The organism is Saccharopolyspora sp. NPDC000995 (assembly GCF_053599315.1).
In genome coordinates this window covers 1-56,055 of record NZ_JBSFLZ010000026.1, presented here as the reverse complement: position 1 = coordinate 56,055, position 56,055 = coordinate 1, and the positions used below count along the sequence as shown (strand labels likewise).

Sequence of the window (56,055 nt, the reverse complement as noted above, 5' to 3'; positions counted from 1 at the left end):
TAGCGGCTGAGGTCGTTGTTGCCGCCGGAAACCACGCACACCACCGGTCCCTGGGGCGGGCGCCTCAGCGGCAGCCGGGCCGCCGCGCTGGCCAGCGCCCCGGCGGGCTCGGCGATGATCCCCTCGGTCTGGTACAGCCCGATCATCTCTGTGCACACCGCGCCTTCGGGCACCGCCACCAGTTCGTCGACCAGTTCGCGCACCACGCGGAAGCCGGCGTCGCCGACGCGCCCGACCGCGGCGCCGTCGACGAAAGTGTCCACTGACGGCAGAGCGATCGGCCCGCCATGGTCCAGCGCGGCGCGCATGCTGGCCGCCCCGGCCGGCTCGGCCCCGATCACCCGCACATCGGGGAAGTGCTCCTTGAGCCACAGCACCACGCCGGCCAGCAGCCCGCCGCCGCCGACCGGGACGATCACGGTGTCGATCGGGCCGTCATGCTGCTCTGCGATCTCCAGTCCGACCGTGCCCTGCCCGGCGATGGTCCGCGGGTCGTCGAAGGGGTGCACGTAGACCGCACCGGTGCGCTCGCTGTCCTCTTTGGACGCCGCGCTGGCCTCGTCGAAGGAGCTGCCCGTGATCACCGGCTCGATCCATTCGCCGCCGATCTCGGCGATGCGCCGACGCTTCTGCCGAGGCGTGTTCGCCGGCAGGTGCACCCGGCCCTTGATCTTCAGCTCGCGGCAGGCGAACGCCACGCCCTGCGCGTGGTTGCCAGCGCTCGCGCACACCACCCCGCGCTCTCGCTCGCCCGCGTCGAGCGAGGAGATCAGGTTGTACGCGCCGCGCACCTTGTAGGAGCGGCAGGCCTGCAGATCCTCCCGCTTGAACCGAACCGGGACGCCAAGTTCGCCGGTCAGACGGCTGCTCGTTTCCAACGGAGTACGTCGGACCACCTGCCGCAGGCGGGTACCGGCGCGGAAGATCGCTGCGGGAGTCAGCTCATCGGACACCATCCGATACTAAATGTGCTGGTCGGAAAGCCTCCGTTCGGGTGCGTCGGAGCGGGTCCCATCGGCCCTACTACCGCGCGCTGCCGGATGCGCATGGTGGTGGTGAGGGGCGGTTGGATGGCCAGGACGAAGCACTCGGTCGTGGCGGGAGTCGACGGTTCGGAATCGTCCGCGCAGGCGTCGTTGTGGGCAACCGCCGAGGCGACGCGGTTGGCCGTTGCGGTGCACCTGATCGTGGTGAACGACGATCCGGCGCTGTGGGCAACTGCCGAGCCAGATGGCGCGGTAGCGCTCGGCGGCCTCAGCATCGTGCTGCCTCCGAATCGCCGAGCCGTGGCCGGATGGATAGCCCGTGGCGGATGGATAGCCGTAGCGGACGAGCCGCACGTCGACGCTGTCCACCGCGCTGGTCACCACGATGCGACCTACCACGAGGATGCCCAGCAGCAGCGCGCCCGCAGCGATCGGCCACGCCCCGGATCAGCACCCGCAGCACCCGCGTCTAGCAAGTGGCGTCGCCGCAGCACCCAACAGCGGTTCGCCGCGTGGCGAGCCGTTCGTGGTGCCCACGATGGGCAGCCACGGCGGGGGCACCACCGACGGCCGGGACGCGATTGTCGCGGCGCTGCGGGGTCGCCGACTCACCGGTCGATGCCGCGTCCCTTCCATTAATTTCAATCAAGACTGAAGTAATAGGTGTAATCAACAAAATATCCACCGACGTGCGCGAACTAGAATCAGCAGTGCCTCCCCCAGCGTCGCCGAAGGCGAGGATCGCCATGCAGCCTCTCCTGACAACCGACCGCCTGATCGTGCGCGAGTGGACCACCAGCGACAGCGACGTGCAGGCCGCGCTCGCGCTCTACGGCCGCCCGGAGGTAACCGAGTGGCTCACGCCGGTCGTCGCCAACGTCGCCGATCTCGCCGCGATGCGCGCCGTCGTGCACGCCTGGATCGAGTCGCAGCCGAACCTGGTGCCGCCCACCGGGCGGTGGGCGATGCAGCGCCGGTCGGACGACGTGGTAGTCGGCGGGCTGGTGCTGCGGATGCTCCCGCCGTACGACCACGACCTGGAGCTGACCTGGCAACTGCGCCCGGAGGCCTGGGGCCACGGCTACGCCGCCGAAGCCGCCTCCGCGCTGCTGCGCTGGGCGTTCACCTTCGACATCGACGCGGTCTTCGGCCTGGCGCTGCCGGACAACACCCGCGCCATCGCCACCGCCGAACGCATCGGCATGGAATGGGTCGGCGAAACCACCAAGTACTACGACACCTCGCTGCAGGTCTACCGCATCCGGCAGGGGGACCTTCCCAGCGGACCGACTCGCGGCGAGCCCCAGGGCTGACCGAAAAATCCACTGTGGCCTTTCGAACCGTCCGCAGTGGACGAAAACATCTGTTACCGTGAGTCGTCAGATCATCCGCTATCGGATGATCTGCTGAATGCCCTGGTGGGTGGGATGCTGAAGGTGTCACCGAGGTCCGAGCAACGCCTGGGGCACACCCGCCGGAGGTACCCGTGCCACCGCACCGCAACGCCCGAGCGGCCGCCCGCCGGCCCGCGAGCCGCCGGCCCACCACACCGGGCCCACCGCCGGCCGGCAGCCGGTCGGCAGACCGCGCCCGCGCCAGCGCTCGTGCCGCGGTGAGCGTGCTGTCCGTGATTGTCCTGGTGGTGACGGGATATGCGTGGTCCAACTACCGGCACCTGCTCGATGGCCTCGCGACCAGCGACGTCACCGACGGGGCCGGGGCCGACGGGGCGACCGACATCCTGCTGGTCGGCATGGACAGCCGAACCGACGCGCACGGCAACCCGCTGCCCGAGAACCTGCTCCGGGAGTTGCACGCCGGGGCCAACGACGCGGCGCTGACCGACACGATCATCTTGCTGCACATCCCCAACGACGGATCCAGCGCCGTCGGGTTCTCCTTCCCCCGCGACGCCTACGTGCAGATCCCGGGCTTCGGCCGCCACAAGATCAATTCCGCTTATGGCAGGGGCAAGGACGACGCCATCGCGGCGCAGACCAAGCGCGGCACCGCCGACCCCGCGGAGCTGGCGCGGCTCGGCGCAGACGCCGGGCGGAAGCTGCTGGTGCGCACCGTCGAGCAGCTGACCGGCGTGTCGGTCGACCACTACGCCGAGGTCAACCTGCTCGGCTTCGCGCGGATCACGGAGGCCGTCGGCGGCGTCCCGGTGTGCTTGCTGGCGCCCGCCCGGGACTCCTACTCGGGCGCGAACTTCCCAGCCGGGCCACAGACGATCTCCGGCCCGGACGCGCTCGCGTTCGTTCGCCAGCGGCACGGGCTGCCGCGCGGCGACCTCGACCGCGTCGTGCGCCAGCAGGCCTTCCTGGCCGGGCTCACGCAATCGGTGCTCTCCGGCGGTGTGCTGGCAAACCCGTCTCGGCTGCGCGAACTGATCGGGTCGCTGCAGGAATCCGTGGTGCTGGACCGGGATTGGGACGTGCTGGCGTTCGCCGACCGGCTGCGCGGACTGGCCGGCGGCGCGGTCCGGTTCACCACCATCCCCATCGAGAACGCCGACTACCAGACCCCGGAGGACGGCGACGCCATCCTGGTCGATCCCCGCAAGGTGAAGGCCGCGATCAGCAGCACGATCGACCCGTCGGCGGCCGAAGCCGGGCAGCCCGGCGAAACGAAGTCCCAGTTCACGGCCGCGAGTGTGGACGTGCTGAACGCGACGAAGACACCAGGGCTGGCCCAGCGCGTGCGGACCGAGCTCGCCAACCTGGGCGAGCAGGTGGGCCAGATAGGCAACGCGTCAGCGCGGACCAAGTCCGTGGTGCGCCACGGCCCGGAGGGCGACGCTGACGCCAACCGGATCGCGGCGCTGCTGGGGGGCCTGCCGATCGAGTCCGACGAGTCCATGCACCACGGCCGGGTACAGGTGGTCATCGGTGGCGACTACCACGGGCCCGCCGCGCCTGGCTTCGCGCCGCCGCGCGCCGTGCAGCTCGACGGCTCGCACCGGCAGCAGAACACCGGTTCTACCCCGGTCTCGATCACCGCCAACGGCGTCCCCTGCGTTAACTGACCGGGAAGCGCCGGTGGTGAGGCGGCCCCCTCGCCCGTCTCACCACCGACCAGCTCGACTGGTGGCTACCCCCAGTGAACAAAACCGCCAGCCGGTGGCCACCGCGCCGCGCACGGAGCGGGAGCCGCCCGGTTGTCGGGTGTTCGCGAGGGCATGTCCGTACTCCGGACACCAAGCGAGCATCCCGTGCCCCGCGGCCAATCGCTCATCGGCCCCGACATCCACTCCTCGCCGAGGTCCGGAAACGAATCACCGCTGCACAACGATACGCCGCGACGGCGGCAGTCGCGAGATCAAAAACCGCTCACCGGCGGGCCGCGGCACCCACCCACAACGCCACGACCAGCACCGACAGGGCGACCGCCAGACCGGACAGGCCCCACCCCAGGGAGGCAGCGGCGGCGAGCACTCCGACCAGCAGCGGGCCACCCGCGTCGCCCAGTTCGCGCCCGACCTCCGCCGATCCCATCGTCTGGCCAAGCCGCTCCCGCGGCGTCGAGGCGGCCAGGTGCGCGAAACCCAACGGCGTCACGACCCCGGTGCCGAAACCGATCGCCACAGCGGCCACGAGGACCCCCAGCAACCCGGGAACGACTGCGGCCGTGAGCAACCCGACCACCGCGACCGCTAGGCCGCCAGCCATGCCGGGCACATCGGGCAGCCGCCCCGCGTCGCGCGCTCGGCCGACCCATGGCTGCACCAATGCCGCGGTCGCCGCGAGCGCCGACACCGCCGCGCCGGTTGCCAACGGACCCAGCCCACCGGCTGCGCCCACCACCGGCAGGAACCCGACGCCCACCGCCAGCGCCGCCGTCGCGCCCGCAAGCGCCGCAGTCGGCCGCAGGAACCCCGGAGCGGCCAACCGGCGGGCCAGGTCGAACAGGGTTTGACGGGTCCGCGGCAGGGGCGGCACCGCTGGCACGGCAAGCACCGCCCACGCGAGCACCGCGAGCGCGAGCCCGGCGAGCATGCCGAAGAGCAGGTCGAACCCGCCGAAGGTGATCAGGACGCCGCCGAGGACCGGGCCGAGGGTGTATCCGAGGCCCTTCCAGGCGCCGTAGCTGCCGAAGGCGCGGCCGTGCTGGGAGTCCGGCGCCAGCCGGGCGACCAGCGCCCCCGCGGCCGGGGAGAACGCGGCGGCCGCCGCGCCCTGGCCGAAGCGCGCGAGGCCGACCGCAGCCGGGTCACCGGCGAGGACGAACGCCGCCGAAGCCGCCGCGAACGCGAGCAGTCCGCCGAACAGCACCGGTCGCGGGCCGATCCGGTCGGTGACCGCGCCGAAGACCGGCTTGAGAACCACTTCGGCGCCGTCGTAGACGGCCAGCAGCAGCCCCAATGCCAGCAGGGACGCGAAACCCGTGTAGGCGCCCAGCCCGGCGGCGATGCTGTGCGCGCCGAAGGCGGTCACGAATCCGGCCGCGTACAGCGGGAGAACCTGCCCGGCGCGTTGACCGGTCACCGGCTCGGTGCCGGACATCCGGCCACCTCCTCGTCGTCCACTTCGGCGCGTTTGTTCACATCTGGTGCAGTGCTTGGAAGACCTGCTCGGTGTAGTCGGCCAACCGGTCGGCGCAGTGCTGCAATTGCTGCTGGGCCTCGGCGGCCGCCGGGGCGCCGAACACGTCGCGCGCCTTGAGCTCGCGGTACCAACGGCGCAGCCGCTCCAGGCTCTGCTCCTCCTCTTCCAGCTCGGCCATGGTCAGCTTGCCGTTGCGCAGTTCCTTGTCGATCTCGGCATCGAATTTGCCGCAGTCGGCCAGGAACTCCACCCACTCCTCCTGCCGCTCGGCCGTGAACATCTCCGTCAGCCGCGCCGAATCGGGTTCGTCGCGCCCCGTGGCAGCCAGCACCACGACCTCACCGGAGCCCCGCTCGGCGAGCTCGATGGCCCGCGCCACGCCGACGGCGACGCCAGGCACGTCCGGCAGCGTCCAGGTGCCCTGACCCAGCGAGAGCGCCCCGACCCGGCGCAACTCCCGCCACACCGCCACGCGGTGCCGCGACGGCTGCGCGGGCAGCCGCACGACGAGAACCAGCCACCTCATCACCTGATCCTCCGTCACGAGGATGAATGTATCACGCGTTACATCGCACCTCTTGCTTGCACCGCGCGGCCGACGTGACGTCGCCCATATGGGGGTTTGGGCAGCATCGCTTCGAACCTGCGTGCGGTAGTTTTTTCGGCATGTCGAATCCGCCGTCCTCGCCCGCCGAAGCCTACGAAGTACTACTGGGAGGCAACCGCAGGTTCGTCGACAACACGCGCCTGCACCCCAATCAGGACGCCGACCACCGCGCCGCCCTGGCTCCAGCGCAGCGGCCCTTCGCGGTCCTCTTCGGCTGCTCCGACTCACGGCTGGCCGCCGAGATCATCTTCGACCAGGGGCTCGGCGACCTGTTCGTGGTCCGCACGGCGGGGCACGTCATCGGCTCCGAGGTGCTCGGCAGCATCGAATACGGCGTCGGCGTGCTCGACGCGCCCTTGGTCGTGGTGCTCGGGCACGACTCCTGCGGAGCGGTCACGGCCGCGCGGGAAGCGTGCATTGAAGGCACCGCGCCGCACGGCTACATCCGCGACGTCGTGGAGCGGGTGACGCCGAGCGTGCTGGCCGCCCGCGCCAGCGGCGTCACCGAGGTCGACGACATCGTGGACGTGCACATCCGGCGCACCGGTGACCTGATGCTGGAGCGCTCCGCGCTGCTGGCCAACGCGGTGGCCGAGGGTCGCTGCGCGATCGCCGGGCTCTCCTACCGCCTCACCGACGGCACCGTCCGGCTCGTCGGCAGCCACGGCCCGCTGCTGCCCGCGGACTGAACCCAGGATCCACTGTGGCGCCTGCGGGCGTCCACTTCGGACATCGCTGGGCCTGGCCGCTCGGCCAGCCGATCCCGGTCGATCACGTTAGCCTGCGAAGGCACGGATCGGGCGAAAGGATCCAGCCTGGTGACGGTCCAGCCGCGTCGAGTGCTATTGATCAGCGCCACCATCGGAGAGGGCCACAACGCAACCGCCCGCGCCGTCGAGGAGGCGGCCCGGCAGGTGTGGCCGGAGTGCGAGATCGCCTGGTTGGACGCCTTGCGCGCGATGGGCCGGTGGGTGCCCGCGACGTTCAACTGGATCTACGTCACCAACGTCGAATCAACGCCGTGGCTCTACGACTTCTTCTACGAGTCGCTGTGGCGCTACCGCTGGTTCGCCAACGCCTCCCGCCGGTTCGTCGGCGCGTGGAGCGGGCGGCTGCTGCGCCGGGCCATCGCCGAGCACGCCCCGGACCTGATCGTCTCGACCTATCCGCTGGGCACCGCCGGGCTCGACTGGCTGCGCCGCCGGGGCGGCCTGAACGTGCCGGTGGCGGCGGTCGTGTCGGACTTCTCGCCGCACCCGTTCTGGGTCTACCCCGAGGTCGACCTGCACTACGTGATGAGCGAGGCGAGCCTGCGGGCGATGCGGCGGGCGGAACCAGACGCCGTCGGCGCGGTCTGCGTGCCGCCGGTCGTGTCGTCGTTCCGGCCCGCCGACCGGGCCACCGCGCGGCGGTCGTTCGGGCTCCCGGAATACGGTTTCACGGTGCTGATCTCGTGCGGCTCGTTCGGGTTCGGTTCCGTCGAGCGCGCGGTGGATGCGGCGTTGCTGGCCGAGGGAGTCGACCGCGTTGTCGTGGTCTGCGGTCGCAACACTGCCCTGCGACGGCGCTTCACCGACCGCGCGAACGATCGGATCGTCGCGCTGGGCTGGGTCGATGACATGCCCGGTTTGACTGCCACCGCGGATGTGGTGGTGACTAACGCGGGCGGGGCCACGGCGCTGGAGGCGCTGGCCTGCGGGCGCGCCGTGGTGATGTTCGAACCGATCGCCGGGCACGGGCGTGCGAACGCCGAACTGATGGCCGACGCCGAACTGGCCGAGCTGTGCCCGCGGGAGCCCGATCTGACCGGGACGTTGCGCCGCTGGGCGGCCGAGCCGGACGAGCTCGCGAAGCGGGAACACCGGGCCCTCAAGCACAGCCAGGTCGCCGACTTCACCGAACAGGTGGCCGCGCTGGCGCACCTGCCTCGCCACCACGGTCGCCGCCCGCTGCGTCCGCAGGACGCGTTCTTCGTGTACGCCACCACTCCGATCGTATTCCAGCACACCGGCGCGATCCTGCGCATGGAAGGCCCGCCGCGGTCCACATCGGACCTCTGCAAAGAAATCGGTCAGCGAATCTCCCAACGTGCCTCGGGATTGCCGATGCTGACCCGGCGGCTGATCGTTCGACGCGGTCGTCGGCCACAATGGATTCACAGCGCCGCGTTCGACATCGATGATCACCTGCGGTGCCGCGAGCTGAACAGCGAGCAGAGCGCTGCCCCTGTCATCGAGGAGTTCTTCGGCACCGCGGTTCGCACCGACCGGCCACCCTGGGAGCTGCTGCTGCTCAACGACGTCGGCACCGGCCACGCCTCGTTGCTGGCGAAGATGCACCACGCGCTGGGCGACGGTGTCGCGGTGACCAGCACGCTGCTGCGGTTGCTCAGCGACGGCCCGCCCCCGGCGACATCGCCGAGCCGCGCCGACCAGCCGTGGTACCGCCGGGCCGGGAAGGTCGCACGCGGATTGGTGAGCCTGGCCGGGGCCGGACCCGCGCCGAGCAGCCGCCTGGCAGGGCGCAGCACGCCGAACCGGTCGTACGCGGACGTCGAGCTCCCGGCCGCCGAAGTGCGCGGCTGCGCACGCGCGTACGGGGTGAGCGGCACGGCGTTCCTACTCGGCATGGTGGCCGAGGCGCTGCACCGGACGCTCGGAGACACCACACCGGGCCAGCGGTTCCGGATCATGTTGCCGCGCACCACGCGCACCGGGCGGGGCGGCACGGGCACCGGCGCTCCCGGCAACCACACCGTTTCGCTATCGCTCGACCTGCCGGTCGGGCCGATGCCACCAGCTCGCCGCCTCGTCGAGGTCACCGCCGGACTCGCCGAGCGGGGCCACACCGGCCAGCCCGCCGCTGCCAGTGCCGTGCTCGCGGCACTTGGCGTGCTGCCCGCGCCGCTGCACGCTTGGGTCGTGCGGCAGATTTACCAGCGTCGCTTCTTCAACGCCGTGGTGTCCGTGATGCCGGGACAGCGTCGTCCGACCCACCTCGGCCAGACGCTCATCGCGGGGGTAGTGCCGGTGCTGTCGCTGGCAGACGGCGTGGGCGTGGCGATCGGCGCTGTCAGCTGGGGCGAGCGGATCGGATTCGGGATCACCACCGACACCGGGCTGGCGCCGGAGGCCACCGAGCTCGCCGGTCACCTCCGCGATGCCTTCGCCGAACTGCGAGGAGACCGGCGGTGAGCGCGCAGGGCACCGTGCTCGTCGTGGCCGTTCCGGCGGCCGTCCTAGGCGCGGCCAGCTTCGGGCTGGCCAGCGCGATCCAGCACCGCGTCACCAAGCAGGTGCCGAAGGTGCGCACGCTGAGCCCCCGCTTGCTGTTCGATCTCGTGCGCAAGCCGATCTGGGTGCTCAGCATCGGCACCGTGATCATCGGGCTGTCGCTGCAGGTGGTGGCGCTGGCCTTCGGACCGCTGGTGCTGGTGCAGCCGTTGCTGGTGACCTCGGTGCTCTTCGGCGCGGCGTTCGCGGCATGGCTGGCACACCGCAAGATGGACCTGGTGCTGGCGCTGGGCGGGCTGGCCTGCGTCGGCGGCCTGTCCGCGTTCCTGGTGCTGGGGCGGCCGTCCGGGCAGGGCAACGAGTTCACCGGGGCGTCGATACTGCCGTTGGCGCTGGCGCTCGGGCTGCTCATAGTGGTCTCACTGCTGGCCGCGCGGTGGCTGCCCGGCGAGATCGGGGTGATCGGCATGGCAGTGGCCACCGGCGTGTTCTACGGGGTGACCGCCGGTTTGATCAAGGTCGTGGCCGGGCACTTCCGCAGCGGCGGGCTCGCCGAGCCGTTCCACCACTGGTCGCTGTACGCGGTGTGCGTGATCGGGCCGATGGGGTTCCTGCTAAGCCAGCAGACCTTCCAGCGGGGCCGGTTGATGTCGCCCGCGCTGGCCGTGATCACCACGGTGGACCCGTTGGTGGCGGCCGCGATCGGAGTGAACTGGCTGGGCGAGCGCATCGAGTACTCTCCCGCGATCTTGGCCGGTGAGGTGATCTCCGTCGTGGTGATCATCGGCGGGATCGTGGTACTTACCCGCCGGGGCGAGCAGCTGCGCCGGGCGATGGAGGAACACCAGCGCAACGACGGCACGACGGATTCGTCATGGGGCTGACGGTGCGCGGGCGCACCGCGCTGGTGACGGGCGCGTCCTCGGGCATCGGCGCGGCGACCGCCGCTGAGCTGAGCTCCCGCGGATGCCGGGTCCTGCTGGTCGGCCGCGACGAGCACCGGCTTGCCGAGGTCGCCGGGCGCACAGGTGGGGAACCGGTGCCCGCCGACCTGACCGATCCTGCTGGGCTCGACCGGGCCGCCGCGGCCGCCCGCGAAGTCGATCTGCTGGTGCACGGCGCGGGCATCGGCTGGGCCGGAGACCTGAGCGCGATGCCGCCAGAGCGGATCGGGGCGCTGACGGCGGTGAACCTGACCGCGCCGATGCTGCTGACCCGCGCGGCGCTCCCCGACCTGCGGCGGCGGTGCGGGCACGTCGTGTTCGTCGCCTCGATCGCCGTGGTGGGCGTGCCCGGCGAGGCCGTCTACTCGGCGACCAAAGCGGGCTTGCGGGCCTTCGGCGCGAGCCTCCGCTACTGCGACGGGGTCGGCGTGACCACAGTGTTCCCCGGCGCGGTCCGCACGCCCTTCTTCGCCGGGCGCCGCTACGACCGCCGCTTCCCACGCATGGTCAGCCCGCGCGAAGTGGCCGAGGCGCTGGTGCGCGGCGTGGAACGGGACGCGGAAGAGGTGTTCGTCCCGAAATGGCTCACCGCGCCCGCTCGGCTGCAGGGTCTGCTGCCTGGCACGTTCCACCGCCTCGCCCGCCTCTTCGGCTGACTGCGGCCGTCACCCCCGCAACGCGCGGATCGACTCGCGCAGCGAGCCCATGGTCGCCAGCACGGCGGTCGGTTCGTAGCCGCAGTGCGCCATGCAGTTGGCGCAGCGCGGATCACGGCCTCGCCCGTAGGCGGACCAGTCGGTGTCGGCCAGCAACTCCTGGTAGCTCCCCGCGTAGCCGTCGTTCATCAGGTAGCACGGGCGCTGCCAGCCGTACAGCGAGTACGACGGGATGGCCCAGGCCGTGCACCGGAAGTCGACCCTGCCCTCCAGGAAGTCCAGGAACAGCGGCGAGTGGTTAAAGCGCCACTTCTTTCGCCGGCCGTCGGCGAAAACCTTCCGGAACAGCTCGCGGGTTTCCGTCACGCCCAGGAAGTGCTCCTGGTCAGGCGCCTTGTCGTAGGCGTAGGCCGGCGAGAGCATCATCTGGTCGACCCGGAGGTCGTTGTTGAGGTACTCCAGCACCTCGATGACCGACTGCGGGGTGTCGGAGGTGAACAACGTCGAGTTGGTGGTCACCCGGAACCCGCGCCGCTGGACCTCCTTGACGTTGTCCACCGCCTGCGCGAACACGCCCTGCTTGCACACCGACTCGTCGTGCCGCTCCTCCAGCCCGTCGATGTGCACGGCCCACGCGAAGTACGGCGACGGCCGAAACTTGTCGATCTTGCGTGGCAGCAGCAGCGCGTTGGTGCACAGGTAGACGAACTTCTTGCGCCTGACCAGCTCGTCGACGATGAGCTCGATCTCGGGGTGCATCAGAGGCTCGCCGCCGGCGATGGACACCACCGGCGCGCCGCACTCCTCCACCGCCGCGACGGCCTGCTCGACCGGCATCCGCTTCTTGAGCACGCTCGCCGGGTGCTGGATCTTGCCGCAGCCCGCGCAGGCCAGGTTGCACGCGAACAACGGCTCCAGTTCCAAGGTCAGGGCGAACTTCTCGCGGCGCGCGAGCTTCTGCTTCACCAGGTAAGCGCCGACGCGGATCGCCTGGCGCATCGGAATGCCCATCAGGACACCTCCTCGGGTGCGGCGGATCGGATCTCCGGCGGGACGGTGCGCTCCCGCAGGACGGCGCGGCCCCACCGCGGCAGGCACGAGCCGACGGCGTGCAGCCGGGCGAGCGCGGTCAGCGCGCGACCCGGCGTGCCGGGCCGGAGCAGCGGTTGCCGTGCGGTGTCCACTACGACCCGCACGACGCCGAATGGACGCCCGCCTGCTGCCTCGGCCAGCGCTGCTGACTCCATGTCGACGGCAAGCACCCCAGCACGGGCCATCTCGGCGCGCTGGGCGCCGTGCACCACGCGACCAGCTGTGGCGATCGGCCCGCAGCGCACCGGGAACCCGGCGCGGCGCAACTCCGCTGCCAATGACGGTGCCGCTGGGCAGCGCACGGTGCCGCGCTGACCGCGGAGCTCATCGGCCACGATCACATCGCCGGTGCAGACCTCGGTGCCGACCCCGCCGGCGAGCCCAGCGACGACCAAGACGTCGAAGTCTGCCGCGGCGAGCGAGGCCGCGCTGCGGGCGCTGCGGCGTGGTCCGTAGCCCGTGCGGCGCACGGTCCCGGGGCCCGGGGCCGCCCGCAGGGCTCGGGCTTCGACACCCAGCGGGGCGCAGACCAGCAGCCGAATCGCAGTCATCTCAGACCCCAGCACGTTGGTACCGTCCGAGCGCGGTGAGCGGGAAGATCACTCGGTACAGGTGGTAGTTGATGTAGAAGTCGCCGGGGAACCCGGTGCCGGTGAACTGCGGTTCGTCCCAACCGCCGTCCACCCGTTGGGTGCGGGCCAGGTACTGCACGCCGCGGTGCACCGCATCGGTGCCGTGCCGGCCCACCGCCACTAGCGCCAGCAACGCCCAGCCGGTTTGCGATGCCGTGGAATCGCCCCGGCCGATCCACTCCGGGTCGCGGTAGGAGCGCAGGTCCTCGCCCCAGCCACCGTCGGCGTTCTGGTGGCGTTCCAGCCACCGCACCGCCCGCCGCAGCGCCCGGTGGTCGGGTTCGAGGCCTGCCCGGACCAGCGCCGGGACCACGGCTCCGATGCCGTAAACGTGGTTCGCGCCCCAACGGCCGAACCAAGATCCGTCCTTCTCCTGGTTGTCCAGCAGCCACTTCACGCCCCGGCGCAGCACCCGGTCGTCGTGCCCCAGCGCGGCCAGCGCCTCCACCACGTGCGCCGTCACGTCGGCCGACGGCGGGTCGATCACCTCGCCGAAATCGCAGAACGGCAGCTTGCGCACCAGCGCCCGGGTGTTGTCGGCGTCGAAGGCGCCCCAGCCGCCGTCGCGGGACTGCATGCCGCGCAACCAGCGGACACCGCGCTCGATGGCGCCGCGGACCGCCTCCCGGTCCGGGTGCTCGATCCGGTTCAGCGCTAGCAGCGCTTCGGCGGTGTCGTCGATGTCCGGGTAGCCGTCGTTGTCGAACTCGAACGCCCAGCCGCCCCCGGGCGGCACGCCCGGACGGCGCACCGACCAGTCGCCCTTGACCCGGATTTCCTCGGTCAGCAGGAAGTCGGTCGCCCGGAGCAGCGACGGGTGGTCGGCAGGCACCCCCGCATCGCGCAGCGCCTGCATGCCGAGCACGGTGTCCCACACCGGGGACTGGCAGGCCTCCAGCCGCCGCAGAGGACCGGCCGGGGTCTGCTCGCGGATCAGGAAGCCCTCCAACCCGGCGAGCCCGTGCCGCAGCACCGGGTGGTCCAGCGGATAGCCGAGCAGGTGCAGCGCCAGCAGCGAGTACACCCACGGCGGCTGGATCCCGCCCCAGGAGCCGTCTGCTTCCTGTCGCGCCACGATCCACTCCGCCGCGCGCAGCATCGCGTGCTTGCGCAACGCCCTGATCGGGCGTCGGTGGTAGCCGCGCAGAACCCGGTCCAGTGCGTGGAAACCATACTTCCACGACCACTGTGGACGGACCAGTTCCGCCACGCGTCCGGTGCGCAGTTCGCGCACGTCGATGCCGAGGTTCCGGCATGGCCGCAGCGTGCACACCACGGTCAGCGGGACGACGGTCTGCCGCGCCCAGCACCCCCAGTCCGCGACGTTGAGCGGGAACCACTTCGGCAACAGCACGAGTTCCGGCGGCATCGCGGGCAGTTCGTCCCAGGACCATTCGCCGAACAGCGCCAACCAGATTCGGGTGAACACCCGGGTGGACTCCAGCCCGCCACGCGCCAGGATCCAGTCGCGTGCTACCGCCATGTGCTCGGCGTCGACGTCGTCACCAGCGAGCTTGAGCGCCGTGTAGGCCTCCACCGTGGTGGACAGGTCGCCGGGTCCGCCGTAGAAGTTCGCCCAGGTGCCGTCGGGGCGCTGCTGCGAGCGGATCCAGCGGGCGGCCTGCTCGGTCTCGGCAGCCGTGCGGATGCCGAGGAACTGCCGCAGCAGCAGGTCCTCGACGTCCATCGTCACGTTGGTCTCCAGCTCGCCCTTCCACCAGCCGTCGGGGTGCTGGAGGGAGAGCAGGTAGTCGCGGCCCGCGGCCAGCGCGGTCCGGGCATCGGCTCGTGCGGCGGAAGCGGAAACCACGCCGGTGCGGATTGGCTGCTGCAACTGATCGGTCAAAGCTTCCTCCGTACGATGAACTCGGCCAGCTCGGCCAAAGACTCGGTCGCGTCGCCCTCGGGCAAGTACTCGTCGGCGGCGGCCAGCCGCCGCTCGCACTCTTGGCGGGTCCAGTCCGCCGAGCCGGCCCGCTGCACCATTTCGGCGGCCTCGTGCAGCTGGTCCTCGGCGAGCGGTTCGGGCTGCGCGTACAGCCGGTGCAGCCGATCGCCGGCGGCGGTCCCGGAGCGCAGCGCGTGCACGACGGGCACCGACTTCTTGCGGGCCCGCAGGTCGGACAGCACGGGCTTTCCGGTGACGTCGGGGTCGCCCCACAGGCCGAGCAGGTCGTCGACGAGCTGGAAGGCCATCCCCAGTTCGGTGCCGTAGGCGTGCAGCCGGGCCACGGTTTCCTGCGGCGCGCCGACATGGAGCGCGCCGATGGATGAGGCGCAGGCGAGCAGCGCGGCGGTCTTGTCGTGCGCCATCTGCAGGCATTCGTCGAGCCGGACATCGGCGCGGCGCTCGAAGTCCAGGTCGGCGGCCTGCCCGGCGATCAGGACGCGGGTCGCGATGGACAGCGACCGGGCCGCTGCCGCCGCATGGCGCGACGGCGATTCCAGCAGGATCTCGTTGGACAGCGCCAGCAACGCGTCCCCTGCCAGCAGCGCCGCCGGTTTTCCGAAGACGGTCCACGCGGTCGCCCGGTGGCGGCGGGAGGTATCGCCGTCCATCACGTCGTCGTGCAGCAGGGAGAAGTTGTGCACGAGTTCTACCGCGGCCGCCGCGACGATCGGATCCCCTGCTCTGGTGGCAACGCTGCGCGCGGACAGCAACACCATCGCCGGCCGCAGGGCCTTCCCGCCACCACCGCCCGGGGAGCCGTCGGCGTCGCTCCAGCCGAAGTGGTACTCGCACACCCGGCGGGTGTCCGGATCGAGTCGGTCCACTGCGTTGCGCAGCACCGGATCCACCGCCTCCCTGGCGGTTTGCAGGGCTGGTGGCAGAACGGTCGTCATGCTGTCACCTCCACGCCGTGTTGCGAGCGCTGGTCCAGATCCACTACCTCGGCGGCGCGGGTACCGCTGAGCACCGCTCCCTCCGTCGTGTCGGGCCATCCGGTGGCGGTCCACGCCCCGGCGAGCACCAGGCCGGGCACCTCGGTGCGGGCCTGCGGCCGGAGCGCGGCGGTGCCGGGCGCCTGCCGGAAGGTCGCGTTGGGCTCGCGGGTGACGAAGAAGTCGAGGACCCGCGCGCGGCGAGCGTGCGGGAAGATTTGCCGCAGCGCGGGGATGAACAGGTCGTGCAGGTAATCGGTGCGCGCCTGGAGGTGTTTTTCGGCGGCGGAAAGCGAGACGGCCAAGTACTGCCCGCGGGGTGCGCCGGAGATGGCTGTCCGGTCGAAGACCCATTGCACCGGGGAGTCCAGCACAGCGGCCATCTCGAGACTGGTGACCGGCCGGTCGTAGAGCACGTGCACGTTGACGATCGGTGCTGCGGACAGCTTCGCCCACGTCGCCACGCCCGGTATCGGAAGGTCCGCCACAAGCGTCGCCGCCGCGCGGTGCGGGACCGCGACGACGACCGAGTCCGCGGTGAGCACCGATTCCCTGGTGTTCTCGCGCACCGGGACCTGAAAACCCGTGCCGGAGCGGCGGATCGCCCGAGCCTTGCAGCGGAGCCGGATGCCGACACCCGCTTCCAGCAATGTGCGGTGGGCGGCTTCGCCGTGCAATTGCCCCAGCGGCACCTGGGGAATCCCGATGTCGGCGCTGTCGGTGGTGTCCAGCACGCCCGTCCGGAACACCTTGGCCGCCAACGCCATCGACGCATCCGCAGGCTCGGCGTTGAGCGCCGCCAACGTCAACAACCCCCACAGCGCATCGACGGCGCGCGGCGACTCGCCGCGCTGCCTCAGCCACTGCCCGAGACTGATGTCGTCCAGCGCGGGGTCGGCCGGATCGAGCCGCCGAAGCGCCAGCGCGGTGCGCGCCACCCGCATCCGTTCCGCCGCGGTCAGCATCCGGTACCCCAGCAGCGTCGGGGTCAGGTGTGCCGGCGCCGGGAGGTTCCAGCGGCACAGCACCGAAGCCCGGCCGCCGGGGCTGAGCACCGGGACGTGGAACCGTGGTTGCACGCTGATCGAGTCGGCGACGCCGAGCCGCCGCAGCAGGCCGGTGTAGGCGGTGTAGCAGCGTAGGAAGACGTGCTGCCCGGTGTCCACCACGAGGTCGCCGCGCACGAAGGAGTAAGTCGCGCCGCCCAGCCTGGGGCGCGTCTCCAGCAACTCGACCTCGAATCCCAGTTCGGCGCAGCGCAGCGCCGCCGTCACCCCGGCCAGGCCGCCGCCGACCACCACCACGCGCCCCCGGCTCACGGTGCCATCCCCGCCAGCGACCGCGCCGCGACGCCCGCCTTTCGCCAGCCAGACAGCGAGGTCCGCTGGTGCAATGCGGCACGCGGGTCGGCGGCGATGCAGGCCAGCAGTTCGTGGTAGATGCCCGCCATCGACGCGCAGCACGCCCGGCTGCGCCGGTCGAGCATCGGCAGCAGCCGGAGCCCTTTGGCGTACCACTGCTCGGCGCGGGCGGCCTGGAAGCGGATCAACCGGCCCCACCTCTCCGGGTCCTCGATCCGCCCGTTGCCCGGCTCCAGCCGAACGCCGAACCTCTCGAGGTCCTCGGCAGGCAGATAGACCCGCCCGGCCAGCTGGTCCTCCTGGATGTCGCGCAGGATGTTGGTCAGCTGCAGCGCGACACCGAGCGCGTCCGCGCGTCGCTCGGCCGTGGGCGGGTCGATGGTGCCGAACACGCCCAGTGACAGCCGCCCGATCGAACCGGCCACGCAACGGCAGTAGTGCAGCAGTTCCTCGAACGTGCCGTAGCGCACGCCGCGTACATCGGCTTCGCAGCCGTCGATGAGCTCGTCGAAGGCCGCCAGTGGCACCGGCAGCTTTGCCGCCGAGTCCGCCAGCGCCACCAGCACCGGGTCGGCGGCACCGATGCTCGCCGCGTGGATCGCCTCCCGGGCCTGCTTCAGGCTCCGCAGCTTCTCCTCGCACGGCAGGTCGCCGTCGCCGATGTCGTCCACGCGGCGGGCGAAGGCGTAGACCGCCGACAGCGCCCGCCGCTTCGGGCCGGGCAGCAGCCGGATCCCGTAGGAGAAGTTTCGCGCCTGCTCCCGGGTGATCTGCTCGCACTCCAGGTAGGCGTCCCGGATCCGGGCCCAATCGGTCACCAAATGCCTCCCAACACGTACAACCGTCCCCATTCGGCGAAGGTCCGCCCCCGCCCCGGCCGCACGTCGAAGCCGAGCGGATCGTGCTTCGCCGCGGCGAACGCCGCCGCCGTGGCACGTCCGCCCGCGACATAACCGGCGACCGCTATCCGGGCCATCCCGGATAGCTCCCCGACCAGCGGTGCGCCGGCGTCGAGCATCCGGCGCGCGCGGTCCACTTCGTACTTCACGAGCCCACAGAGCCTCGTCGAGGCGCGGTCGGCGACCAGTTCCGGTTCCTGGCAGCCGAAGCGCTGCATGTCGTCGGTCGGCAAGTACACCCGGTCCTGGCGGTAGTCCTCGGCGATGTCCTGGCAGTGCTCCAGGATCTGCAGCGCGCTGCAGATCCTGTCGGAGAGCGTGATCAGCGCGGGTTCGGCCCGTCCGAAGACGTGCAACACCGCTTCCCCGACCGGGTTCGCGGACAAGGCGCAGTAGTCGAGCAGGTCCGGGAAGCTGCGGTAGCGCCGCACCTGCTGGTCCTGCCGGTTGGCGTCGATCAACTTGACCAGCACCTCTAGCGGAATGGCACACTCGGCGACCGTCGGTGTCAGCGCACGCAGCATCGGAATCCGAGCCGTTGCCTGGTAGGCGCGCTTGAGATCTATTTCGAGGAAGTCGAGTAGCGCCCCGCGGTTGCCAGGAGCCTCGTCCCCGGCGTAGTCGACCAGCCGGAAGAAGCCGTACAGGGCGTGCAGATGCCGTCGCAGCCCGCGCGGCAGGATCCGGGCGGCGACCGGGAAGTTCTCCGACCGCATCCGGGCGAGCACCGCGGCACTCCGCGGAAAATCACCCGAACGTGGCATCCCGTCCGAGTTTTCGGAATCCCCGCCGGACATCGCGCTATCAGGCAGCGACAAGACCATCGAACCCTCCTCCTATCCCCGCCGACCAGGAGGCGCATTCGGCATCGTATGAGCACCTATGCGGCACCGCAGGGCGAGCAACGATGCGCCGATTTTTCCCGTGATTCGTAACGCTGTTCGACCAGAAGAACTTGTGGTCTACAGAGGACGCGGGACGATCACCACAGTGGACCGGACGAGGCCGCCGAGCCCACTCCGGCCGAACAGACACAACGTCAACAATCCGCCGGTCACGGCCGCTCCGGCGCAGGTTCCGCTGCGCCGGCGACATCCGGGCAAAAACCCAAGACCGTCGTCGATCATCCCGCCGGAGATCCGCGCTTCGTCACGCGCGGACCTTCGCGGCAGCGGAGATGTGCGGGATTTCCGCGACACCTTCAAAGAACTCACCGACGCCACGGCCCCCGACGAGGCGCTGAGCGCCGTGTACACCTCCGGCACCACCGGCGACCCGAGCGGCGTGGTGCTCTCGCACCGCAACTTGCTCCACCAAGCTGTCATGCAGGACTTACTGGTGGCCAACGCCGGAGCACCCGCGTTCGGTGCCGTACCTGCCGATGACGCACGTCGCCGAGCGGATGCTGAGCATCTACGTGCCGATCTGGACGGCGGGCCACATCACGACCTGCCCGGGTCCGGCCGTGCTGCAACCAGGCCGCGCTGCTCCAGCAGGCGCGGGACGTGGCGTCATCGTCGTCCGCTGGATCCCGAATGTCCTCGAACGCTTCCCGGGCCGCGTCCAGCACTCGATCATCGGCGCGTTCCGACAACGGGCGCTGCAAGGCGCCTTCCAACGCACCGGGTGTCACGTGGCCACCGGGCAGGTCTGCTTCGCCCGGCGCTTGACGTGGTAGCGGTGGAACGAATCCGGCCCGAGGTCGGTGATGTCATAACCGTCCGGATAGGATATCGGATCCGGCCCGACCGGGCGGGAATCCGGCCGGACCGGCCCCACACGAACGAGCTCGGCGCGCACCTTCAGCGCCGCCTCGGCGGCCTTGCGGCCGACGTTGCCGGCCTGCGGGAAGCCGAAGGCAGCCAGTAGGTGCGGCTCCATCAGGAACCGCGCCGCCCGCGCCACTGCCGGTGACAGTAACCGGGGATACCAGGAGCCGAACAGGTCCAGCGTCGCGTCGACGACGCGGCGGCCGCCCGCGCCGAATTCGAAGTGCTCCCGCTCGTAGTCGTCGAATAGCCGCTCGAACTCCGCGTATGTCTCCGGGATTCCGGAGAGTTTCATGCCTTCGCCGAGCCGCCGCATGGTGTTGGTCAGCGCCCGCACCTCGCGCGGGTGCAGCTTCCGCCAGCCGAACTGCTCGATCCAACGCACCGGCGTCACCACGAACGTCGACAGCGTGTAGGCGTAGTCGTCGTTGCTGATCCGGTACCGGCCGTGGATGGCGTTGAGCTGTTCCAGCGCCTGCCGCCCGCGGTCGCTGGTGGTGCCCCAGTGGAAAATCTCGTAGAGGACGAGGACGGTGTCGTCGTAGCGCTTCTGCGTGGACCAGGCGAATTCGCCGGTGCGGTCCAGCAGCCGGCCGATGCTGGGCACCGCGTAGGTTCGGAACAGCGCGAACTCCAGGGCCTTGGTGATGTCCCAGGGGAATTCGTACTCGGCGAGCAGCCGGTAGATCTCCTCGCAGTCACGGTCGGGATCGAGCGCGAGGATCCGCTCCAGCCGGTCGAAACGCCTCATTGCACAGCACCTCGTCTCGGGCGCATGTTCGATTGCCGCGACCGTAGCGAGCGGTGAGACAGCTGGGCAACAACCGTCTCACCGTCTCGCCCGACCGGCCTAGCGGAACAGCTCCGCATCAGCCGTCCAGCTGGTCGATGGTCGCAATCGAGGGGCGTTCGGTGCGCTGGAGGTCGCGGGCCACGTCCTCCGCGTCGCGGAGCACGCGCACGGCGTTGTGCCAGGTTAGCTTGGCGAGGTCGGCCTCGGACCAGCCTCGGGTGATCAGCTCCGCGATCAGGTTCGGGTACCCGGCGACGTCGTCCAGGCCCTGCGGGGTGAAGGCGGTGCCGTCGTAGTCGCCGCCGATGCCGATGTGGTCGATGCCCGCGACCTCGCGCATATGATCGAGGTGGTCGGCCACGGTCCCGGCGGTGGCCACCGGCCGCGGATTCGCGGCCTCGTACGCCCGCAGCGCCTCCAGTGCCTCGGGCTTCGTGTCCAGCGGATCGAAGCCCTGCTCGCTCAGCACGTCCTGGGCCCGCTTGCTCCATTCGATCGCCGCGGGAAGCACGAACTTCGGCACGAAGGTAGCCATCGCAACGCCACCGTTGGCGGGCAACGCTGCCAGCACGTCGTCGGGGATGTTGCGCGGGTGGTCGCAGACGGCCCGTGACGAGGAGTGCGAGAAGATCACCGGGGCTCGGGTGGCGCCCAGCGCGTCCCGCATGGTGTCGGGGGCGACGTGCGAGAGGTCCACCAGCATGCCCAGCCGGTTCATCTCGCGCACCACCTCGACGCCGAAGCGGGTCAGCCCCTTCGCAACCGGTTCGTCGGTGGCCGAGTCCGCCCACGGCACGTTGTCGTTGTGGGTCAGCGTGAGATAGCGGACGCCCAGTTCGTGCAGGGCGCGCAAGGTGGCAAGCGAACACGCGATGGAGTGGCCGCCCTCGGCGCCCATCAGCGAGGCGATGCGGCCGTTGGCGCGGGCGGCCTCCAACTCATCGGCGGTGCGCGCGAGCTGCAATTGCTCCGGGTAACGCGCGACGAGCGCGCGCACGCAGTCGATCTGCTCGATCGTGGCGCTGACCGCCTTGTCGCCCTGGTACTCGGCCTTGACGTAGACCGACCAGAACTGGCCGCCGACGCAGCCGGCGCGCAGCCGGGCCAGGTCGGTGTGCAGCCGCGCCGACTGGTCCTGGGCGATATCGCAGCGGTCCAGGTCATAGCCGACCTGCTCGCGCAGTGCCCAAGGCAGGTCGTTGTGTCCGTCGATCACCGGGTGCTCGGCGAGGAGCGTCCGTGCCCGCTCCAGCGCTGCTTTGTCGGTCATCTCCGCACCCCAATCTCCCGAGATCATCCCATCGGGTGCACTCGATGCAGCGAGCATATCCGGCGTCGAACCGCCCCAGCCGCCACGCGCATCGGCGCCGCCACTGATCGAATCGACGAATCCCGTCACTGGCCGCACCATCAAGCCATGGACCACATCCCCGGGCAGCAGGACGGCAACGATCTGCCCACAGTGCTCGCCGAGTACGGGCACCTGGCGGCGCAGTTGCCGAGCGCCTCCCGCCGCCGCGCCGAGGCGCTGCGTGCCCGCCTGGCGGAGCTGGACATACTGATCGACGAGCACATCGCCCGCCTGACCCCGCACCAGTCTCCACCCGACGCGGAAGACCAGCACCGGCACAACCACCCGGGCATCGACCGCCAGGGGGTCCACGGCGCGTAAAGCTTTGGGGGGCGGATGGAGACTGGCGGTTTGAGCTCGCAGGGCGGCTCGGTGGCGGAGCGGCCGATGTTGCGGTGCTGCGGCCAACGTCGGCTGCGCCCACGGGACGAGTGACGAAGCCGCGCTTGATCGTGAGGCGTTCACGTCGGCCTGCCAACTGCGGATCCCGTCGATTCCGCCGAGGTTGCCGATGGCGAAGCCGCATCACTTCGGCTTGGCACCCGAGGGCGGCGGCGGGGACGAGCGCCAGGGGTTCCACGCATCCTCGGCGGTAGAGCGCCTCGCAGCGCCGCCGAACGGTGCTCTCGTTTACACCCAGCTGTTTGGCCAAGCCCTGGAACGACGCACGGCCGTCTTCGCGCAATAACGCAAGGATCCGGCCGTCCAGTGCGTCGAAGTGCGAATCGTCGCAGACGTGCGGCGCACGCGGCTGGCACAAGCCGTCGGCGCCGCCGATGAGCTGACGGCTCCAGTCCTGCACCTACGGGATGCCTTGCAGTTCCTCCACCAGCAGCGTGTGCAGCCCAACCCCGCGCGATACCTGGATCTCGACGATCAGGTCGTGCTCGCCGGTGAGCACCACCAAGAACGGACGTCCGGACGGTCCACGAGCGCCGCGGCCGTCGCCAGCTGCGCAGCAAACCCGTGCTAACAACAAGTCCCCGGCGCGGCCTTGCTGCAAATTTCTTCCGCTTAACCCGCAACTCGTTGAACACCACCAACGCGACGCCAACCGCACATCATGCGACCAATCCGAGGACAGCCGGTAGAGCACCCGCGCCATTGAAGTAGAGAACGCCGCGCATCGAGTCCACGGCCTGACCCAACGGCAGGAACCGGTGCAGCGACTGGAAGAAGGTCGGCACCAGCTCCTTGGGGATCGCGCCGCTGCTGGAAGGCATGCTCAACATCACGAACATCCCAATCGCAACGCCGGATATGAACTGCTTCACGAGAGGCACCAACCCGAGCGTCGTCCACGCGACGGCTCGGGTGAGCAGAAATTCGATCAGCAGCAGGATCGGCTCGTTGTAGATCACGTCCATGGACAGCCCGTCATCCAGCTGCCGCTGCTGGACACCCTCGTCCACGCCCGACGGCAGCCGTCCAGCACCAGTTCCGAGTTCCGCGAGGTCGTCATGCACGGCCGGGACACCCGAATGACCGACCTGGAACAACCGGTCTTCGCCTGGCGCTTACCGCGCAGGCGCAGAAGTGACGCCGTCGCGGGCGTAGCCTGGACAGTGGAGGGATTCCGGGAGAAATCATGCGGCGCGGGCAAATGCGCCTACTGTTCGCAGCGGCGCTGATCTTGCTCGCGGTGTTCGGTATGGCCGCCTGCGGCCTGTTCTCGACGCCGCGCGCTGGGTACCCCTCACGGCCGGAATCCCCTCCCGCCAGTACTACCCCCGCCCCCGCCCAGCCTCCGGGCCCGGCGGTGCTCGCGGTGAAGATCGACAACGTGCCCGAAGCGCGGCCGCCGGTCGGCATCGGCGTCGCCGACGTGGTCTACGTCGAACCGGTGGAGGGCGGCTACAGCCGCCTGCTGGGGATCTTCGCGTCGCACCAACCGCCGACGATCGGGCCGGTGCGCAGCGCCCGGGAGACCGATGCGGAACTGCTCCCCCAGTTCGGGCACCCAACGCTCGCGTATTCCGGCGCGGCGCCCGAACTCCTGCCGCTCATCGCGGCGGCACCGGTGACCGACGCCTCCGACGCGCATCAGCCCGCGGCCTTCACCCGCGACGGGTCGCGGCCCGTCCCGCACAACCTGTTCGTCGACCCGTCGAAGTTGCCGCCCGGCGCGCCGTGGCCCGGCCAGAACCGGCTCACCCCCGGCCCCGCCCCTAGCGGCGGGACCCCGACGGGCCACTACGAGGTCACCTTCCCGTCCGCCACCGTCGGCTTCGACTGGTCAGCAGAGGAGCAGCGGTGGCTGGTGTCGATGGACGGGGCCCCGTACGCGGCCGTCGACAGCGGCCGGCTCGGCCCGCCGACCGTGGTGATCGAGCGGGTCAAGGTCCGCGAGTCGGCGATCCACGACGCCGCGGGCAACCCTTCGCCGATCGCCGAGACGGTCGGCAGCGGCCCGGTCACGATGCTCCGCGACGGGCGGGCGTTCAACGGCACCTGGTCCCGGCCCGCCCCGGACGCAGCCGCCACATACACCGGGCCATCGGGCGAGGCGCTGCTGCCCGCGGCCGGTCAGGTGTGGATCGTGCTGACGCCGTGAGGGACGCGGGATGGATTTGATCCGGTTGTTCCTCTGCGGCGACGTGATGCCCGGCCGTGGCGTCGATCAAATCCTGCCGCATCCAGGCAACCCCGTCCTGCACGAGCACTACCTGCGGGACGCGCGCAGTTACGTCGCGGCGGCCGAAGCGCGCAACGGTCCGATCAGCAGCCCGGTCGGCTTCGGCTGGCCCTGGGGCGGCGCGCTGCGCGCACTCGACTCGGCCGCGCCCGACGTGCGGGTGATCAACCTCGAATCCAGCATCACCGGCGGCGGCGAGTTCGCCCCGGACAAGGGCGTGCACTACCGGATGAATCCGGCGAACGTGGATTGCCTGCGCGCCGCTCGGCCGGACGTGTGCAGCCTGGCAAACAACCACGTCCTGGATTTCGGCCGCCGAGGACTGGCCGACACCCTCGACGCGCTGTCGGGGGCGGGCCTGCGCTGGGTCGGCGCCGGGCACGACGCTGACGAAGCACACCAGCCGGCGGTAATCGGCACCCCGCACGGCCGGATCGTGGTCTTCGGCTACGGCGCCGAGTCCAGCGGCATCCCGGCGAGCTGGGCGGCGACCGCGAACCGGTCGGGCGTGAACTTCTTGCCCGACCTCTCCGATCGCTGGGCCGCCGAGATCACCGGCGAGATCCGGGAGCGGACCCGCCCCGGCGACATCGTGGTCGTCTCGCTGCACTGGGGCACGAACTGGCAGTACTACGTCGGCGCCGACCAGGTCCGTTTCGCACACCGGCTGATCGACGGCGGCGTGCACGTGGTGCACGGGCATTCGTCGCACCACCCGCGGCCGATCGAGATCTACCGCAACCGGCTCGTGCTCTACGGCTGCGGCGATTTCATCGACGACTACGAGGGCATCCCCGGCTACGAGCAGTACCGGGACGACCTGCGCCTGCTGTTCTTCGCGGCGCTGGCTCCCTCCGGAGACCTCGTCGATCTTCGTATGCTGCCGATGCAGGCCAGGCGGATGCGCCTGCACCCCGCCTCGGCCGCCGACGCCGAATGGCTGTGCGCCACGTTGGCCCGGATCAGCGCCGGTTTCGGCACCTCCGTGGCGCTGTCGAACAGAACGCTGCACGCAAGCCGCCGCCCGAGCGCATCACCGGCGCAGCACTGAGGTACGGTCCCGCATTGTCCATAAAGGACGACCGATCCGAAGGAGCGCCTCCCGGCATGGCCCGCACCGACGTCGCCCCGGCGCGCACGCGCCGGATCATCCGGATGGACCAGAGCGCGGCGCGGCAGCACCCGCCGCGACGCCGCCGCGGCTACACGGTCCGCTTCGAAATCGGCGGCGTAACGGGTCACCTGACCACCAACGCTTACCCGGACGGCAAACTCGGCGAGGTCTGGGTAAGCGTCGACCAGCAGGGCAGCCCGCTCAGCGGCTTCCTGGACAGCTTGTCGGCCGCCGTATCGCTGGGCCTGCAGCACGGGGTACCGCTGGAGAAGTACGTGGCGAAGTACGTGGGCATGCAGTTCGAACCGCGCGGCTCGGTGACCGACCCGGACATCGAGTACGCCCACTCCCTCCCCGACTACGTCTTCCGCCGCCTCGCCCTCGACTACCTCGACGCGCCGACCTGCGCAGAACTCGGCATCCGCAGTGGATCCCGTTGACTCGCACCGACTTCCCGCTCCACCGGCCGGCGATGCCCCTACCTGGCGGGAACGGCATGACCTCTCCGAGCGCGTCCGCATCGCGGGGGACATCCACGCCCGGCTGCTACCCGTGGTCGCAGACCGGCCGATCCGTCCGCACGTGCAGGAAGTGGCGCCGATCGAGAACGCGGCCCGCGCTCTGTTGGAGGTCGCCGCCGCCGGTTCGGCGGACAAGATCGTGCTGGATTTCGGTTGAGCCGCCGCGCGGCGATCGGGAAATTCCGCTGGTTCATCGGTTAAAGTGATCTTTCCCAGCACAGTGGAAGGAACCTGCAGCGATGCCCAAGTTCACCTGGCACACCAGCGCCGTGCCCGAGGGCCTGCCGGTGCGGCAGGTGTACGGGTTCCTGTTCGTCCCGGATGGGCGGCTGCTGATCCGCCTCGACGGCAACAAGCATTCGCTGCCGGGCGGTCGCCCGGAGCCCGGCGAGGTCGAGTACGTCGACATCCTGCGCCGCGAGACCATGGAAGAGGTCACCGTCGACATCGGCGAACCGCATTACCTGGGCTACCAGCGCGTGGATGACGGCATCTCGCCATACGCCCAGGTCCGGATGGCCGCGCTGATCACCACCGTGCACCCGTCGGAGCCAGACCCGGACAGCGGACGGATCTACCGGCGGCTGCTGGTCCACCCGGGCAAGGCCGGCGACCTGCTCGCCTGGGGCGAGACCGGTTACCAGCAGGCGACCGCCGCCGCCGACGCGGCGGTCAACGTCTTCGACCTGCCCGGCTCCGGCCTGCCCGAGACTGGCTACCTCTGACGCGCAGGCTTTGCAGTTGAGGCGGAGCCGCGTGACGGGCTTGCTGGTAAGCGCTCTAAATCAGGCCACCTGGCCCGACTTCGCTGACCTGGTCAACAGGCACAACGGTGTGTGGGGCGGCTGCTGGTGCATGGCCTTGCACTCCGAAGGCGTGGACGGTACAGACGGCCGCGCAGAACCGGGCCAGCAAGGAATCTCGAGTGCGAGGGGGCCGAGCTCACGCTGCCCTCGTGTACGACGGCCCGACCTGCGTCGGCTGGTGCCAGTTCGGACCGACCGATGAGCTGCCGCGGATCAAGCACCGGCGTGCGTACCTCGCCGATCTGGGATCCTTCCGGACTGGCGGATCACGTGCTTCTTGGTCGAAGGCAAGTGCAGGCGGGGCATCCCCTCAGCCGCGCTAGGCGGGGCCCTGCAAGAGATCGCACGTCTCGGGGGCGGGACAGTGGGAAGCTCCTTCGAAGCTGTCGAAGACCGGTCGGTCTCCGTATCGTTTCTGCACAACGGCACGATGTCGATGTTCGAGGGACATGGGTTTAACCGGACTCGTTGCCTCGGCAAGCACCGCTGAGTTGTTACCAAGATCGTGCGCTGAAGTCCGCCCGAGGGTGACGGCCTCGGGCACGCTCGGCCATGGCCGCTGAAGGCCGTCGACGAGCCGACCGTGCAGCCGGCCCCGACCGAGACCGGGCTGAAGCTGCTGCGGGAGCTCAAGTCGACCATCGCGGGAGGCGCCGAATGACCGATGCCCACGGCCGGGGACTGGCCGTCGTCCCGCACGCCTGAGAGCTTTGGAGCAGAAGGAGCTCTGCGATGACCACTCATGAAACCCGGTCGCCTACCGGGCTGGTTCTGCAGCACTACGGCAGCGACGGCTAGGTCCACCCGGCGCTGAACACCCCCGAGTACGGCTTTTCCGCGCTGCGCCGCCGCTGCTGGCGACCGCGGCCAAGATCGGCGCCGACCTCGCCGTCGCACCGCCCTCCCGTGCCGTCGGGCGGGGCTGATCGCCTACGCCATGTCCTGCGCCCAGCCGTTGCGGTAGAACCCGCGGATGTGGCGTTCCATCTGCTCCTCGGCCGCGGTGGCGTCGCCAGCTTCGAGCGCCTGCTGGATCATCCGGTGGTCGTGGCGCAGCCCATCGGCGATTGGAAACCACTCCTCGCCCAGGTCGTCGAAGGCGGCCAGCAGCGGTCGGCGCATCGACTCGCGGATCGCGATCGTCATGTCCGCGACCAGCCGGTTACCGCCTGCCTCGGCGATGGCCACGTGGAACTCGGTGTCCAGGTCATTGAACAGCTCGCGGTCGCAGCCGGGGGCGTCCATCGCGTCCAGCAGCTTGCGCAGATCTTCGAGAGCCGCCGGGGTGGCGCGCTGCGTCGCATTGCGCACGCTCTCGCGTTCGAGCATGATCCGCGCCTGCACGACGTCGGCCAGCGGGAAGTTCGCCAGCGCGACGTGCAGGCGGAGAAACCGCGTCAACGCCTGGCTCGGCAGCGCGGCCACCGTGGTCCCGGAATCCGGGCCGGTGCCGACCGCCATGCGAAGCACGCCCTGGGCTTCCAGCGCGCGGAACGCTTCACGCACCGCCGCCCGGCTCACGCCGAGCATCTGCGCCAGGTCCCGTTCCGGGGGCAACCGGTCGCCGACTTCCAGCTGACCGCTGACGATCTGCTCCTCGATCCGCTCGATGACCAGCTCGTAGGTGCGCGTCCGGGCAACCGGCCGCCAATTGCCACCCTGCTCATCGGTTCCGAACCCGGCCAAATCCAAACCTCCTTGCGAGGCGCCACCAGCATCGCTCATGGTACCGCCAATTCTTGGTTTGACCATACTATGGTCTACTCTACTGCAGTCCGGCTTGCTGTCGTGGATGCTTCCGAGGTGCCCGCAGCGGCCCGAGCGAAACGGAGGACGCGGATGAGGGTTGCGTTGTTCGCGACCTGCCTCGGGGACGCGATGTTCCCGGCGGCACCCAAAGCGACGGTGCAGATTCTGGAACGGATCGGCTGCGAGGTGGAATTCCCGGCCGCGCAGACCTGCTGCGGGCAAATGCATACCAACACCGGCTACCGCAAGCAGGCGGTCTCCTCGGTGCGGACCTTCGTGGACGCCTTCGGCGACTACGACGCCGTGGTCGCCCCGTCCGGATCGTGTGTGGCTTCCGTGCGCCACCAGCACGCGATGGTCGCCGACGGAGACAAGCGGCTCAGCCACGCCGTCGCGCAGATCGCGCCGCAGGTCCACGAGCTGTCCGAGTTCCTCGTCGACGTCCTCGGGGTGACCGACGTCGGCGCGTACTTCCCGCACCGCGTGACCTACCACCCCACCTGCCACTCAGTGAGGCTGCTGCGGGTCGGCGACAAGCCGCTGCGATTGCTGCGCGCGGTGCGCGCGCTGGAGCTCGTCGAGCTCCCCGCGGCCGACCAGTGCTGCGGTTTCGGCGGCACATTCGCCCTGAAGAACCCCGACGTTTCGGTGGCGATGGGCGCGGACAAGGCTCGCCACGTCCGCGAAACCGACGCGGAGGTGCTCTGCGCCGGAGACAGCTCGTGCCTGATGCACATCGGCGGGCTGCTCTCCCGGCAGCGCTCCGGGATCCGGATGATGCACCTGGCCGAGATCCTCGCCTCGACGGAAGGACCCGAGCGGTGACCGGCACCTACTTGGGCATGCCCGCCTTTCCGCAGGCTGCGAAGCGGGAGCTTGCGAAATCGCAGCTGCGGCACAACCTGGCCAACGCCACCTCCACGATCCGGCACAAGCGCGCCGCCGTCGTCGGCGAGCTCGACGACTGGGCGCAGCTGCGCGAGGCCGGGGCGGCGATCAAGGCGCACACGCTGTCCAACCTGGACAACTACCTGGAGCAGTTCGAAGCCGCGGCCTCCGCCGCCGGCGGCACCGTGCACTGGGCGCGGGACGCCGAGGAGGCCAACCGGATCGTCGTGGACCTGGTGCGGGCCACCGGCGAGCGCGAGATCGTCAAGGTCAAGTCGATGGCCACCCAGGAAATCGAGCTCAACGAGGCCCTCGAGGCCGCCGGGATCGACGCCTGGGAGACCGACCTGGCCGAGTTGATCGTCCAGCTGGGACACGACACCCCGAGCCACATCCTGGTGCCCGCCATCCACCGCAATCGCGCGGAGATCCGGGAGATCTTCCAACGCGAGATGGGCAAGGTCGGGGTGCCCGCGCCCGCGGACCTCACCGACGAACCCGTCCGGCTGGCCGAGGCCGCCCGGCGGCACCTGCGGGAGAAGTTCCTGCGCGCCAAGGTCGCCGTCTCCGGGGCGAACTTCGCGGTGGCCGAGACGGGCACGCTGGTGGTCGTGGAGTCCGAGGGCAACGGCCGGATGTGCCTGACCTTGCCGGAGACGCTGATCAGCGTGGTCGGCATCGAGAAGCTGGTGCCGCGCTGGCAGGACCTGGAGGTCTTCCTGCAGCTGCTGCCGCGCTCCAGCACCGGCGAGCGGATGAACCCCTACACCTCGACTTGGACGGGGGTCACCGCCGACGACGGTCCGCAGTCGTTCCACGTGGTGCTGCTGGACAACGGCCGCACCAACGCGCTCGCCGACGAGATCGGCCGCCAGGCGCTGCGCTGCATCCGCTGCTCTGCGTGCTTGAACGTGTGCCCGGTGTACGAACGCACCGGCGGCCACGCCTACGGCTCGGTGTACCCGGGCCCGATCGGCGCAGTGCTGATGCCTCAGCTGCGCGGCACGACGTCCGAAGTGGACAAGGCGCTGCCGTACGCGTCGTCGTTGTGCGGCGCCTGCTACGACGTGTGCCCGGTCGCGATCAACATCCCGGACCTGCTGGTGCACCTGCGCACCCGCGTGGTCGAGGAGCACGGTTGGCGGTCCAAACCGGTTGACGCGCTGATGAGCCTGGCGTCCTGGGTGTTCGGGAACTCGAAACGGCTCGCCGCGGCGGAGCGGCTGGCGTCGCTGAGCCGACTCGTCGTGGGCCGCAAGGGCACCATCGGCCGACTACCCCCGCCGCTGTCGCGCTGGACCGATGCGCGGGACGCGCCGGCCCCGGCAGAGGAGTCCTTCCGCATCTGGTGGGAACGCTCCCGAGGAGGTAATTCGCGATGAGCGCACGGAATTCGGCACGCGAGGCGATCCTGGGCCGGGTGCGCTCGGCGCTGGCTGGGACCGACCGGCTGCCGGCCGCGGGCATTCCCCGCGACTATCGCACCGAACGCCCGGTGGCCGACTTGGTCGGACTGTTCTGCGAACGGGTCGCCGACTACCGGGCCACTGTGGACCGGGTCGGGCCCGGCGAGCTGCCCGCCGCGATCGTGGCCGCCGCGCACTCCGCCGGTGCCCGTCACGTCCTTACCCCGACTGGGGTACCACAGTCGGGGCGCGATGCGTTGCGCGCGGAGTTCTCGCTGGTCGACGGCACGGGCATCGGCACGGCCGAGCTGGAGCGCGTCGACGCGGTGATCACCACAGCCGTGGTGGGTATCGCTTCGACCGGCACCATCGTGCTCGACCACGGCCCCGGCCAGGGCCACCGCGCGGTGACACTGGTGCCGGACGTCCACATCTGCGTCGTCGAGGAATCCCAGGTCGCCGACGACGTCCCGGTCGCGCTGCACCGACTGGACCCGGCACGGCCGATGACCTTCATCAGCGGACCTTCCGCCACCAGCGACATCGAGCTCAACCGGGTCGAAGGCGTCCACGGTCCCCGGACCCTCCACGTCCTGGTCACCCCGAGCCCGGGCTGAGGAGGTTGCGGGCCGGGCCTCCCGCCCAGGTCTCGGTCCGTGCACACTGATCACCAGGATCAGGATTTTGGAGGAGCCGATGAGGACCGACGAGCGGGCGGATCTCGTCGAGCGGGCTGCGGCGCTGCGGCCGTTTCTGGAACAGCACCGGGCCGAGGGCGAACAGGAACGCAGGCTCGCCGACCAGTCGATCGCCGCGCTCGACGAGGCAGGTCTGTTCCGCTTGTGGGTGCCGCGCCGGTTCGGCGGCCTGGAAACCGAACTGCGCACCGCCATGGACGCCACCGCCGAGGTCACCCGGGGCGACGCCGCGGCGGGCTGGCTGGTTCTGATTCTCGGCTGCGGCGACTGGCTCACCGGCCTTTTCCCCGACCAGGCCCAGGAAGAGGTCTTCGGCACCGACCCGGACACAAAGGTGTGCCAGGTGCTCACGCCGAAGGCCGCCGCCCGGCGCGTCGACGGCGGCTGGGAGGTCAGCGGCAGCTGGGCACCCGCATCCGGCTGCCTGCACTCCGGCTGGGCCATGCTAGGCATGTCGTTACCGGGGCACGGCGATGAGCCGGCGGGCGCCGCGTTCGGCCTGATCCCGATGAGCGAGCTGCGCGTCAAGGAGACCTGGTTCACCCTCGGCATGCGCGGGACCGGCAGCAACCTGCTGATCGGAGAGAACGTGTTCGTCCCCGACCACCGCGTGCTACGCCGGGAACCGGCGACGCGAGGCGTGTTCCCTCGCGAGCGCAACGATTCCCCGCGCTACCGCACCGCCCTGGTTCCAACGCTGGCCACCTTCCTGATCGCCCCGCTGCTGGGCATGGCCGAGGAAGCACTCGCGCACGTGCTCTCCCAGGCCGACCACAAGGGGATCGCGTTCACCAACTACGAACGCCAGCGCGATTCGACCGCGTTCCAGCTGGCCGTGGCGGAGGCGTCGACGAAAATCGACGTCGCGCGGCTGATCGCGCACCGGTCAGCGACCGTGGTGGACGGCCACGCGCTGTCCGGAACCCATCCGGACTACGTGGAGCGCGCCCGGCTGCGGCAGCACTCCAGCCACGCGGTACGGCAGTGTCGCGAGGCCGTCGACGACCTCGTCTCCGCGTACGGCGCGGCGGCGCTGTCCGAATCGGACCCCCTGCACGCCATCCTGCGCGACATCCAGACCGCCAGTCGGCACGCGCTCGCGCACCCGGCCAGCAACGCCGAACACTTCGGCCGCGCGCTGCTCGGCGTCAAACCCAACATCACCGAGATGATCTGACGATCGACTTCCCGCAAGACCACACGATTCAGTGACAGCCGGAACCAAGTTCCGCGCGCCGCTGTCGAAGCAGTGTCGTCGCCGATCTAGGCGCCGATCACGGCAGTGTTGGTCGAGGCAGTACTTGGTCGAGCGAAGGAGATTCGCGTGGCAGAGATCCGGGTACGGCTGCGCGGTGGGCCGGAAAACGGTCACGAGGTCGCCGTTTCCGCGGACGTGGCAGGCAAACCAGTCCCGCGCATCACGTTGCCCGCGCGGGCGCGCAACGCCCAGGCCGTTCCGCCGCTGCTGATCTACGAGCGCGGCAGGAAGCAACTGGACGGGACCTGGGAATTCAACTACGTCGGCGCGGAAACCTGAGCTTCGCGGCCCGGAGCGGTGCGCATCATGGGCGCGATTTTGGACCGCGGGTTCACCACTGCGTCCGCGACGTCGGCGACGCGGACTACGGAACGCAGGTCGACGGGTTGATCCGCGGGCCACGCTGATCTTCGGCGGCAAGGCGCTCAGCCAGACCAGTGGGCACGGTGACGAGCGCACCACCGGGTTCCGGTTCTACCATCTGTTCATCCTGGGCACCGACACGCTGGCGGACATCACGGCCCTCACCAAGACCCTGCGCCTGGTCATGCAGGCTGGCGAGATCATCCACTAGACCACCGGATTCCCACCAGGCCATGCGTGATCACTGGGCGGGACGCCACATCGGGTAGAGGTGGGGGCCGTCGTCGGGGAGGGGTATCGGGGCACCGAGGAGTTGGAATCCCAGGCGCAGGTAGAGGTTTCGGCTTCGGGGACTGCTGGCCTCCAGGTACGATGGTAGGCCGTCGGCGTCCAACCGCCGGAGGGTTTCGCCGAGTTCTCGGGAGCCGACACCGGTGCCCTGCACCGCGGGATCGACACCGATCAGGGCCAGGTATTCGTGGGGCTCGCGCGGGTGACGTTCCGCACTCAGGGCTCCGAACTCCCGGAACCGGTGCGCGCGGCGTCCCGCCAGCTCCAACAGGCGTTGGACACCTGCTTCGTCAAGCATGTCCGGCGGTCCGGTGGGCGCCGAGAGCCAAACCTGGACCGCGAGATCGTCCTCGCTGGTGATCACTCGACCGGCCGCTTCGGTGTGCGCTAGCACCATCGTGAACCACTCACCGTACACGTTGTGGCGATGCTCCTGGTCGGGTAACAGCCACTGGGCGAAAGTGTCGTCGCCGAAGGCCCGCAGCAGCGTGCGCACCCGTGAGTCCTCAGTGAGCATCCGCTGGCTCCTTGTCGATCTGGACCGTGGTTGCGCGGGCACCCATGCCGATCCGCGCGTACGCCTGCGGTCGGGCCCGCTTCAACACTGCTCCCCAGATCGCGCCGAGCACCAGCACGACCAGGAAGCCCAGCGGCAGGATCCAGGCCGCCGGGTCGCGGTCGTCCACGCCGAGCGCAGTGCCGAACGACGCCACCGTCAGGAACAGCACTACGCCGAGCACCAATGCGGCGAGTGCCGGTGCCACGGCGGTCCGCCACCTGCCGTGCGGGTGGTCGCGCTCGCGGAGGAAGTAGCCCACCACAGCAACCGACGTGAGCAGGACCAGCGTCAGCACGCCGAGCGCGCCGAGCGAAGCTCCCCAGAAGAACAGGTAGGTGATCGGGTCCAAACCAGTAATCACCACCAGCGCCACCACGACCACCGCGATCGCGGTGGTGGTCACCGAGCCCGCCGCCGGGGCCGAGGTGCGCGAGCTGGTCGTCCCCCACCAGCGCAGGCCGACGCCTTCCCTGCCCAGCGCGAAGAAGTACCGGGCACAGACGTGGTGAAACGACAGCGTCGCGGCGAACAGACTCGTCACGTACAGCGCCGAGCCGATGGTCACCACCGCGCCCGGCAGCCGCTCTCCGGCGAGCACGAAAAGAAGTTCCGTGGAGTGGGTTTCGGCCTGCGAAACGATGTTGCCCGGGCCGGTGGCGACCGTCATCGCCCAGGTCGACAGCGAGTACAAGCCGCCGATGACCACCAGCGAGATGTAGGTCGCGTAGATCACCGTGCGCGGGCTCTTCGCCTCCTCGGCCAGCACCGTGGAGTTCTCGAACCCGATGAACCCGGTGAAGGCGATCACCAGGATCACCCCGGCCGCGCTGGTGATCAGCTGGGCGGGGTTGACCGTGTCCAACACAACTCCGGCTTCCGAAGGCGCCGACACGAACGCCGCATCGAAGATCAGGATGATCGCCATTTCGGCGAGCAGCAAGATGCCAAGCACGCGCCCGTTGACGTCGATGCGCAGCACGCCGAGCAGCGCGATCACCGCCAGGCCGACGATGGTGAGCAGCCACCACGGCACCGAGACGCCGCTGACCTGCCGCGCGAAGTCGGACGCGCCGACCCCGAAGCCCCCGGCCAGGCTGGCCAGGATCATCAGGTAGGAAACGAGCGCGACGCCACCGGCCGCAGTTCCGGTCACCCGGCCCAGCCCCTTGGCGACGTAGGCGTAGAACGCTCCCGCGTTCTCCACGTGCTGGGACATCGTCACATAGCCGATCGCGAACAGCCCGAGGACCAGCGCGATCGCCAGGTAGCCCAGCGGGATCCCCGTCACCCCGGACACCGCGAACCCGCTGACCGCGCCGCCGCCGACCACCGTTTCCGGCGCCGCGGCTGCGACGGTGAAGAACACGATCGACGTCACGCCCAAGCGGGCGCGAGCCAGGGCAGCGGACACTTTGGACGGTGGCAACAGCTCGCTCCTTACGGGGATAATCGGTTCTCGTTGCGTGGCGGTGCGAATCCCGCGCTTGGCGCCTCCCGGCCGCCACGGTGCCGTTGAACGGGCGTGACCTCCCGGCCCAGCCACGTCGCTCAGTGCCTCGGGGTGATCGCGGCCTGCCCGCGGGCGGCACCGACCTCGTTGATCAGGCTGCGCAGCGCTCCCGGGATGCGCGACTCCCAGGACTCCATCCGGTACTCGCCCTGCCGCGCGATGTGCTTGGGGAGCCGGATTTGGCGCAGCACCCCGGTTTCCCGCAGCAGCAGTGCCAGGGAGATCTCGGCGATCCGGGAAGCAACGGTGATCATGCTGCTGCCAGCGGTTTCGACGCTGGTGAACAGCACCTCCAGGTCCGCTTCCGGCTTGCTCGCGCCGTCCTCGGCGAACTGCCACGCCGCGGCAGTGCCGCCGCGCCAGCCGCCCGACACCGGGACCTCTCGCAGCACGTCGATGATGGTCAGCCGGGCACGCACCTTCTCGGTGGCGGTCTGGCCCAGGTACTCCAGCCAGGTCCGCATGTCGTGGCCGGACTCCTGGCGGACCTCCCGCAGGATTGTCCAGGACAGGAAGTCTGGGCAGCGTCCCTTTCCACTAGGCCGGACGCTAGGGGTCACCGCGATCTCCTCTTCCAGGATCAGCTCCGCCAGCAGCGCGCCAGCGCAGCCCAGCGCCACCAGCGCGCCGTCGACCCTGGCGGAGAGGCGCTGCTCACCGGTGTGCGCGGCGAGGAAGAACCGGTCTGCCACGCGCAGCGGGATGCGCGCGGGCTCCTGCCCGGAAACCGTCAACGGCCACCCCCGGCCGAAGTGCCGATCAACACGCGGTCGCTCCCGTCCGACGCTGCGCCATGCCCTGCCAGTCAGCCCCGAGTTCGGACCGTGTCCGAATCAGCGCACAGAGTAACGTACGTGAAGCGTTGTTCAAGACCACCGTCCGGAGCGCACCGGTCCGAGGCGGCGCCGTGGCCGAATAGTTGCGGCACCAGAACGTCCGGGCGGGAATCGAAGCTCGTCCCGCAGCGTTGACATCGACTTAACTTGAAGTTTGACGATGGTGTTCGATCTCGAACCCGGTTGAAGGGGACTGTGACCATGACGGTGAGCTGGGAGACCATGCGCTCCTTCGCCAGTGACGGATCCGTGACCAGGCAACGCCTGTCCCCCGGCCTGGCCCGGCGCATCCTGCGCTACGCCAAGCCATACGCCCGCGACATCGTCCCCTTCCTGGCGCTGGTGGCGTTCGCGGCGGTGCTCGGCATCGTCAACCCGCTGCTGTTCAAGGCGATCATCGACGACGGGATCGTGCCGCAGAACATGTCGGTAGTCGTCTCGCTGGCGGTTGCAGTGGCGGGCGTCGCGTTCCTCGAGGCCGCGGCGTCGCTGCTGCAGCGCTGGTACTCCGCGCGGCTCGGCGAGGGGCTGATCTACGACCTGCGCTCGGAGGTGTTCGACCACGTGCAGCGGATGCCGGTGGCGTTCTTCGTGCGGGCGCAGACCGGCGCACTGGTCAGCAGGCTCAACAACGACGTCATCGGCGCGCAGCGGGCGCTGACCAGCACCCTGTCGTCGGTGGTGTCCAACATGCTGACCCTGGTGCTGGTGCTGGCCACCATGTTCACCCTGTCCTGGCAGATCACCCTGATCGCGCTTGCGCTGCTACCGCTGTTCCTGCTGCCGGTGCGGTGGATCGGGCGGCGGCTGCAGCGGGTTACGCGGGAGCAGATGAAGGTGGACGCCGAGATGAGCTCGCTGATGACCGAGCGCTTCGGCGTCGCCGGGGCGATGCTGTCCAAGCTCTACGGCCGCGCCGACGAGGAGTCCGAGCGGTTCTCCCGGCGGGCGGCTCGGGTGCGCGACATGGGTGTGGTGTCGGCGATGTACAGCCGGGTGTTCTTCGTCGCGCTGACGCTGCTGGCGGCGCTGGCCACGGCGGTGGTCTACGGGCTCGGCGGCGGGCTGGTGCTGGCCGGGGCCTTCCAGCTCGGGACCCTGGTGGCGTTGGCGACGCTGCTCAGCCGCCTGTACGGGCCGCTGACCGCGCTGTCCAACGTGCACGTCGATGTGATGACGGCGCTGGTCAGCTTCGACCGGGTCTTCGAGGTGCTGGACCTGCGTCCGATGATCCAGGAAACGCCGGACGCGAAGCCGCTGCCGACCGGAGCATCCGATGTCGAGTTCGACGCGGTCTCCTTCCGCTACCCGGCGTCCGGCGAGGTTTCGCTGGCGTCGCTGGAATCGGTGGCGCGGCAGGACAACGCGCCCGCGCACGACGTGCTGCACGATATCTCGTTCCACGCCGCCCCGGGCCAGACGATCGCGCTGGTCGGCCACTCCGGCGCGGGCAAGACGACCATCACCAACCTGGCCGGGCGGCTCTACGACGTCGATTCCGGCGCGGTGCGCATCGGGGGCGTGGACGTCCGCGACACTTCGCTGGCCTCGCTGTACTCGACGGTCGGCGTGGTCACCCAAGACGCGCACCTGTTCCACGACTCGATCCGCGCCAACCTCACCTTCGCCCGGCCCAACGCCACCGACGAGGAGCTGGTCGAGGCGCTGCGGACGGCACAGCTGGGACACCTCGTCTCCTCGCTGCCGGACGGGCTGGACACCGTCGTCGGCGACCGCGGCTACCGGCTCTCCGGTGGGGAGAAGCAGCGGCTGGCGATCGCCAGGTTGCTGCTGAAGGCGCCGCCAATCGTCGTGCTCGACGAGGCGACCGCGCACCTGGACTCGGAATCCGAAGCGGCCGTGCAGAAAGCGCTTAAGACAGCGCTCTACGGACGGACGGCGCTGGTCATCGCCCACCGGCTGGCCACGATCCGAGAGGCGGACCGGATCCTGGTGGTCTCCGAGGGGCGCATCGCCGAGGAGGGCACGCACGCCGAACTGCTGACTCGCGGCGGTCTCTACACCGAGCTCTACCGCACCCAGTTCGCGCAGCAGGACGACGCCGACGAAGCCGCGTGAGTCAGCCCTTCTTCGGCGGGGCGGTGGTCAGGTTGCCTTCGGGGTCCAGGTGGGCGAGCACGGCGGCGCAGAGCTCGTCGAGCTGGCGCACCTGGGCCTCCGAGAGGCCGTCGAAGATCAGGTCGCGCACCTTGTCCACATGACCGGGGGCCGAGGCGACGAGCTTCTCGTAGCCGGCTTCGGTGAGCTCCGCGACGTTGCCGCGGCCGTCGCCACACGCGCGGTGGCGGCGCACCCACCCCTGCTGCTCCAACCTGGCGACCACGTGCGACACCCGGGACGGCGAGGCGTTGGACCGGGCCGCGAGATCGCTCATCCGCAGCGCGTGTTCGGGTTCCTCGCTGAGCATCGCCAGCACCCAGTAGCCGAAGTGGGTCAAACCGGCGTCCCGCTGCAGCTGGGCGTCCAGCGCGGCCGGAACGACGGTCATCAGGGCGGCGAACTTCCGCCAGGCGCACTGCTGTGTGTCGGTCAGCCACCGCGGTTCGGTCACCCGAACAGCATAAGCCGAGAGTAATTGAGCATTCAAATACCATGCGCGACCACACACCTGCCGGGAGGATGCCAGCCGCCGCGGCCCGCACCTCACCGCAGGTCCAGCAGCTCCTCCGCGGTCCGGGTGTTGATCACGCGATCGGCAGGGATCCCGCACTCCTCGGCCCGCGCGCACCCGTAGAACAACCAGTCCAGCTGGCCGGGAGCGTGCGCGTCGGAATCGATGCTGAACAGGCAGCCGGTGTCGCGGGCCAGCCGGATCAGCTCGCACGGCGGGTCGAGCCGGTCCGGGCGCGAATTGATCTCGACCGCGACACCGCTGTCCCGGCAGGCCTCGAACACCGCAACGGCGTCGAATGTGGACTGGGGCCGCTTCTTCCCGCCGATCAGACGTCCGGTGCAGTGCCCCAGCACATCTACGTGCGGGTTGACCACCGCCGCGCACATCCGCCGCGTCATCGCCGGCGCCGCCATCCGCAGTTCGGAGTGCACGCTGGCCACCACGACGTCCAGCTCCGCGAGCAGATCCTCGTCCTGGTCCAGCGCGCCGTCGGAAAGGATGTCGACCTCGATGCCGGTAAGGATGCGGAACGGCGCTAGGCGCTCGTTCAGCTCGGCGACCACGTCCAGCTGCTGGCGCAGCCGCTCGGCGGTCAGGCCACGGGCCACGGTCAGCCGGGGCGAGTGGTCGGTGAGCACCATCCACTCGTGCCCGAGGGCCTGGGCGGAGGTGGCCATCTCGGCTATCGGGCTGCCACCGTCGGACCAGTCGGAATGCGTGTGGCAGTCGCCGCGCAGCGCCTCGCGCAGCTGCTGCCCTTGCTCCAGAACGTCCACTTCGGACCGCAGGCGAGCCAGGTATTCCGGTGTCTCGCCGCGGTGCGCGGCCTCGATCACGGCGGCGGTGGTCCGGCCGATGCCCTCCAGCGCGGTCAGCCGGCCGGACGCCACCCGTTCGTCCAGGTCCGGGAGGTCGTCGACGATCGCGGCGGCGCGGCGGAACGCCCGCACCCGGTAGGTCGGGGCGCCTTCGCGCTCCAGCCAGAACGCGATTTCGCGCAGTGCCCGTGTCGCATCCACGTCGTCCTTGGTAGTCGCTGCCCGGCCGCCGCGCCACCGGCGATTCTCCGCGGTGTCTTGGCCGCGGGCGGGCACGCGGCGTTAGACGGCGGCCAGGGAACCGTTGTTCTCGACGAGGCGCGAGGTGCAGAGTGCAACAGTACGAACTGGCGGTGTTGCCCGGCGACGGTATCGGCAACGAGGTCATGCCGGAAGCGTTGCGGGTGCTGGACGTGATCGGCGCGAAGTACGGCGTGCGGTTGGGCTACCGGCATTTCGACTGGAGTTGCGAGACCTACCAGAGCACCAGGCGGATGATGCCCGCCGACGGGCTTGACCGGCTGCGCGACCACGACTCGATCCCGCTCGGCGCGGTCGGCTGGCCCGACGTGCCCGACCACATCTCGCTGTGGGGGCTGTTGCTGCCGACCCGCCGCGAGTTCGACCAGTACGTCAACCTGCGGCCGGTACGGCTGCTGCCGGGCGTTATCCCGCCGGTCCGCGACAAGCAGCCCGGTGACATCGACTTCTGGGTGGTCCGGGAGAATACCGAGGCCGAGTACTCACAGCTCGGCGGCCGGCTAGGCGAGGGCACGCCGAACGAGATGATGCTGCAGACCGCCGCGTTCACCCGGCGCGGCACCGACCGCATCATGCGCTAAGCCTTCGGGTTGGCCCGCAAGCTCGGCAAGCCGCACGTCACCTCGGCGACCAAGTCCAACGGCATCTACTGCTCGATGCCGTACTGGGACGAGCGGTTCGCGGCCATTTCCGCCGAATACCCGGAGATCACCGTCGACCAGGACCACATCGACATCCTGTGCGCCCGGTTCGTGATGTCGCCGGAACGTTTCGACGTGGTGGTCGCCAGCAATCCGGCGACATCCTGTCCGCCCTGGGGCCCGGCGTGACCGGCACGATAGGGGTGGCGCCGTCGGGCAACATCAACCCGGAGCGCCCCTTTCCATCGACGTTCGAGCCGGTGCACGGCTCGGCGCCGGACATCGCGGGCCGGGGCATCGCCAACCCGATCGGCCAGATCTGGTCGGCTGCGATGATGCTGGAGCACCTCGGCTTGCCGGAGGCGGGGGCGGACGTGGTCCGGGCCATCGAGTAGGTCCTGACCGACTCCTCGGCGCCGCGCACGCCGGATCGCGGCGGCAAGGCGACCACCGAGGACCTCGGCAAGGCCATCGCCACCGCAGTGCAGGGCTGACCTACCAGAGCGAAAATCACCGGTGACTGGGCAGGCGGCAGCACCTGGCGGAGCGCAGCAGAGCTGGGTTCGTGGTGATGTGCTGACCCAGGCGCGCAGCCCGGCGTAGACGTAGTCGCCGAGGTCGAAGGTGGCCAGGATGATCACCTTCTCCGCCGCCAGCCTGGGGTCGGCGGCGATCTGCCTGGTCGCCTCCAGGCCTTCGAGGATTCGGCATCCGGATGTCCATCAGCACCACATCGGGCCGCAGCTCGCCGGCGCGGCGCACCGCCTCGATGCCGTCGGGCGCCTCCGCCGCCTCCATGTCATCCCTCGCTGTCCAAGATGGACCTGAACCCGGCGCGCACCAGGGCCTGGTGTCGGCCAGCAGCACCCGAATCACGTGGAATCCCTACAAAGGCAGGCGAGCGCGCACCTGGGAGCCCCGGGCCCCGGCCGACAGTTCCCCGCCGAGCGCCCTCTCTCCCCCTCGCACATCATGATCGGAATAACTGATCCGCATGAAAGTCGTGCGCGCAGCAATGCCACTACGGTGTGCCCTTCGGTGGCCACCGCGAACGACGTGACCGCGAAGGTCAGCAGCAGCCCATCCACGGTGCTCAACGGGTAGTACGCGCCGCAGGTAACCAGAGTGATCAGGGCGGATCAGGGCGATCAGCACCGGATACCGGTGCCGGAGCAGCAGGGACGCGCAGGCGATGGAGATCAGCGGCCGGAAACTCGCCGACGCTGACCGGGAATCGAAACAGCACCGAGCCCACGACCAGCAGCGCCAGGGCTAGGTCGGTGACCAGGCCGTGCAATGGCCATCGCTGGAGGAGCGTCATGACCGGAAGAGTAAGTGCGTACCGGGCCGGGCCAGCAGGCCGCGCGCGACGATCTCCAGCACGACCAGGATCGCCACCGACTCCACCGCCAGCAACGCCACCAGCACGTACAGCTGGACGATTCCGGCCTGGATCGGGGTGGCGCCGCCGAGCAGCATTCCGACGAACGCGCCCGGCAGCGTCACGGTGCCCACGGTGCGGGTCTGGTCCAGCGCGGGCAACAGGGCGCTACCGGCCACGGGCCGGGCGATCTCCAGTCGCGCCGCGCGGTCCACCATGCCCAGTGCCAGTGCCGCCTCCACTTCGCCGCGCCGCTGCTGCAGCTCGTCGAGCAGTCGCCGCCCGGCGAGCGCGGTCGCCACCAGCGCTCCTCCGATCAGCTGCCCCACCAGTGGAATCAGCACCAGTCCGGTCAACGGGACGGCACCGGTGACGACCAGCACCGACACCGCCGGCGCGACTCCGGCGGCGATCGGGAGTCCGGCCCACAGCCAAGTGCGGTCGCTGGTGATTCGCCGCCCGGCGGTATGGGCGGCGATCGCGAACATCAGCACGATGAACACGGCGGCCAGGGCGGTCCACCGGACGATGTAGGCGATCAGCAGCGAGACCACGAGCAACTGCACCGCGCCGCGCAGACCTGCGAAAAGCACGTCGCGGTACCGCGCCAGCCCGCCGAGGCCGGCCACTGCGGCGGCGGCGACCAGCAGCAACGCAATGGCCACGCCGAGCGCCGGGGTGACCGGGATGGATGCAGAGGACACCGTCCGACTCTAAGCCGCGGCCGGACTCCGCCCAGGTCGGTCAGGGCGGGCTGTCGAGCAGTTCCACAGGCTCCGCGATCACGTCGACCAGCGCACCGTTGCGGGTGACGGTGATCTGCAGCGGCCGTCCGATGGCTTCGGCGAACATCAGCCGTTGCAGGCCCTGCGCATCGCGCACTGGGCTGCTGCCCGCGGTCAGCACCAGGTCGCCGCGGTGCAGCCCGGCTCTGGCCGCGGGGCTGCACCGGACCACGTCCACGACCCGCAGGCCAGTGTCCTGCCCAGTGCGTTCGGTCAGCTCGTCCGGCAGCGGCGCCGGGATCGTCACCAGGCCCAGGAAGGCGCGGCGGACCCGGCCGTGCCGGACCAGCGAGTCGATGATGCGGCGGGTGGTGGCGTTGATCGGGATCGCCAGGCCCAGGCCGACCCCGGCGACAGCGGTGTTCACGCCCACGACCACGCCTCGCGAGTCCGCCAGCGCGCCACCCGAATTGCCCGGGTTGAGCGCGGCGTCGGTCTGGATCACGTCCTCGATGATCCTGGCGGCGTTGCCGGTTCGTGCGGGCAGCGACCGCCCGAGCCCGCTGACCACGCCCGCGGTGACCGAACCGGCAAGCCCGAGCGGATTGCCGACGGCGACGACGAGCTGCCCGACCACCAGTTGGTCGCTGTCGCCGAGCTGCACCGGTGGTGGGGTCTCGCCAGCCGCGCGGACCACGGCCAGGTCGGAGAGCGGATCCGTGCCGACGACGCTGAACTGGGCGCTGGTGCCGTCGGCGAAGCGCGCGGTGCCACCAGTGGCGCGGCCGATGACGTGCGCATTGGTCAGCATGAAGCCGTCCGCGGTGAACACCACCGCCGACCCGGCCGCGTCGCCCCATTCACCGGACGAGTGCAGGCTCGCCACGCTCGGCGTGATCGCCGAGGCCACGGCGGCGACCGTCCGCGAGTAGGCGTCCAGCTCCTCGAACCGCTCTCCCGAAGCCATCTCGGCCTCCAACCGGAATGTCGTGGTTATTACGCAACGCCGGGCGTGCCGCGCTAATTCCACGCCTCCAGCGACCCGTTGACATCGGTTGTCCGGCCACCTGAAGGGCGAGCACCTGCTAATCGACGAGTCCGCATCGGTGCATCAGGATCGGGGCTTGCGGCCGAAGTGCACGGTCTTCGCGGTCAGCAGGAACAGGTCCGGCCGCCGGTCGATACCCGCTGGGTCGGCCGGGTCCAGCAGCCTGTCCAACGTCGCCAGGTCCTCCGCATTCAGGGAGTCCGCGAGACCCCCGCGCTGCCGTTCCAGCACCCTCCGCACGAACCGCCTCGGCGCATCGGCCAGCGGCGCGGGGTGGTCCACGAGGAAGGTCTTGGCGCGTGCCTCGGTGAGCCCCGCGGCGCGCAGCATGCCCGGCCAGTCCTCTGCCACCGTGATGGATCCGGGCAGGTCGGCCCGCATCTGGTCGAACCGGTCCGCCATCGCAGCGTCCAGCCGGAACTGCAGGCCGGGACGTCCGGAGCCCAGGTCGCGCGGGAGCCACCGGGTCGGCAGGCCGCCCTCGACGATGGCCAGCACGCCGCCGGGTTCGAGCAGCCCGGCCAGCCGGTTCAGCGCGTCCTGCTGATCGCCGACGTGGTGCACGACCTGCCCCGACCACACCAGGTCGGCCGGGGCCAGGTTGGCGAGCCCGGCCGGGAACTCGGCCATCTGGGTGCGCAACCGCACGCCGAGCCGCTCGGCCCGTTCTTCGGCGCGCGCCAGCAGTTGCGGCGTCCCGTCCACCGCCGTGACCTCGGCTTGCGGAAACACCTCCGCCAACTCGCAGGCCGCGACGCCCGGCCCGCTGCCGATGTCCAGAATCCGCTGCGGTGCCAGGTGTGCCAGCTCTCCGAGAGCTCCCTGCACGTACGGGCTGTGCGCCTCGCCTTCGAGCTCCAACAGGTCGACCATCACGGCCCAGTCGATGTCGTTCACCGCGCCACCTCCAGCATGTCCGCTTCGATAAAGGCCCAATCCCCACTGCCGATGACCAGTACATCTTCCACGTTCGAACTCATGACACCGACCATGCACGCTGCCGCGACGACTTGACAAATCATGTTGCTGTTTCTGCAATAAAGGGATGCGGGACGTACTTGCCGCCGTCGGGTCGCGGCTCAGGACCATCCGCCAGCAGCGCAACTGCACGCTCGCGGCATTGTCGGAGAAGACCGGGATCTCCGTCAGCGTGCTGTCGCGGCTGGAGTCCGGGCAGCGCAAGCCCAGCCTGGAGCTGCTGCTGCCGATCGCGCACGCCCATCAGGTGCCCCTGGATGAACTCGTCGGCGCGCCGCCGGTCGGCGATCCCCGGGTGAGGCTGAAGCCGGTGAGGCACGGGGACATGACGGTCGTGCCGCTGACCCAGCAGCCCGGCGGCCTGCAGGCGTTCAAGATGATTATCGGCACCGACCGCAGCGAACCCGAGCCGCGAACACACGAAGGCTACGAGTGGCTGTACGTGCTCGGTGGCAAGCTGCGACTGGTGCTCGCCGAGCACGACGTCGTGCTCAAGGTCGGCGAGGCCGCCGAGTTCGACACCCGCCTGCCGCACTGGTTCGGCAGCACCGGGGACGCACCGGTGGAGCTCCTCAGCCTGTTCGGTCCGCAGGGCGAACGCATGCACACCCGCGCGAAACCCCGCGACCGGTAGCCCCGACCGCACATCCAATCGCGTGCTTCTCATCACCCCGGCGGCTTGCCGCGCCGACCGCGGGCTCAATCGTTGCAAGTCAGTGCCGAAACTCCTCGTAGGAAGCCAATCCTCGCCGCCCGCGCGGGTGGCGCCGACAACGGACCGAGGACGTTCGATGCGCGACACGAGACCGCCCCGCGAGCACCTCCTGCCCCGGAATCTCTTGGTGCGGGCCAGGTTGCTGAGCCTGACCGGTGCAGCGGTCATCGGCACGGGCATGCTTGTGCCGGCCGGTTCGCCGGCGGCCGAACCGGTGCGATGCGGTCCGTCGCCGGTGCCGACATTCTTCGAGGACGAGGTCCGGCAGCCGCCCGTCGCAGCTCCCGACGCGCCCGGCCACTACACGCTCACCGCGCACGTCGGCAGCCACTCCTTCCACAGCGACTGGCCGGCAGTCCAGACGTTGGGTTACAGCGCGCCCGGCACGCCGATGCAGTACCTCGGCCCCACCATCGTTACCGAACGCGGCAAGCCGATCGACGTGACCGTGGTCAACGGTCTGCCTCCGGCCGGGACTCCGATCTTCCCGTTCGACCAGCCGGACGACCACAACAACATCACCGTGCACCGGCACGCCGGGCTGCAACTGGCGCCTAGCGACGGGGTGCCGGCACCTCTGCAGCCGGAGATCCCGCCGGGCGCGTCGCGGACCGACCACTTCCCGAACGACCAGGCAGCCGGCCCGCTGTGGTACCACGACCACGCCCACCGGAACACCAGCTACCACGTCTACGCGGGCCTGGCTGGCTTCGTGCCCAACACGGACGACATAGAGCCGGAATTCCCCTTGCCCAAGGGGCAATTCGCGCAGCGCTTCGCCATCCAGGACAAGAGGTTCAACCTGGACGCCACGTTGTGCTACAACCACGCCGACCCTGAGTTCTTCGGGGATCTACCGGTGGTCAACGGCACGGTGGCCCCGAAGTCCTCGGTGGAGCCGCGGCGCTACACCTTCACGCTGCTCAACGCCTCGGACTCGCGCACCTACCGCTTCGGCCTGCGGCAAGTCGGCGGGCAGCGCGCGGACGCTCCCCGGATGACCGTGGTGGGCGGGGATTCCGGGTACCTGCTGCACCCGGCTTCGGTGTCGGAACTGCTCGTCGCCCCCGCCGAGCGGTACGTGGTCGTCCTGGACTTCACCGGCCACGAATCAGAGAACTGGGTGCTGACCAACAACGCCCCGGTACCGCTCGGCGACATGGACGAAGTCGACCCCGCCGGCGGCGGAATCCCCCAGATCATGCGATTCGACGTCGGGCCGGCCACCAGTTCGCCGGACCGCTCCCAGATTCCGCGGACGCTGCCGGAGACCAACAACGCGCTGCCACCCGAGGCGTTGCTGCCCGGCGCGAGGCTTCGGACCGTGCAAGCCGCCGAAGCAACGCCTGGTGCGCCGCAGCTCGGCGACCGGGACCGGCTGCTGGACTACCACGACGCGCCGACCGAAACACCGCAGCTGAACTCAACCGAGGTGTGGGCCATGCGCAACCGCTCGCCCGACTCCCACCCGATCCACCTGCACCTGGTCGAGCTCCGGCTGATCGGGCGCTGGCACGTCGGCAAGTGGGACGCCGACGGCAAGCCGGTGCCGGGCACGATCGGACCGTTCGAACCGCCGCGCCCTCACGAAACCGGCCCCAAGGAGACCTTCGTGTCGCCACCGGACTACATCACCGCGTGGGTTGGCCGGTTTACGCTGCCCGGGGCCACGGTGTGGCACTGCCACATCCTCTCCCACGAGGACGGCGCGACGACGCCCGTGGAGATGATGCGTCCTCTGGTGATTGGCAGCGCACCGCAAACCCAACTGCCGCAGGTGCAAGACCAAACCCGGCTCGACCAGCTCGTCAGGCAGCCCTGACGGTGTCAAGTCCCGGCAGGTCGCACAGGGCTCGGCCGGAGGTAGTAGTCGAAAACCGGATCGGCCGGGAACTTTCCGTAGGCCGCCGTGTGGGCGTCCCGGAAGCGGCGTTCTATGCCGAACTCCTTCCGGAAGGCGAACTGCCCGCAAACCCTCATGCCGAGTTCCGCCACCTGCACTGCATTTTCGCCGGCCGTCGCCCTCACCTGAAGCAGGCAGTTCCAGAGTGGACTTTTCGGTTGCCTGAGCGACCAACTGGATTCGCGCCGGGGCACCGGCTTGGAGCCCCAATGCCGCCGGAGCCCGCTCGCACACCTCCGAGACATGGACTGCGCAACCACATCACGCCGTCGCGCTCCTTCCCCACGGGTTCAGCACGCCTTGGCTGATCCAGCCCACCCGGTGTTGACCGTGTGGAGGACGGGCAGCAGCTTGCCCGCCCCACGCTGATCCCGCCGCAGGTCAACAGGAGCGCCAGCGGCGGCCAGCAGGACGCGCTGCGCGAAGGCAAGCGCGACTGAAGCCCTCAGGCCCAGCCCGCGCCCCTGATTTCGGCGTGGTGCTCGACCACCCGGGCCATCAGGGACTGCAGCTGCCGGCGCTCGCCCTCGGTCAGCGGGGGAGCAGATCGTCCTGCGCCCGGGACACCAGGTCGCGCAGGCGGGCGAGGTCCCGGATACCTTCCGGCGTGATGGTCACGATGTTGCGGCGCAGGGCGCGGGGTCGGGCTCGCGCTATGCCGGCTGGGACTACGGGATCCACCTCGCCCGCGAGCAGGAACTCGCCGAGCATTGGTGCGACGGGTACGACTGGCGGGCGCAGGAGGCGGCGATCAACACCTACCCGCAGTTCACCACCGAGATCGACGGCGCGAACATCCACTTCTCGTGCGCTCGCCCAAGCCCGGCGCGACTCCGCTGCTGCTCGCCCACGGCTGGCCCGGGTCGATCGTGGAGTTCCTGGAAGTGATCGGCCCGCTGTCGGACCCGCGCTCGCACGGCGGCGATCCCATCGACGCCTTCCACCTCGTCATACCCTCGATCCCCGGCTGCGGCCCGGCCGGACCCACCCGCGCAAGCGGGGCTGCGACGCCACGCGCGTCGCCCGGGCGTTCGCCGAACTCATGCGGCGGCTGGGCTACGAGCGGTACGGCGCGCAGGGCGGCGACTGGGGTTGTGGCATCTCACGGCTGCTCGCGTACTTCGCACCCGATGCCGTCATCGGCGTACACGTCAACTACCTGCCGCACGGACCGGTGGACCACGATGGGCTGTCCGACGAGGACGTCGCGCAGGTTGCGCACATACGCAACTTCATCGCCAACGTCCCGGTTACATGCGGGGTGCATTCGACTCGCCCGCAGACCATCGCCTACGGTCTGGCGGACTCACCGGTAGCGCAGCTGTCCTGGGTCGCCGACAAAGTCTGCGAATGAACCGCGCGGCGAGGCCACTCAAAACCACCACTGGCGGCACACCGGCCCCACCCGCCCCAGCCGTCGCGGTATCGGCAGGCCCGCCGACGAGTCTTCCACCTGCGATTATCGTGGTCGGCAATAGCCTGCGAGCTAGCACAGTTGGGAACCGCCATGGCTGATCCACACGGCATCGACCACTTCGACGCAACCTTCGCGCGAGACCTCGCGTGGGCCCAGAAGCTGCGCGAGCAGCTTGCCGAGATGCCGACGATCGAAGAGCCAGAGCAGGTCGACTGAGCTTCACCCCTTTGTTTCGGGAGCGCGTCCCGCCGGCAGGTGCTCGGCGAGCAGCTCCAGAAGCTTGTCGACGTCGACTGGTTTGCTCATGCACTCGGTGGCCCCGGCGGCGATGCTCGCATCCCGGTCGCCCTTCATCGCCTTCGCCGTGATCGCGATGATCGTCAAGTCCCGGTAGCGCGGCATCTCCCGGATGATGCGGATCGTGGCGTTGCCGTCCATCTCCGGCATCATCACGTCCATCAGCACGATCACGATGTCGCCCTGGTGCTCCAGCGCGTTGAGCCCGGCCAGCGCGTTGTCCGCGTGCACCACCTGCAGACCGTGCTGCTCCAGCAGCAGGCGCATCGCCTGCACGCTTCGGTAATCGTCGTCGACGACGAGCACCTTCTCCCCGTTGAACTGCAACGATGCGTGCTCCTTCGGCTCCTCGACGTGCAGCATGTGCTGGTGGCCCTCCTGCCGGATCAGTTCGGTGGACCGCATCGGCGGGTCGATGCCCTCGGCTGACACGTCCAGGCTGGACTCCGCCGTGCTCGGCACGCATCCGCGCGGCGGGCGTTCCGGCACGGGCACCGGCACGAACTCGGCGACCGGCTCGACCGGCTCGACCGGCTCCACGAGCTTGGCCATCGAGGGCTCCATCGGCAGGTACAGCGTGAAGGTGCTGCCCCGTCCGGGCTCGCTGTCCACCTGGAGCTCGCCGCCGAGCAGGGCGGTCAGCTCGCGGCTGATGGACAGCCCCAGGCCGGTCCCGCCGTACTTTCGCACCGTGGTGCCGTCCACCTGCTGGAACGCCTCGAAGATCAGGCTCAGCTTGTCGGCGGGGATCCCGATGCCGGTGTCGCGCACCGAGAACGCCAGCCGCCGCCGGGCGTGGCGCAGGCCTTGGTCGTGCACCTCGCTGGGCTGGGCCGGACGGATTCGCAGCTCGACAGCGCCCTTGTCGGTGAACTTCACCGCGTTGGACAGCAGGTTCCGCACGATTTGCTCCAGCCGGTTCCGGTCGGTGCGCACCGTCGGCGGCACTGACGGCGCCACAGACACCTTGAAGTCCAGCCCCTTGTCCGCTGCCAACGGCTGGTACAGCGACTCCATGTGCGCAGCGAGGTCGACCAGCTCGACGTCCTCCGGCAGCAGGTGCATCTGCCCTGCTTCCACTTTGGACAGGTCCAGCACGTCGTTGATCAGCTGCAGCAGGTCGGTGCCCGCCTGGTGCACGGTCTTGGCCAGATCCACCTGCTGCGAGGTGAGGTTGCCCTCCATGTTGTCGGCCAGCAGCTTCGCCAGGATCAGCACGCTGTTCAGCGGCGTGCGCAGCTCGTGCGACATATTGGCCAGGAACTCCGACTTGTAGGCGGAGGCCTGGGAGAGCTGCCGGGCCCGTTCCTCCAGCTCCTGGCGGGCCTGCTCAATCTCGATGTTCTTCAGCTCGATGTCCCGGTTGCGGCTGGCCAGCAGCGCCGCCTTCTCCTCCAGTTCGGTGTTGGAGCGCTGCAATTCCGTCTGCTGCTGCTGCAGCTGCTCGGAACGCGCCTGCAGCTCCTTGGCCAGGTGCTGGGATTCGGCCAGCAGCGCCTCGGTGCGCGAGTTCACCACAATCGTGTTGACGTCGACACCGATGGTCTCTTTTAGCCGTTCCAGCAGGTCCAGGTGCACCGGGGTGAACTTGTTGACGGACGCCAGCTCGATGACCGCCAGCACCTCGCCCTCGAACAGCACCGGCACGATCGCCACGTCGGCGGGCGCGGTTGCGCCGAGCCCGGAGCTGATCCGGACGTAGCCCGGTGGCGCGTCGGTGACCAGGATCGACTTGCGGTCCGCCGCGACCTGACCGACCAACGACTCCCCCAGCTCGAAGCGCAGCGGCGGGCCGCCGTTGCGGGCGCCGGGGCGGCCGTAGCCGGCGGTGCGCTCCAGGATCGTGCGGTCGTCCTCCCCCGCCCGGCTCAGGAAGAACGCACCGTACTGGGCCGACACCAGCGGCGCCAGTTCGGTCATGATCAGCTGTGCGAGTTCGTCCAGGTCGTGCTGGCCCTGCATCAGCGCCGAGATCCGCGCGAGGTTGGTCTTCAGCCAGTCCTGCTCCTGGTTGGCCCTGGTGGTCTCCTTTAGGTTGCTGATCATCGCGTTGATGTTGTCCTTGAGCTCGGCGACCTCGCCGGAGGCGTCCACGGTGATCTGGCGGGTCAGGTCGCCTTCGGTGACCGCGGTGGCCACCAGGGCGATGGCGCGCACCTGGGTGGTGAGGTTGCCGGCCAGCCGGTTGACGCTCTCGGTCAGCCGCCGCCAGGTGCCGGAGACGTCGGCGACCTCGGCCTGACCGCCGAGCTTGCCCTCGGTGCCGACCTCACGGGCCACCCGGGTGACCTCGGCGGCGAACGCCGACAGCTGGTCGACCATCGTGTTGATGGTGGTCTTGAGCTCCAGGATCTCGCCGCGGGCATCCACGTCGATCTTCTTGGACAGGTCACCGCGGGCCACCGCGGTGGTGACCTGGGCGATGTTGCGCACCTGGTTGGTCAGGTTGCGGGCCATGATGTTGACGTTGTCGGTCAGGTCCTTCCAGGTGCCCGCCACGTTGGGCACCCGCGCCTGGCCACCGAGGATGCCCTCGGTGCCGACCTCGCGCGCGACCAGCGTGACCTGCTCGGCGAACGCACGCAGCGTCTCGACCATCCCGTTGATCGTCTCGGCCAGCGCGGCAACTTCTCCCTTGGCCTCCACCATGATCTTCTTCGACAGGTCGCCACCGGCCACCGAGGTCGCCACCTGGGCGATGCTGCGCACCTGGTTAGTGAGGTTGTCGGCCATGATGTTGACGTTGTCGGTCAGGTCCTTCCAGGTGCCCGCCACGCCGTGCACCCGCGCCTGGCCGCCGAGCTTGCCCTCGGTGCCGACCTCGCGGGCCACCCGCGTTACCTCGTCGGCGAACGCCGACAGCTGGTCGACCATCGTGTTGATGGTGTTCTTCAGCTGCAGGATCTCGCCGCGGGCGTCCACGTCGATCTTCTGCGTCAGGTCGCCGCGGGCGACCGCGGTGGCGACCTGCGCGATGTTGCGGACCTGGACGGTGAGGTTGTTGGCCATGAAGTTCACCGAGTCAACTAGACCGCGCCAGGTGCCGGCCGCGCCGGGCACCTCGGCCTGACCGCCCAGCCGACCCTCGCTGGCCACCTCGCGGGCCACCCGGGTGACCTCCTCCGCGAACCCCGACAGCTGGTCGACCATCGTGTTGATGGTCTCCTTGAGCTCGCGCGTCTCTCCGGAGACCTCGACGGTGATCTTGCGGGTCAGGTCGCCGGCCGCGACCGCCTTGGCGACGTGCGAGATGTCGCGCAGCTGGCCGGTGAGGTCGGCGGCCATCCCGTTCACCGAATCGGCCAGGTCCTTCCAGGTGCCGACCAGGCCGGGCACCTGCGCCTGACCACCGAGCTTGCCCTCGGTGCCGATCTCCCACGCCACCCTGGTGATCTCCTGGGTGAACAGCGACAGCTGGTCCAGCATCTCGTTGACCGCCGTGCTCAGTCCGGCCAGCTCGCCGGGCAGCGCCGCGTCGGCCGCACGGCGCGGCATCCGCTGCGACAGGTCGCCGCGGGTGAATGCTCCCAGCACCCGGTTGAGTTCCGCCATCGGCGCCAGCAAAGTGCTGGTCATCGTGTTCACCGAATTCGCGGCGACCGCCCAACCGCCGTGTGCGGAGCCGTCGAAGTCGATTTTCGGGATCGGCCATTCGCCCCTCTCCGCGGCGGCGCTGACCCGCTCCAGCTCACCGACTAGGAACTGGTTTCGCTCGGCGAGCTCGTTGAACACCGTGGCGACCTCGCTCGCCAACCCGCCACCGGAGAACACCAGGCGGCGGCGGAAGTTGCCGTCCCGCAGCTCGCGTAACCCGAGCACCAGGCGTAGCAACGCATCCCCGCTCACCGGTTGGGTGAGATCCAGCTCCGCGGACGGCACGTCCGGCGGCTGTGACGACATGACGACCTCCGCCCCGGTCAGCGCTTGCCGCGCGAGTCGCGGTCCAACCGCAGCTCGGTGGCCAGCACGGCCGCTTCGCTGCGATGCCGCATGGCCAGCTTGGCCAGCATCTGGGACACGTAGTTCTTGATGGTCTTCTCGGCTAGGAACATGCGGTTGGCGATCTCCCGGTTGGTGAGCCCCTCACCGATGAGTTCCAGCACCTGCCGCTCGCGCGCGGTCAGCTCGCGAAGCGGGTCGGTCTGCTGCTGCTCCCGGCGCAGCCAGGACAGCATCGCCTCGGTCTTCTTGGGGCTGAGCAGCGACTGCCCGGCTCCGGCGGTGCGGATCGCGCTGACCAGTTCCTCGCTGACCACGCCCTTGAGCACGAACCCAGCGGCGCCAGCCATGATCGCGTCCATCAGGGCGTCGTGGTCGTCGAAGGAGGTCAGCATCAGGCAGCGTAGGTCGGGCAGCTGAGACTGCAGCTCCCGGCAAAGCTCGACGCCGTTGCCGTCCGGCAGCCGAACGTCCAAGACCGCGACGTCCGGGTTGACCTTCGGCACCCAGGCCAGCGCTTCGGCGACCGTGGCGGCCTCGCCGACCAGTTCGAGGTCCTCCACGGCCCCAACCAGGGCCGCAATGCCCCGCCGAATCACATCGTGGTCGTCGACCACGAAGACGCGTGTGGTCATATGATTTTCCCGCCCCCTTCGACCCGTATTCCTAGGGAGGGCACTGACCAGGATAAATAGCGCCTCTAATGGGCGCTGGCCAGAACCCGCCGAAGACGGCGACCAGTCGGCACCCGGCGGCGACCGGGCGCCGGTCTCGGGCATCACCTCGCCGCGTAGATGCTCTCCACGAAATGCGCCAACTGCTCTTCGCTGAGGTGCCGGGCCAGGTCGGCCTCGCTGATCATGCCGACCAGTTTGTGCTCGGCGATGACCGGCACCCGCCGGATCTGGTGCTGCTCCATCATCGACAGCACCTGATCCACATCGGAGCCGGCATCGACCCAGTGCGGCTTGCCCTGGGCTAGTTCCCCGGCCCTCATCTCGGCCGGGTTGCGGCCTTCCGCGCAGCAGCGCAGGACGATGTCGCGGTCCGTGATGATGCCGTGCAGCCGGTTGTCCCGACCGCAGATCGGCAACGACCCGACCTTGAGGTCGCGCATCATCTGCGCGGCCGCGTAAAGGCTGTCGTCCTCACCGATGCACTTCGCCCCTGCATGCATGATGTCGCGCGCCGTGGTCATGGCTGATCCTTTCGACTGCGGTGCTGAGCTGCCCTGGCACTACCCCCACCGGTCCCCCGCGAAACCGCACGCCGATCAGCCCCATTTCCGGCAGCTCAGGACTTATGACGTGCCGAGGCGCGATAGCATCCGGCACGCTCGCGGCCCTGACCAGAAACCACCCAGATGAGGACCGAGACAGGTGCGGTCGGGCTGACGGCGCAGTGATCATCAACCTGGCCACCACCGACCCGCACCGGCCGACCGACACATCGGCGGCCGTAGCCTTCGGCGTAGGCAGCCGGACCAGGCGCGTCTCGCCGCTCACAGCGCCGCAGCCGTGGACGGGCGTGAGCTACTCGAAGGCCAGCACGTCGATGCCCCGGCGCGCCAGCTGCCAGGCGAGCATGCTGCCGATCGCGCCGGCCCCGATGACGCCGACCTGCGGCATCCAAGTTGCTTTCGGTCATTTTCTCGGCCCCTGTCCGTGAATTGGCACCGGATGGTCGGGCCTCCGCAATTTCTATGGACCTGCACCTCGTCGCCGTCCACCTGCTCCAGTTGGTTGATGCAGCGCAGCAGCGTCGACTTGCCGCAACCGCTGGGGCCGATGATGCATCACACCTCACCGGAGTCGACCTCCGGTCGATGCCGCCCAGCACATCCACCGACCGAACCGAACGACTTGCGCACGTCCCTGAGCTCCACCGGCAGGGTGCTCACGCGACGGTCCCGTCCCGCAGAGCCATTCGATGTAGCGCCGCGCCACGGCGAGCACCGATGCCATCGCGAGATACCTCAGCGCTGCGACGACGAGCAGCTGCAGTCGGCGGGCAGCGGCGCGGAGGAAGGGCATGCGCACTCCAGATGGCTGCATCGGACGATCCCGGCTGGCGGGTGTGGTCCGGCTCGACGGGAAGCGGATTCGGTTTGGCCGCGACCCCCAGTGTGAGTCATCGCGCCTACGGGCGACCGGAAGACTTGCGCTCGAACCCAGGTGGCCTTTGTGGATGGAACCGTCAGTATTCGTGCATAAACCGGTCGAACGCGGCGTTGGCCGCGCCCCACTCGTGGGTGATCAACTCGGTCGGGACGCCCGGCTGCGGTTCGGCGTCCACGGTGACGACGAACCCCGGCTCGGAAACCCGGCGGCGCAGCTGCACCAGGCATCCGCCGACAGAGCGACCAAACCGCTCCCCGTTGTCCTTGGACTCGACCTGCCCCGGCTTCAGGGCGAACAAGTCGTCGTTCGGGTTTTCCGCCATGCGCCCGTTGTAACCCAATCCGGCGGCCCCGGCACGGCGTTCAGCGCTGCGCCTCCGACCCGGACAACCGCGCCACACCCACGACGCGCTCGATAACGACCGCCGCCACACCGCCGCGAACAGCACCATCAGCTTGCCGACCATCGGATCGTAGTTTTACTGCGGGTAGTTGAAGATCCGCACCGGCAGCGCCTGCGTTGTTCGTGGTGACCACGAACAACGCAACCGTGAGGTCGTCGGGAGGCGTGGTCAGCGCGAACAACGCGCCGGCGATCAGCGAAGACCGCAGCGCGGGCAGCGTGACGTGCGAGAACACCTTCGGCTGCGACGCACCGAGATCTGCCGCTGCTCGCTCACCCGAGCGGTCCAGGCCGCTAGCCGGGCATTCCGCACATGAGGGTTGATCAACTCGGCCTGGTCGTCATGTTCTGGTATTTGATCATCTTGGTTTGGTCGGGTCGACACCGA

At 69.7% G+C, this 56,055-nt stretch carries 54 protein-coding genes and 3 pseudogenes (1 of these 57 only partly in view); 26 read left to right on the top strand and 31 right to left on the bottom strand.

Translation table 11 applies throughout. The features are described from left to right. Positions 1–956 carry the 5' portion of a threonine ammonia-lyase IlvA gene (gene ilvA, locus ACWDKQ_RS12100; RefSeq protein WP_450138774.1) on the bottom strand. Its footprint begins 298 nt before the window's first position, so 956 of the gene's 1,254 nt are visible here — the first part of the coding sequence; the start codon lies at positions 954–956; the stop codon falls past the left edge of the window. A gap of 776 nt (positions 957–1,732) precedes the next feature. On the opposite strand from ilvA, the gene ACWDKQ_RS12095 reads away from it, so the two are divergent. Then, positions 1,733–2,299 (top strand): GNAT family N-acetyltransferase, encoded by a 567-nt coding sequence (locus ACWDKQ_RS12095; RefSeq protein WP_450138773.1) that lies wholly within the window; start codon positions 1,733–1,735, stop codon positions 2,297–2,299. 299 nt (positions 2,300–2,598) lie between these two features. Further along, positions 2,599–4,014 carry an LCP family protein gene (locus ACWDKQ_RS12090; RefSeq protein WP_450138772.1) on the top strand — a complete coding sequence of 472 codons (1,416 nt, stop codon included), beginning with the start codon at positions 2,599–2,601 and terminating at the stop codon, positions 4,012–4,014. Positions 4,015–4,318: 304 nt separating this feature from the next. Here ACWDKQ_RS12090 and ACWDKQ_RS12085 read toward each other — a convergent pair whose 3' ends face one another. Further along, positions 4,319–5,491, bottom strand: coding sequence for an MFS transporter (locus ACWDKQ_RS12085; RefSeq protein WP_450138771.1), 1,173 nt, complete (start codon positions 5,489–5,491; stop codon positions 4,319–4,321). Positions 5,492–5,528: 37 nt separating this feature from the next. Continuing rightward, positions 5,529–6,059 carry a Chromate resistance protein ChrB gene (locus ACWDKQ_RS12080; protein ID WP_450138770.1) on the bottom strand — a complete coding sequence of 177 codons (531 nt, stop codon included), beginning with the start codon at positions 6,057–6,059 and terminating at the stop codon, positions 5,529–5,531. Between the two features lie 140 nt (positions 6,060–6,199). Between ACWDKQ_RS12080 and ACWDKQ_RS12075 the strand changes: the two genes are divergently transcribed. From ACWDKQ_RS12075 to ACWDKQ_RS12060, 4 genes are all read left to right on the top strand, one after another. Next, on the top strand, positions 6,200–6,829 hold the full coding sequence (locus ACWDKQ_RS12075) for a carbonic anhydrase (RefSeq protein WP_450138769.1): 630 nt from the start codon (positions 6,200–6,202) through the stop codon (positions 6,827–6,829). Positions 6,830–6,958: 129 nt separating this feature from the next. Beyond that, positions 6,959–9,334 carry a wax ester/triacylglycerol synthase domain-containing protein gene (locus tag ACWDKQ_RS12070; RefSeq protein WP_450138768.1) on the top strand — a complete coding sequence of 792 codons (2,376 nt, stop codon included), beginning with the start codon at positions 6,959–6,961 and terminating at the stop codon, positions 9,332–9,334. Further along, complete coding sequence (locus ACWDKQ_RS12065; protein WP_450138767.1) at positions 9,331–10,257, top strand: DMT family transporter; 927 nt, start codon at positions 9,331–9,333, stop codon at positions 10,255–10,257. Before ACWDKQ_RS12070 ends, ACWDKQ_RS12065 begins: the two co-directional genes overlap by 4 nt. Further along, a complete protein-coding gene (locus ACWDKQ_RS12060; RefSeq protein ID WP_450138766.1) occupies positions 10,248–10,973 on the top strand; it encodes an SDR family NAD(P)-dependent oxidoreductase in 726 nt (241 codons plus the stop codon). Before ACWDKQ_RS12065 ends, ACWDKQ_RS12060 begins: the two co-directional genes overlap by 10 nt. Before the next feature lie 9 nt (positions 10,974–10,982). On the opposite strand, the gene hpnH is transcribed toward ACWDKQ_RS12060, so the two are convergent. From hpnH to hpnC, 7 genes are read right to left on the bottom strand one after another with little or no spacing between them, the layout of a single operon-like run. After that, positions 10,983–11,984: an adenosyl-hopene transferase HpnH gene (gene hpnH, locus ACWDKQ_RS12055; protein ID WP_450138765.1), complete on the bottom strand. Its 1,002-nt coding sequence runs from the start codon at positions 11,982–11,984 to the stop codon at positions 10,983–10,985. Beyond that, the gene (locus ACWDKQ_RS12050; RefSeq protein ID WP_450138764.1) at positions 11,984–12,616 is read right to left on the bottom strand and encodes a phosphorylase family protein; all 633 of its coding nucleotides are present in this window, start codon (positions 12,614–12,616) and stop codon (positions 11,984–11,986) included. Before ACWDKQ_RS12050 ends, hpnH begins: the two co-directional genes overlap by 1 nt. A gap of 1 nt (position 12,617) precedes the next feature. Beyond that, complete coding sequence (gene shc / locus ACWDKQ_RS12045) at positions 12,618–14,543, bottom strand: squalene--hopene cyclase (RefSeq protein ID WP_450138763.1); 1,926 nt, start codon at positions 14,541–14,543, stop codon at positions 12,618–12,620. Then, positions 14,540–15,541, bottom strand: a complete 1,002-nt coding sequence (locus tag ACWDKQ_RS12040) for a polyprenyl synthetase family protein (RefSeq protein WP_450138762.1) — start codon at positions 15,539–15,541, stop codon at positions 14,540–14,542. The genes shc and ACWDKQ_RS12040 overlap by 4 nt, the downstream gene beginning before the upstream one ends. Then, positions 15,538–16,899: a hydroxysqualene dehydroxylase HpnE gene (hpnE, locus tag ACWDKQ_RS12035; RefSeq protein ID WP_450138761.1), complete on the bottom strand. Its 1,362-nt coding sequence runs from the start codon at positions 16,897–16,899 to the stop codon at positions 15,538–15,540. The genes ACWDKQ_RS12040 and hpnE overlap by 4 nt, the downstream gene beginning before the upstream one ends. After that, positions 16,896–17,759, bottom strand: coding sequence for a presqualene diphosphate synthase HpnD (gene hpnD / locus ACWDKQ_RS12030; RefSeq protein WP_450138760.1), 864 nt, complete (start codon positions 17,757–17,759; stop codon positions 16,896–16,898). Before hpnD ends, hpnE begins: the two co-directional genes overlap by 4 nt. Then, the gene (hpnC, locus tag ACWDKQ_RS12025; protein ID WP_450138759.1) at positions 17,756–18,664 is read right to left on the bottom strand and encodes a squalene synthase HpnC; all 909 of its coding nucleotides are present in this window, start codon (positions 18,662–18,664) and stop codon (positions 17,756–17,758) included. The genes hpnD and hpnC overlap by 4 nt, the downstream gene beginning before the upstream one ends. A 58-nt stretch (positions 18,665–18,722) precedes the next feature. Between hpnC and ACWDKQ_RS12020 the strand changes: the two are divergent. Together ACWDKQ_RS12020 and ACWDKQ_RS12015 are read left to right on the top strand one after the other, a co-directional pair. Continuing rightward, positions 18,723–19,112, top strand: a pseudogene (locus tag ACWDKQ_RS12020) (hypothetical protein); the annotation flags it as partial. 94 nt (positions 19,113–19,206) lie between these two features. After that, entirely contained in the window at positions 19,207–19,518 is a 312-nt protein-coding gene (locus tag ACWDKQ_RS12015; RefSeq protein ID WP_450138784.1) for a hypothetical protein, read from the top strand. On the opposite strand, the gene ACWDKQ_RS12010 is transcribed toward ACWDKQ_RS12015, so the two are convergent. Both ACWDKQ_RS12010 and ACWDKQ_RS12005 read right to left on the bottom strand, forming a co-directional pair. Beyond that, positions 19,470–20,360 (bottom strand): oxygenase MpaB family protein, encoded by an 891-nt coding sequence (locus ACWDKQ_RS12010; RefSeq protein ID WP_450138758.1) that lies wholly within the window; start codon positions 20,358–20,360, stop codon positions 19,470–19,472. The genes ACWDKQ_RS12015 and ACWDKQ_RS12010 overlap by 49 nt on opposite strands. 118 nt (positions 20,361–20,478) lie before the next feature. After that, positions 20,479–21,672 carry a dipeptidase gene (locus ACWDKQ_RS12005; RefSeq protein WP_450138757.1) on the bottom strand — a complete coding sequence of 398 codons (1,194 nt, stop codon included), beginning with the start codon at positions 21,670–21,672 and terminating at the stop codon, positions 20,479–20,481. 147 nt (positions 21,673–21,819) lie between these two features. Here ACWDKQ_RS12005 and ACWDKQ_RS12000 point away from each other — a divergent pair, with 147 nt between their 5' ends. Further along, a complete protein-coding gene (locus tag ACWDKQ_RS12000) occupies positions 21,820–22,074 on the top strand; it encodes a hypothetical protein (protein WP_450138756.1) in 255 nt (84 codons plus the stop codon). A gap of 265 nt (positions 22,075–22,339) precedes the next feature. Here ACWDKQ_RS12000 and ACWDKQ_RS11995 read toward each other — a convergent pair. Both ACWDKQ_RS11995 and ACWDKQ_RS11990 read right to left on the bottom strand, forming a co-directional pair. Next, positions 22,340–22,555 (bottom strand): annotated as a pseudogene (locus tag ACWDKQ_RS11995) (Lrp/AsnC family transcriptional regulator); the annotation flags it as partial. Between the two features lie 259 nt (positions 22,556–22,814). Next, positions 22,815–23,219, bottom strand: coding sequence for a hypothetical protein (locus ACWDKQ_RS11990; protein ID WP_450138755.1), 405 nt, complete (start codon positions 23,217–23,219; stop codon positions 22,815–22,817). Positions 23,220–23,341: 122 nt separating this feature from the next. On the opposite strand from ACWDKQ_RS11990, the gene ACWDKQ_RS11985 reads away from it, so the two are divergent. The 5 genes from ACWDKQ_RS11985 to ACWDKQ_RS11965 all read left to right on the top strand — a co-directional run bounded on the left by ACWDKQ_RS11985 (position 23,342) and on the right by ACWDKQ_RS11965 (position 26,748). After that, entirely contained in the window at positions 23,342–24,307 is a 966-nt protein-coding gene (locus ACWDKQ_RS11985; RefSeq protein ID WP_450138754.1) for a DUF3048 domain-containing protein, read from the top strand. 10 nt (positions 24,308–24,317) lie between these two features. Beyond that, positions 24,318–25,439 (top strand): CapA family protein, encoded by a 1,122-nt coding sequence (locus tag ACWDKQ_RS11980; protein WP_450138753.1) that lies wholly within the window; start codon positions 24,318–24,320, stop codon positions 25,437–25,439. 56 nt (positions 25,440–25,495) lie between these two features. After that, a complete protein-coding gene (locus ACWDKQ_RS11975) occupies positions 25,496–25,942 on the top strand; it encodes a TSCPD domain-containing protein (protein ID WP_450138752.1) in 447 nt (148 codons plus the stop codon). Then, positions 25,929–26,180, top strand: coding sequence for a hypothetical protein (locus ACWDKQ_RS11970; protein WP_450138751.1), 252 nt, complete (start codon positions 25,929–25,931; stop codon positions 26,178–26,180). The genes ACWDKQ_RS11975 and ACWDKQ_RS11970 overlap by 14 nt, the downstream gene beginning before the upstream one ends. Positions 26,181–26,262: 82 nt before the next feature. Then, entirely contained in the window at positions 26,263–26,748 is a 486-nt protein-coding gene (locus tag ACWDKQ_RS11965) for an NUDIX hydrolase (protein ID WP_450138750.1), read from the top strand. A 1,011-nt stretch (positions 26,749–27,759) separates the two neighbouring features. Here the strand turns inward: ACWDKQ_RS11965 and ACWDKQ_RS11960 are convergent. After that, a complete protein-coding gene (locus tag ACWDKQ_RS11960; protein WP_450138749.1) occupies positions 27,760–28,515 on the bottom strand; it encodes a FadR/GntR family transcriptional regulator in 756 nt (251 codons plus the stop codon). A 153-nt stretch (positions 28,516–28,668) separates the two neighbouring features. Between ACWDKQ_RS11960 and ACWDKQ_RS11955 the strand changes: the two genes are divergently transcribed. The 5 genes from ACWDKQ_RS11955 (at position 28,669) to ACWDKQ_RS11935 (ending at position 33,107) form a co-directional block, all read left to right on the top strand. After that, complete coding sequence (locus ACWDKQ_RS11955) at positions 28,669–29,403, top strand: (Fe-S)-binding protein (protein ID WP_450138748.1); 735 nt, start codon at positions 28,669–28,671, stop codon at positions 29,401–29,403. A gap of 17 nt (positions 29,404–29,420) precedes the next feature. Then, on the top strand, positions 29,421–30,848 hold the full coding sequence (locus ACWDKQ_RS11950) for a LutB/LldF family L-lactate oxidation iron-sulfur protein (RefSeq protein WP_450138782.1): 1,428 nt from the start codon (positions 29,421–29,423) through the stop codon (positions 30,846–30,848). Then, on the top strand, positions 30,845–31,489 hold the full coding sequence (locus ACWDKQ_RS11945) for a LutC/YkgG family protein (protein WP_450138747.1): 645 nt from the start codon (positions 30,845–30,847) through the stop codon (positions 31,487–31,489). Before ACWDKQ_RS11950 ends, ACWDKQ_RS11945 begins: the two co-directional genes overlap by 4 nt. A gap of 79 nt (positions 31,490–31,568) precedes the next feature. Next, positions 31,569–32,747 carry an acyl-CoA dehydrogenase gene (locus ACWDKQ_RS11940; protein ID WP_450138746.1) on the top strand — a complete coding sequence of 393 codons (1,179 nt, stop codon included), beginning with the start codon at positions 31,569–31,571 and terminating at the stop codon, positions 32,745–32,747. Positions 32,748–32,894: 147 nt separating this feature from the next. Beyond that, positions 32,895–33,107, top strand: a complete 213-nt coding sequence (locus tag ACWDKQ_RS11935; RefSeq protein ID WP_450138745.1) for a hypothetical protein — start codon at positions 32,895–32,897, stop codon at positions 33,105–33,107. 85 nt (positions 33,108–33,192) lie between these two features. On the opposite strand, the gene ACWDKQ_RS11930 is transcribed toward ACWDKQ_RS11935, so the two are convergent. The 4 genes from ACWDKQ_RS11930 to ACWDKQ_RS11915 all read right to left on the bottom strand — a co-directional run bounded on the left by ACWDKQ_RS11930 (position 33,193) and on the right by ACWDKQ_RS11915 (position 36,285). After that, the gene (locus ACWDKQ_RS11930) at positions 33,193–33,426 is read right to left on the bottom strand and encodes a hypothetical protein (RefSeq protein WP_450138744.1); all 234 of its coding nucleotides are present in this window, start codon (positions 33,424–33,426) and stop codon (positions 33,193–33,195) included. A 6-nt stretch (positions 33,427–33,432) separates the two neighbouring features. Then, a complete protein-coding gene (locus ACWDKQ_RS11925; RefSeq protein ID WP_450138743.1) occupies positions 33,433–33,999 on the bottom strand; it encodes a GNAT family N-acetyltransferase in 567 nt (188 codons plus the stop codon). Next, positions 33,989–35,467, bottom strand: coding sequence for an APC family permease (locus ACWDKQ_RS11920; protein ID WP_450138742.1), 1,479 nt, complete (start codon positions 35,465–35,467; stop codon positions 33,989–33,991). The genes ACWDKQ_RS11925 and ACWDKQ_RS11920 overlap by 11 nt, the downstream gene beginning before the upstream one ends. A 122-nt stretch (positions 35,468–35,589) precedes the next feature. Further along, positions 35,590–36,285 (bottom strand): GPP34 family phosphoprotein, encoded by a 696-nt coding sequence (locus ACWDKQ_RS11915; RefSeq protein ID WP_450138741.1) that lies wholly within the window; start codon positions 36,283–36,285, stop codon positions 35,590–35,592. A gap of 303 nt (positions 36,286–36,588) precedes the next feature. Here ACWDKQ_RS11915 and ACWDKQ_RS11910 point away from each other — a divergent pair, with 303 nt between their 5' ends. Next, complete coding sequence (locus ACWDKQ_RS11910) at positions 36,589–38,466, top strand: ABC transporter ATP-binding protein (protein WP_450138781.1); 1,878 nt, start codon at positions 36,589–36,591, stop codon at positions 38,464–38,466. Position 38,467: 1 nt separating this feature from the next. Here ACWDKQ_RS11910 and ACWDKQ_RS11905 read toward each other — a convergent pair whose 3' ends face one another. Then, on the bottom strand, positions 38,468–38,959 hold the full coding sequence (locus ACWDKQ_RS11905) for a MarR family winged helix-turn-helix transcriptional regulator (RefSeq protein WP_450138740.1): 492 nt from the start codon (positions 38,957–38,959) through the stop codon (positions 38,468–38,470). Positions 38,960–39,051: 92 nt separating this feature from the next. Next, the gene (locus ACWDKQ_RS11900) at positions 39,052–40,041 is read right to left on the bottom strand and encodes a PHP domain-containing protein (RefSeq protein WP_450138739.1); all 990 of its coding nucleotides are present in this window, start codon (positions 40,039–40,041) and stop codon (positions 39,052–39,054) included. A 185-nt stretch (positions 40,042–40,226) separates the two neighbouring features. Between ACWDKQ_RS11900 and ACWDKQ_RS11895 the strand changes: the two are divergent. Then, a pseudogene (locus ACWDKQ_RS11895) lies at positions 40,227–41,236 on the top strand (isocitrate/isopropylmalate family dehydrogenase). Positions 41,237–42,059: 823 nt separating this feature from the next. On the opposite strand, the gene ACWDKQ_RS11890 reads toward ACWDKQ_RS11895, so the two are convergent. The 3 genes from ACWDKQ_RS11890 to ACWDKQ_RS11880 form a co-directional block, all read right to left on the bottom strand. Beyond that, positions 42,060–42,827, bottom strand: coding sequence for an ABC transporter permease (locus tag ACWDKQ_RS11890; RefSeq protein WP_450138738.1), 768 nt, complete (start codon positions 42,825–42,827; stop codon positions 42,060–42,062). Between the two features lie 40 nt (positions 42,828–42,867). Then, complete coding sequence (locus tag ACWDKQ_RS11885) at positions 42,868–43,815, bottom strand: S1C family serine protease (RefSeq protein ID WP_450138737.1); 948 nt, start codon at positions 43,813–43,815, stop codon at positions 42,868–42,870. 144 nt (positions 43,816–43,959) lie between these two features. Beyond that, entirely contained in the window at positions 43,960–44,793 is an 834-nt protein-coding gene (locus tag ACWDKQ_RS11880; protein ID WP_450138736.1) for a class I SAM-dependent methyltransferase, read from the bottom strand. Positions 44,794–44,941: 148 nt separating this feature from the next. Here ACWDKQ_RS11880 and ACWDKQ_RS11875 point away from each other — a divergent pair, with 148 nt between their 5' ends. Both ACWDKQ_RS11875 and ACWDKQ_RS11870 read left to right on the top strand, forming a co-directional pair. After that, positions 44,942–45,508, top strand: coding sequence for a helix-turn-helix domain-containing protein (locus ACWDKQ_RS11875; RefSeq protein ID WP_450138735.1), 567 nt, complete (start codon positions 44,942–44,944; stop codon positions 45,506–45,508). 157 nt (positions 45,509–45,665) lie between these two features. Continuing rightward, positions 45,666–47,411 (top strand): multicopper oxidase family protein, encoded by a 1,746-nt coding sequence (locus ACWDKQ_RS11870; protein ID WP_450138734.1) that lies wholly within the window; start codon positions 45,666–45,668, stop codon positions 47,409–47,411. Between the two features lie 5 nt (positions 47,412–47,416). Here the strand turns inward: ACWDKQ_RS11870 and ACWDKQ_RS11865 are convergent, their stop codons facing one another. Continuing rightward, entirely contained in the window at positions 47,417–47,584 is a 168-nt protein-coding gene (locus ACWDKQ_RS11865) for a hypothetical protein (RefSeq protein WP_450138733.1), read from the bottom strand. Between the two features lie 454 nt (positions 47,585–48,038). On the opposite strand from ACWDKQ_RS11865, the gene ACWDKQ_RS11860 reads away from it, so the two are divergent. The 3 genes from ACWDKQ_RS11860 (at position 48,039) to ACWDKQ_RS11850 (ending at position 49,125) form a co-directional block, all read left to right on the top strand. Next, complete coding sequence (locus ACWDKQ_RS11860; protein ID WP_450138780.1) at positions 48,039–48,380, top strand: epoxide hydrolase N-terminal domain-containing protein; 342 nt, start codon at positions 48,039–48,041, stop codon at positions 48,378–48,380. A 154-nt stretch (positions 48,381–48,534) separates the two neighbouring features. Next, entirely contained in the window at positions 48,535–48,846 is a 312-nt protein-coding gene (locus ACWDKQ_RS11855) for a hypothetical protein (protein WP_450138732.1), read from the top strand. A 153-nt stretch (positions 48,847–48,999) separates the two neighbouring features. Further along, complete coding sequence (locus ACWDKQ_RS11850; RefSeq protein ID WP_263399570.1) at positions 49,000–49,125, top strand: hypothetical protein; 126 nt, start codon at positions 49,000–49,002, stop codon at positions 49,123–49,125. Between the two features lie 3 nt (positions 49,126–49,128). Here the strand turns inward: ACWDKQ_RS11850 and ACWDKQ_RS11845 are convergent, their stop codons facing one another. The 6 genes from ACWDKQ_RS11845 to ACWDKQ_RS11820 form a co-directional block, all read right to left on the bottom strand. After that, complete coding sequence (locus ACWDKQ_RS11845; RefSeq protein ID WP_450138731.1) at positions 49,129–53,106, bottom strand: HAMP domain-containing protein; 3,978 nt, start codon at positions 53,104–53,106, stop codon at positions 49,129–49,131. Between the two features lie 17 nt (positions 53,107–53,123). Further along, positions 53,124–53,780 (bottom strand): response regulator, encoded by a 657-nt coding sequence (locus ACWDKQ_RS11840; protein WP_450138730.1) that lies wholly within the window; start codon positions 53,778–53,780, stop codon positions 53,124–53,126. 143 nt (positions 53,781–53,923) lie between these two features. Then, positions 53,924–54,343 carry a CBS domain-containing protein gene (locus tag ACWDKQ_RS11835; RefSeq protein ID WP_450138729.1) on the bottom strand — a complete coding sequence of 140 codons (420 nt, stop codon included), beginning with the start codon at positions 54,341–54,343 and terminating at the stop codon, positions 53,924–53,926. A 334-nt stretch (positions 54,344–54,677) separates the two neighbouring features. After that, on the bottom strand, positions 54,678–54,773 hold the full coding sequence (locus ACWDKQ_RS11830) for an FAD-dependent oxidoreductase (RefSeq protein ID WP_450138728.1): 96 nt from the start codon (positions 54,771–54,773) through the stop codon (positions 54,678–54,680). Positions 54,774–55,341: 568 nt separating this feature from the next. Beyond that, positions 55,342–55,587, bottom strand: coding sequence for a hypothetical protein (locus tag ACWDKQ_RS11825; protein ID WP_450138727.1), 246 nt, complete (start codon positions 55,585–55,587; stop codon positions 55,342–55,344). 40 nt (positions 55,588–55,627) lie between these two features. Further along, positions 55,628–55,903: a hypothetical protein gene (locus ACWDKQ_RS11820; RefSeq protein WP_450138726.1), complete on the bottom strand. Its 276-nt coding sequence runs from the start codon at positions 55,901–55,903 to the stop codon at positions 55,628–55,630. Between the last annotated feature and the right edge of the window lie 152 nt (positions 55,904–56,055).

Coding starts and splice junctions, on each gene's coding strand:
- hpnC (WP_450138759.1), bottom strand. CDS start 18,664: ATGGTCTTGTCGCTGCCTGATAGCGCGATGTCCGGCGGGGATTCCGAA.
- ACWDKQ_RS11965 (WP_450138750.1), top strand. CDS start 26,263: ATGCCCAAGTTCACCTGGCACACCAGCGCCGTGCCCGAGGGCCTGCCG.
- ACWDKQ_RS11855 (WP_450138732.1), top strand. CDS start 48,535: ATGCGGCGGCTGGGCTACGAGCGGTACGGCGCGCAGGGCGGCGACTGG.
- ACWDKQ_RS11910 (WP_450138781.1), top strand. CDS start 36,589: ATGACGGTGAGCTGGGAGACCATGCGCTCCTTCGCCAGTGACGGATCC.
- ACWDKQ_RS11845 (WP_450138731.1), bottom strand. CDS start 53,106: ATGTCGTCACAGCCGCCGGACGTGCCGTCCGCGGAGCTGGATCTCACC.
- ACWDKQ_RS11885 (WP_450138737.1), bottom strand. CDS start 43,815: ATGGCTTCGGGAGAGCGGTTCGAGGAGCTGGACGCCTACTCGCGGACG.
- ACWDKQ_RS12085 (WP_450138771.1), bottom strand. CDS start 5,491: ATGTCCGGCACCGAGCCGGTGACCGGTCAACGCGCCGGGCAGGTTCTC.
- ACWDKQ_RS12010 (WP_450138758.1), bottom strand. CDS start 20,360: ATGAGGCGTTTCGACCGGCTGGAGCGGATCCTCGCGCTCGATCCCGAC.
- ACWDKQ_RS12000 (WP_450138756.1), top strand. CDS start 21,820: ATGGACCACATCCCCGGGCAGCAGGACGGCAACGATCTGCCCACAGTG.
- ACWDKQ_RS11830 (WP_450138728.1), bottom strand. CDS start 54,773: ATGCCGCAGGTCGGCGTCATCGGGGCCGGCGCGATCGGCAGCATGCTC.
- ACWDKQ_RS11825 (WP_450138727.1), bottom strand. CDS start 55,587: ATGGCGGAAAACCCGAACGACGACTTGTTCGCCCTGAAGCCGGGGCAG.
- ACWDKQ_RS11850 (WP_263399570.1), top strand. CDS start 49,000: ATGGCTGATCCACACGGCATCGACCACTTCGACGCAACCTTCGCGCGA.
- ACWDKQ_RS11955 (WP_450138748.1), top strand. CDS start 28,669: ATGAGGGTTGCGTTGTTCGCGACCTGCCTCGGGGACGCGATGTTCCCG.
- ACWDKQ_RS11980 (WP_450138753.1), top strand. CDS start 24,318: ATGGATTTGATCCGGTTGTTCCTCTGCGGCGACGTGATGCCCGGCCGT.
- ACWDKQ_RS12060 (WP_450138766.1), top strand. CDS start 10,248: ATGGGGCTGACGGTGCGCGGGCGCACCGCGCTGGTGACGGGCGCGTCC.
- ACWDKQ_RS11985 (WP_450138754.1), top strand. CDS start 23,342: ATGCGGCGCGGGCAAATGCGCCTACTGTTCGCAGCGGCGCTGATCTTG.
- hpnH (WP_450138765.1), bottom strand. CDS start 11,984: ATGGGCATTCCGATGCGCCAGGCGATCCGCGTCGGCGCTTACCTGGTG.
- ACWDKQ_RS12040 (WP_450138762.1), bottom strand. CDS start 15,541: ATGACGACCGTTCTGCCACCAGCCCTGCAAACCGCCAGGGAGGCGGTG.
- ACWDKQ_RS12075 (WP_450138769.1), top strand. CDS start 6,200: ATGTCGAATCCGCCGTCCTCGCCCGCCGAAGCCTACGAAGTACTACTG.
- ACWDKQ_RS11835 (WP_450138729.1), bottom strand. CDS start 54,343: ATGACCACGGCGCGCGACATCATGCATGCAGGGGCGAAGTGCATCGGT.
- ACWDKQ_RS12095 (WP_450138773.1), top strand. CDS start 1,733: ATGCAGCCTCTCCTGACAACCGACCGCCTGATCGTGCGCGAGTGGACC.
- ACWDKQ_RS11930 (WP_450138744.1), bottom strand. CDS start 33,426: ATGGCCTGGTGGGAATCCGGTGGTCTAGTGGATGATCTCGCCAGCCTG.
- ACWDKQ_RS11940 (WP_450138746.1), top strand. CDS start 31,569: ATGAGGACCGACGAGCGGGCGGATCTCGTCGAGCGGGCTGCGGCGCTG.
- ACWDKQ_RS11945 (WP_450138747.1), top strand. CDS start 30,845: ATGAGCGCACGGAATTCGGCACGCGAGGCGATCCTGGGCCGGGTGCGC.
- ACWDKQ_RS12080 (WP_450138770.1), bottom strand. CDS start 6,059: ATGAGGTGGCTGGTTCTCGTCGTGCGGCTGCCCGCGCAGCCGTCGCGG.
- ACWDKQ_RS11950 (WP_450138782.1), top strand. CDS start 29,421: ATGCCCGCCTTTCCGCAGGCTGCGAAGCGGGAGCTTGCGAAATCGCAG.
- ACWDKQ_RS11875 (WP_450138735.1), top strand. CDS start 44,942: ATGCGGGACGTACTTGCCGCCGTCGGGTCGCGGCTCAGGACCATCCGC.
- ACWDKQ_RS12050 (WP_450138764.1), bottom strand. CDS start 12,616: ATGACTGCGATTCGGCTGCTGGTCTGCGCCCCGCTGGGTGTCGAAGCC.
- ACWDKQ_RS12005 (WP_450138757.1), bottom strand. CDS start 21,672: ATGACCGACAAAGCAGCGCTGGAGCGGGCACGGACGCTCCTCGCCGAG.
- ACWDKQ_RS11840 (WP_450138730.1), bottom strand. CDS start 53,780: ATGACCACACGCGTCTTCGTGGTCGACGACCACGATGTGATTCGGCGG.
- ACWDKQ_RS11870 (WP_450138734.1), top strand. CDS start 45,666: ATGCGCGACACGAGACCGCCCCGCGAGCACCTCCTGCCCCGGAATCTC.
- ACWDKQ_RS11925 (WP_450138743.1), bottom strand. CDS start 33,999: ATGCTCACTGAGGACTCACGGGTGCGCACGCTGCTGCGGGCCTTCGGC.
- ACWDKQ_RS11975 (WP_450138752.1), top strand. CDS start 25,496: ATGGCCCGCACCGACGTCGCCCCGGCGCGCACGCGCCGGATCATCCGG.